The 57,671-nt window shown below is 69.7% G+C and carries 40 protein-coding genes and 6 pseudogenes (1 of these 46 only partly in view); 28 read left to right on the top strand and 18 right to left on the bottom strand.

Annotated elements, in window-relative coordinates; all coding sequences use genetic code 11:
• Positions 1 to 1,027, top strand: partial view of a PucR family transcriptional regulator gene (locus ACFVYK_RS01015; RefSeq protein ID WP_389767109.1) — the 3' portion only. Its footprint begins 113 nt before the window's first position; 1,027 of the gene's 1,140 nt are visible here — the last part of the coding sequence; the start codon falls outside the window, past its left edge; it ends in the stop codon at positions 1,025 to 1,027.
• Positions 1,028 to 1,139: 112 nt separating this feature from the next.
• Here ACFVYK_RS01015 and ACFVYK_RS01010 read toward each other — a convergent pair whose 3' ends face one another.
• The 5 genes from ACFVYK_RS01010 to ACFVYK_RS00990 all read right to left on the bottom strand — a co-directional run bounded on the left by ACFVYK_RS01010 (position 1,140) and on the right by ACFVYK_RS00990 (position 8,148).
• Positions 1,140 to 2,900, bottom strand: a complete 1,761-nt coding sequence (locus tag ACFVYK_RS01010) for a S8 family serine peptidase (RefSeq protein ID WP_389767180.1) — start codon at positions 2,898 to 2,900, stop codon at positions 1,140 to 1,142.
• Between the two features lie 569 nt (positions 2,901 to 3,469).
• Positions 3,470 to 4,237: a transposase gene (locus ACFVYK_RS01005; RefSeq protein ID WP_389767107.1), complete on the bottom strand. Its 768-nt coding sequence runs from the start codon at positions 4,235 to 4,237 to the stop codon at positions 3,470 to 3,472.
• 118 nt (positions 4,238 to 4,355) lie between these two features.
• Positions 4,356 to 5,135, bottom strand: coding sequence for a phosphotransferase (locus tag ACFVYK_RS01000; RefSeq protein ID WP_389767105.1), 780 nt, complete (start codon positions 5,133 to 5,135; stop codon positions 4,356 to 4,358).
• A gap of 702 nt (positions 5,136 to 5,837) precedes the next feature.
• Positions 5,838 to 6,455 carry a glycoside hydrolase family 25 protein gene (locus ACFVYK_RS00995; protein WP_389767103.1) on the bottom strand — a complete coding sequence of 206 codons (618 nt, stop codon included), beginning with the start codon at positions 6,453 to 6,455 and terminating at the stop codon, positions 5,838 to 5,840.
• Positions 6,456 to 6,756: 301 nt separating this feature from the next.
• Entirely contained in the window at positions 6,757 to 8,148 is a 1,392-nt protein-coding gene (locus ACFVYK_RS00990; RefSeq protein WP_389767101.1) for an FAD-binding oxidoreductase, read from the bottom strand.
• An 837-nt stretch (positions 8,149 to 8,985) separates the two neighbouring features.
• Between ACFVYK_RS00990 and ACFVYK_RS00985 the strand changes: the two genes are divergently transcribed.
• The 6 genes and pseudogenes from ACFVYK_RS00985 (at position 8,986) to ACFVYK_RS00960 (ending at position 16,023) form a co-directional block, all read left to right on the top strand.
• Positions 8,986 to 10,692 (top strand): M4 family metallopeptidase, encoded by a 1,707-nt coding sequence (locus ACFVYK_RS00985; RefSeq protein ID WP_389767099.1) that lies wholly within the window; start codon positions 8,986 to 8,988, stop codon positions 10,690 to 10,692.
• A gap of 416 nt (positions 10,693 to 11,108) precedes the next feature.
• Positions 11,109 to 11,853 (top strand): annotated as a pseudogene (locus ACFVYK_RS00980) (transposase family protein).
• A 72-nt stretch (positions 11,854 to 11,925) separates the two neighbouring features.
• A pseudogene (locus ACFVYK_RS00975) lies at positions 11,926 to 12,326 on the top strand (transposase family protein); the annotation flags it as partial.
• A 413-nt stretch (positions 12,327 to 12,739) separates the two neighbouring features.
• Positions 12,740 to 14,443 carry a GMC oxidoreductase gene (locus ACFVYK_RS00970; RefSeq protein WP_389767097.1) on the top strand — a complete coding sequence of 568 codons (1,704 nt, stop codon included), beginning with the start codon at positions 12,740 to 12,742 and terminating at the stop codon, positions 14,441 to 14,443.
• A gap of 67 nt (positions 14,444 to 14,510) precedes the next feature.
• Entirely contained in the window at positions 14,511 to 15,059 is a 549-nt protein-coding gene (locus tag ACFVYK_RS00965) for a gluconate 2-dehydrogenase subunit 3 family protein (protein ID WP_389767095.1), read from the top strand.
• A gap of 10 nt (positions 15,060 to 15,069) precedes the next feature.
• On the top strand, positions 15,070 to 16,023 hold the full coding sequence (locus ACFVYK_RS00960; protein ID WP_389767093.1) for a ferritin-like protein: 954 nt from the start codon (positions 15,070 to 15,072) through the stop codon (positions 16,021 to 16,023).
• 160 nt (positions 16,024 to 16,183) lie between these two features.
• Here ACFVYK_RS00960 and ACFVYK_RS00955 read toward each other — a convergent pair.
• Positions 16,184 to 17,055 (bottom strand): IS5 family transposase gene (locus tag ACFVYK_RS00955; RefSeq protein ID WP_389767091.1). Its coding sequence is split into 2 segments (ribosomal slippage): positions 16,184 to 16,672 and positions 16,675 to 17,055, totalling 870 coding nucleotides; the frame shifts between segments, so codons are not numbered across the junction.
• 207 nt (positions 17,056 to 17,262) lie between these two features.
• Between ACFVYK_RS00955 and ACFVYK_RS00950 the strand changes: the two are divergent.
• From ACFVYK_RS00950 to ACFVYK_RS00935, 4 genes and pseudogenes are all read left to right on the top strand, one after another.
• Positions 17,263 to 17,619: pseudogene (locus tag ACFVYK_RS00950) on the top strand (transposase family protein); the annotation flags it as partial.
• Positions 17,620 to 17,760: 141 nt separating this feature from the next.
• Positions 17,761 to 18,648 (top strand): annotated as a pseudogene (locus tag ACFVYK_RS00945) (short-chain dehydrogenase/reductase).
• Positions 18,649 to 18,661: 13 nt separating this feature from the next.
• Entirely contained in the window at positions 18,662 to 19,495 is an 834-nt protein-coding gene (gene trpA / locus ACFVYK_RS00940) for a tryptophan synthase subunit alpha (protein WP_389767089.1), read from the top strand.
• A gap of 1,257 nt (positions 19,496 to 20,752) precedes the next feature.
• Complete coding sequence (locus ACFVYK_RS00935; protein WP_389767088.1) at positions 20,753 to 20,965, top strand: hypothetical protein; 213 nt, start codon at positions 20,753 to 20,755, stop codon at positions 20,963 to 20,965.
• Between the two features lie 954 nt (positions 20,966 to 21,919).
• Here the strand turns inward: ACFVYK_RS00935 and ACFVYK_RS00930 are convergent.
• Positions 21,920 to 24,325, bottom strand: a complete 2,406-nt coding sequence (locus tag ACFVYK_RS00930; RefSeq protein ID WP_389767086.1) for an FhaA domain-containing protein — start codon at positions 24,323 to 24,325, stop codon at positions 21,920 to 21,922.
• Positions 24,326 to 24,827: 502 nt separating this feature from the next.
• Between ACFVYK_RS00930 and ACFVYK_RS00925 the strand changes: the two genes are divergently transcribed.
• The 3 genes and pseudogenes from ACFVYK_RS00925 to ACFVYK_RS00915 all read left to right on the top strand — a co-directional run bounded on the left by ACFVYK_RS00925 (position 24,828) and on the right by ACFVYK_RS00915 (position 27,376).
• A complete protein-coding gene (locus ACFVYK_RS00925) occupies positions 24,828 to 25,199 on the top strand; it encodes a DUF6417 family protein (RefSeq protein WP_389767084.1) in 372 nt (123 codons plus the stop codon).
• Between the two features lie 157 nt (positions 25,200 to 25,356).
• On the top strand, positions 25,357 to 26,106 hold the full coding sequence (locus tag ACFVYK_RS00920) for a hypothetical protein (RefSeq protein ID WP_389767082.1): 750 nt from the start codon (positions 25,357 to 25,359) through the stop codon (positions 26,104 to 26,106).
• Positions 26,107 to 26,544: 438 nt separating this feature from the next.
• Positions 26,545 to 27,376: pseudogene (locus tag ACFVYK_RS00915) on the top strand (IS5 family transposase).
• On the opposite strand, the gene ACFVYK_RS00910 reads toward ACFVYK_RS00915, so the two are convergent.
• Positions 27,368 to 27,739 carry a winged helix-turn-helix transcriptional regulator gene (locus ACFVYK_RS00910; protein WP_389767080.1) on the bottom strand — a complete coding sequence of 124 codons (372 nt, stop codon included), beginning with the start codon at positions 27,737 to 27,739 and terminating at the stop codon, positions 27,368 to 27,370. The pseudogene ACFVYK_RS00915 and the gene ACFVYK_RS00910 overlap by 9 nt on opposite strands.
• Before the next feature lie 74 nt (positions 27,740 to 27,813).
• Between ACFVYK_RS00910 and ACFVYK_RS00905 the strand changes: the two genes are divergently transcribed.
• Entirely contained in the window at positions 27,814 to 28,497 is a 684-nt protein-coding gene (locus ACFVYK_RS00905; RefSeq protein WP_389767078.1) for an NADPH-dependent F420 reductase, read from the top strand.
• A gap of 476 nt (positions 28,498 to 28,973) precedes the next feature.
• Here the strand turns inward: ACFVYK_RS00905 and ACFVYK_RS00900 are convergent, their stop codons facing one another.
• Positions 28,974 to 30,365 (bottom strand): DUF4157 domain-containing protein, encoded by a 1,392-nt coding sequence (locus ACFVYK_RS00900; protein ID WP_389767076.1) that lies wholly within the window; start codon positions 30,363 to 30,365, stop codon positions 28,974 to 28,976.
• A gap of 721 nt (positions 30,366 to 31,086) precedes the next feature.
• A complete protein-coding gene (locus ACFVYK_RS00895) occupies positions 31,087 to 31,482 on the bottom strand; it encodes a winged helix-turn-helix transcriptional regulator (protein WP_389767074.1) in 396 nt (131 codons plus the stop codon).
• Positions 31,483 to 31,638: 156 nt separating this feature from the next.
• On the opposite strand from ACFVYK_RS00895, the gene ACFVYK_RS00890 reads away from it, so the two are divergent.
• Positions 31,639 to 32,370, top strand: a complete 732-nt coding sequence (locus ACFVYK_RS00890; RefSeq protein ID WP_389767072.1) for an alpha/beta fold hydrolase — start codon at positions 31,639 to 31,641, stop codon at positions 32,368 to 32,370.
• 234 nt (positions 32,371 to 32,604) lie between these two features.
• Here ACFVYK_RS00890 and ACFVYK_RS00885 read toward each other — a convergent pair whose 3' ends face one another.
• Entirely contained in the window at positions 32,605 to 33,036 is a 432-nt protein-coding gene (locus ACFVYK_RS00885) for a nuclear transport factor 2 family protein (protein ID WP_389767070.1), read from the bottom strand.
• Positions 33,037 to 33,415: 379 nt separating this feature from the next.
• On the opposite strand from ACFVYK_RS00885, the gene ACFVYK_RS00880 reads away from it, so the two are divergent.
• The 4 genes from ACFVYK_RS00880 to ACFVYK_RS00865 all read left to right on the top strand — a co-directional run bounded on the left by ACFVYK_RS00880 (position 33,416) and on the right by ACFVYK_RS00865 (position 40,774).
• Complete coding sequence (locus ACFVYK_RS00880) at positions 33,416 to 36,493, top strand: BTAD domain-containing putative transcriptional regulator (protein WP_389767068.1); 3,078 nt, start codon at positions 33,416 to 33,418, stop codon at positions 36,491 to 36,493.
• Positions 36,494 to 36,559: 66 nt separating this feature from the next.
• On the top strand, positions 36,560 to 38,764 hold the full coding sequence (locus tag ACFVYK_RS00875) for an ATP-binding protein (RefSeq protein ID WP_389767066.1): 2,205 nt from the start codon (positions 36,560 to 36,562) through the stop codon (positions 38,762 to 38,764).
• Positions 38,765 to 38,832: 68 nt separating this feature from the next.
• Entirely contained in the window at positions 38,833 to 39,006 is a 174-nt protein-coding gene (locus tag ACFVYK_RS00870; RefSeq protein WP_389767064.1) for a hypothetical protein, read from the top strand.
• 205 nt (positions 39,007 to 39,211) lie between these two features.
• Entirely contained in the window at positions 39,212 to 40,774 is a 1,563-nt protein-coding gene (locus ACFVYK_RS00865) for a BTAD domain-containing putative transcriptional regulator (RefSeq protein ID WP_389767062.1), read from the top strand.
• Between the two features lie 29 nt (positions 40,775 to 40,803).
• Here ACFVYK_RS00865 and ACFVYK_RS00860 read toward each other — a convergent pair whose 3' ends face one another.
• The 5 genes from ACFVYK_RS00860 to ACFVYK_RS00840 form a co-directional block, all read right to left on the bottom strand.
• Positions 40,804 to 42,189, bottom strand: coding sequence for a methylaspartate mutase (locus ACFVYK_RS00860; protein WP_389767060.1), 1,386 nt, complete (start codon positions 42,187 to 42,189; stop codon positions 40,804 to 40,806).
• Positions 42,186 to 42,653, bottom strand: a complete 468-nt coding sequence (locus tag ACFVYK_RS00855) for a cobalamin-dependent protein (RefSeq protein WP_389767058.1) — start codon at positions 42,651 to 42,653, stop codon at positions 42,186 to 42,188. Before ACFVYK_RS00855 ends, ACFVYK_RS00860 begins: the two co-directional genes overlap by 4 nt.
• A gap of 50 nt (positions 42,654 to 42,703) precedes the next feature.
• A complete protein-coding gene (locus ACFVYK_RS00850; protein WP_389767056.1) occupies positions 42,704 to 44,284 on the bottom strand; it encodes an amino acid adenylation domain-containing protein in 1,581 nt (526 codons plus the stop codon).
• A 76-nt stretch (positions 44,285 to 44,360) separates the two neighbouring features.
• The gene (locus ACFVYK_RS00845) at positions 44,361 to 45,425 is read right to left on the bottom strand and encodes a hypothetical protein (RefSeq protein WP_389767054.1); all 1,065 of its coding nucleotides are present in this window, start codon (positions 45,423 to 45,425) and stop codon (positions 44,361 to 44,363) included.
• Position 45,426: 1 nt separating this feature from the next.
• Positions 45,427 to 45,693, bottom strand: coding sequence for an acyl carrier protein (locus ACFVYK_RS00840; RefSeq protein WP_389767052.1), 267 nt, complete (start codon positions 45,691 to 45,693; stop codon positions 45,427 to 45,429).
• 372 nt (positions 45,694 to 46,065) lie between these two features.
• Here ACFVYK_RS00840 and ACFVYK_RS00835 point away from each other — a divergent pair.
• Positions 46,066 to 46,368, top strand: a pseudogene (locus ACFVYK_RS00835) (hypothetical protein); the annotation flags it as partial.
• Positions 46,369 to 46,496: 128 nt separating this feature from the next.
• Here ACFVYK_RS00835 and ACFVYK_RS00830 read toward each other — a convergent pair.
• The gene (locus tag ACFVYK_RS00830; RefSeq protein WP_389767050.1) at positions 46,497 to 47,000 is read right to left on the bottom strand and encodes a hypothetical protein; all 504 of its coding nucleotides are present in this window, start codon (positions 46,998 to 47,000) and stop codon (positions 46,497 to 46,499) included.
• A gap of 569 nt (positions 47,001 to 47,569) precedes the next feature.
• On the opposite strand from ACFVYK_RS00830, the gene asnB reads away from it, so the two are divergent.
• Both asnB and ACFVYK_RS00820 read left to right on the top strand, forming a co-directional pair.
• Complete coding sequence (gene asnB / locus ACFVYK_RS00825) at positions 47,570 to 49,420, top strand: asparagine synthase (glutamine-hydrolyzing) (RefSeq protein ID WP_389767048.1); 1,851 nt, start codon at positions 47,570 to 47,572, stop codon at positions 49,418 to 49,420.
• A gap of 288 nt (positions 49,421 to 49,708) precedes the next feature.
• Positions 49,709 to 51,304 carry a class I adenylate-forming enzyme family protein gene (locus tag ACFVYK_RS00820; protein WP_389767046.1) on the top strand — a complete coding sequence of 532 codons (1,596 nt, stop codon included), beginning with the start codon at positions 49,709 to 49,711 and terminating at the stop codon, positions 51,302 to 51,304.
• Between the two features lie 35 nt (positions 51,305 to 51,339).
• On the opposite strand, the gene ACFVYK_RS00815 is transcribed toward ACFVYK_RS00820, so the two are convergent.
• Positions 51,340 to 51,867, bottom strand: a complete 528-nt coding sequence (locus ACFVYK_RS00815) for an NUDIX domain-containing protein (protein WP_389767044.1) — start codon at positions 51,865 to 51,867, stop codon at positions 51,340 to 51,342.
• 258 nt (positions 51,868 to 52,125) lie between these two features.
• Between ACFVYK_RS00815 and ACFVYK_RS00810 the strand changes: the two genes are divergently transcribed.
• From ACFVYK_RS00810 to ACFVYK_RS00790, 5 genes are all read left to right on the top strand, one after another.
• Positions 52,126 to 53,034: a TauD/TfdA family dioxygenase gene (locus ACFVYK_RS00810; protein ID WP_389767042.1), complete on the top strand. Its 909-nt coding sequence runs from the start codon at positions 52,126 to 52,128 to the stop codon at positions 53,032 to 53,034.
• A gap of 197 nt (positions 53,035 to 53,231) precedes the next feature.
• A complete protein-coding gene (locus tag ACFVYK_RS00805; RefSeq protein ID WP_389767040.1) occupies positions 53,232 to 54,842 on the top strand; it encodes a pyridoxal phosphate-dependent aminotransferase in 1,611 nt (536 codons plus the stop codon).
• Positions 54,839 to 55,642 carry a BtpA/SgcQ family protein gene (locus ACFVYK_RS00800; protein WP_389767039.1) on the top strand — a complete coding sequence of 268 codons (804 nt, stop codon included), beginning with the start codon at positions 54,839 to 54,841 and terminating at the stop codon, positions 55,640 to 55,642. The genes ACFVYK_RS00805 and ACFVYK_RS00800 overlap by 4 nt, the downstream gene beginning before the upstream one ends.
• Before the next feature lie 68 nt (positions 55,643 to 55,710).
• On the top strand, positions 55,711 to 56,784 hold the full coding sequence (locus tag ACFVYK_RS00795; RefSeq protein WP_389767037.1) for an SIS domain-containing protein: 1,074 nt from the start codon (positions 55,711 to 55,713) through the stop codon (positions 56,782 to 56,784).
• A 55-nt stretch (positions 56,785 to 56,839) separates the two neighbouring features.
• The gene (locus ACFVYK_RS00790; RefSeq protein WP_389767035.1) at positions 56,840 to 57,550 is read left to right on the top strand and encodes a cupin domain-containing protein; all 711 of its coding nucleotides are present in this window, start codon (positions 56,840 to 56,842) and stop codon (positions 57,548 to 57,550) included.
• Positions 57,551 to 57,671: the final 121 nt, after the last annotated feature.

Raw genomic sequence — 57,671 nt, 5'->3', positions numbered from 1 at the left:
CGAGGTCCCCTCCTACGCCAACGCCCTTTCGGGCAGCATGGGCGCCACCATCCGCCGAGCCGTCCGCACCGCCCTGGGGCACTACCTGGACCTGGCGAGCGGGAAGACCACAGGCGGCGACGGCGGTGACGCAGCCTACGAGCTGGGCCGCGGCGAGGTGCGCGACGGCCGTTCGATGGACGCCCTGCTCAGCGCCTACCGCGTCGGCGCCCGTGTGGCCTGGCGATGCCTGGCAGCGGGCGCCGTACCCGCAGGTCTGCCCGCCGCAGAGGTCGCCAAGTTCGCCGAGCTGACCTTCGCCTACATCGACGAGCTCTCCGCCGCGAGCGCCGCGGGCCACGCCGACGAACTGGCCGCCCGAGGCAGGGCCCACGAGCGCCACCTGGAACACCTGGCCCGCGACCTCCTCGCCGGCGCGAGCCCGGACGGGCTGCTGGCCTCTGCTCAACGGGCCGGGTGGCAGCCTCCGGTCTCGCTGACCGCGGTCCTGCTGCCCGCCGCCCAGGCCCGGCCCGCCTACCGCGCGCTCGACCCGAGCACCCTCGTCCTCGACGATCTGCCGGACGCCACCGGTGTACTGCTCGTCCCCGATGCCGACCGAGCACATCTCTCGCGGCAGCTGACCGACCGCACCGCCGTGGTCGGCCCGCCCCGCCCATGGACTCGTGCGTCCGCCTCGTACGCGCGAGCCGTACGCGCGCGCTCCCTCTCCTCTGATATTCGCGACACCGAGGACCACCTGCCCGAGCTGGTGCTGAGCGCCGACGCGGACGCTTTCGCAGACCTGCGTGCCCGAGCCCTCGCACCGCTGCGGACCTTGCCTGTCGCGACCGCACGGCGACTGGAGGAGACGTTGCGCGCGTGGCTGCTGCACCAGGGCAGGCGGGACGAGGTGGCGGCGGCGTTGTTCGTCCACCCCCAGACCGTCCGGTACCGGATGTCGCAGCTGCGGGAGCTCTTTCCGGATCTCGCATCGCCGCACCGGGTCCTTGAACTGACGCTGGCGGTCGGTCTGCGGGTCAGCTGACGCGTACGTCGACCGTCCACGACCGCGTCCGCGAGCGGTCCAGGAAGCGCGCCTCGCGGGGAGCTGTCCCCGGCGCGGTGCGTGCTGTACCCGGACGTGGCCGGGCCGTGCGCTAGAAGGTCAGGTTCCAGGCGTCGATCTTGCCGGTGTCGGAGGCGGCGTTGTCGTTGACGCGCAGCTTCCAGGTGCCGTTCGCGACCTCCGAGGAGGCGTTCACGGTGTAGGTCTGGGCGATGTCGTCGGCGCTGCCGCCGGCGTGGTTGTGCAGCGTGTAGACGGTGCCGTCCGGGGCCACCAGGTCGACCTTCAGGTCACCGGTGTAGGTGTGCTTGATGTCCACGCCCACCTTGAGGGTGGCCGGGGCGTTGCCGGTCACACCGGTGACGGCGATCGGGCTCTCCACGGTCGCGTTGTCGTTGACGGCGAAGTCCGCGAGGTTCTCGAAGTACTTGCCGGTCGGCGGGGTGGTCCCGACGGCCTTGAGGGCGTCGATCTGTCCTTCGCCGAAGAACGAGTTGTCGGCCGTCGTGCCCGTGCAGCGGCTGTCCGAGGGGCAGGCGATGTCGTTGGCCTGCTCGGCCAGCTTGGCGCGGAGCTGTGCCGGGGTGATGCCCGGGTTGGCGCTGGCGACGAGTGCCGCCACGCCGACCACGTGCGGGGTGGCCATCGAGGTGCCGCTCTTGCTGCCGTAGCCGCCGCCGGGGACGGTGGAGTACACGCTGCTGCCCGGCGCCGCGACGTCGATGACACCCTGACCATAGTTGGAGAACGAGGCCTTGGTGACGCCCGTGCCGTTGGCCGCGACCGTGACCACGCCCGGCAGCTCGGTCGGGATGTCGAGGCAGGCGTTGGTGATGGTGCGGGTGACCGGTGTCGAGTCGTTCGGGCTCGCGGAGTCGGTCGTCTTGTGGGCGAGGTCGTAGTCCTCGTTGCCCGCGGCGGCGACCTGGAGGGAGCCCTTGCCCTCGGCGTACTCCTGGGCGCGCTTGACGCCCTCGATGATGGCGGCCTGGTCGATGTTGTCCGGGCAGTTGAACTGCCACGGGTCCGTGAAATAGCTGTTGTTGGTGACCTTGAAGCCGTGGTCACCGGCCCAGACGAAGCCGCAGACGGTGTTCTCGGCGAAGAAGAAGGAGTTGCCCGGCTCGGCGACCCGGACCGCGGAGATCTTCACCCCGGGGGCCACGCCGACGACGCCCTTGCCGTTCTTGGCCGCGGCGATGGTGCCCGCTACGTGGGTGCCGTGCGTGTCGACGTCCCGCCAGGCGCCGGCACGGGTGTCCGGCTTGCCGTAGGCGCAGGAGACCGAGTCGGCCGCGTTGAAGTTGGGCGCCAGGTCCTGGTGCCGGTCGTCCACACCGGTGTCCAGGATGCCGACCTTGACGGAGGCGGAGCCCGGGTTGACGGCCCAGGCCTGGTCGGCCTTGATCTGGCTCATGTCGGCCCGGACCGGTTCTCCGGCCGGGGTCGAGGCCTGGGCCGGACTGGCCGGGAGCGCTGGGTTGTAGGCGTCGGCCGGGACGTCCGAGGTGCGCGTGGCGCCGACCTGCTGCACGCCGGCGACGCCGCGCATGGCGGCCGCGAATCCGCTGGACGCCGAGTGGGCGACGATCACGCCGATGGCGTCGAAGTTCGAGAAGACGGTGCCGCCGTTGGCCGCGATGGCGGAGCGGACCGCCGAACTGTCACCGGGGGTGGTGATCACGAGGTAGGCACGCGTGCCGGCCACCCAGGTCGCACCCTGGGAAGCGGGCACGGCGGCCGTCGCGTGGGCCTTGGCGGCCGGCGCGGTGGAGGGGGCGACGGGGAGCGTGCCCGCGAGGGCGCCAGGGGCGCCGAACCCGAGGGCGGCGCCGAGCGTGGCCGCCAGCACCAGCGTGCGTCGAGGGCGGCTGGATATGTGGGGTATCAATGCGTCCTCCGGAGACGGCCCGGCCGTGCTGAGGGCACCGGCCGGGCCGTACGAAACGAGTGGTGGACGCAAGATGTCAGACGTGTGCCCCTGTGCGGAAGTACCTTTCCGCGCCGGGACGTTATAGGGGCATGGCTGAAAAAGGACGTATGTCGAGCATCGGGGTCGGGATGCACCGGGAACTCGGCGACGTCGACCGCGTCCTGGCGTACGCCTCGGCCTGGACTCGCGCTCGGCCCACCAGGACGACATCACGCTTTCAAAGGCAGTAGCACGTTTCGACGGTGTTCGAAAGGATGGCTGGTTTCCACGGGAGGCGCCTACGGTGTGACGCGAAGAGGTCGACCACGACGAGTTGCATCGGTCGACCGAGTGGCGGTTTCTCACGGGCGTCTGCTCGAACTGGCGTCACAGTGGGGCCCCGGACAGGGAGACTTCTGGATGCAATTGCTCAAAAAGCACGTGACCCGTACAGCTGTGGCTCTCGCCCTTAGGGCTGTCCCGCAATGATCTGCGGTGTGCGACAGCCTCTATCCCACAAGGGTGAGGTTGTGTAGGCGGGCGATGCCGAGCATGGCGTGGTGAACTCCGTCGCCCTTGAGGCGGCAATCGCGAAGGATCTTCCATGTCTTCAAGTGGGCGAAGGCATGCTCAACACGGGCTCGGACCTGTTTGTGCGAGCGTTTGTGCTCCTGTTTCCAGTCGGCCAGTTCCTCGTTGGCGCGGCGACGGTGCGGCATCAGGAGTCCGGTCCCGGGGTAGCCGCCGTCAGCGATCGTCGTGGTGCGGCCAACCGCGGCTTCGGCGCCGGACTCGCCCCACGCCTTGCAGTCGTTGCGGTTGCCCGGCAGTGGCTGTCCGACCACGACGACCAGGCGGGTGTCGGCGTCGATGACGACCTGGTGGTTGGTGGAGTACCGGTAGTTCTTCGACTGTTCGGCGACCTCATGGTCGCGGGTCGGTACGAGGGTGCCGTCCACGATGAGTACGGCGTCCTTCGCGAAGCGGCGCCGAGGTTGCAGTGCCAGCAGCGGCCCAAGGTGATCGATGATGCGGTCGACTGCGGACTTTGAGATGCCGAACAGCAGGGCGAGTTGGCGCATCGTCAAGTTCGTGCGCCAGTACGCCGTGACCAGCAGCGTCCGGTCGTCCAGAGACAATCCCCATGGCCGCCCCCGGTGGTGCGTATCGACACCGGCGCGGCGTAACACCGTCACCAGCTTTCCGAACTGGCGCGGGCTCAGCCCAGTGAACGGGGTTATCCAGGACGACTCCGACGACGTGATCACACCAGCCATAGCAAGATCATCTCGTTCGCGGCCGTCAGCTACGTGACGCCCCTGGATACGGCTCGGACGAGGTGACAACAGCCATCGCGGGAACGGGCCAGCTGGGGTCGGCCGGGACGGGCCGTGCTCAGCATCCCGAACCGCTGAGGAGAACCGTGCGTTGCGATCGGAGCCAAGATCGCTCGGCTACCATCTCGGACACATCGCCGCGGGCGAGGAAGGTTGCCCATGGTTCGTGGCCCTGCCGGCCGAGTCGTTCGATGCGCTTTGCCTCGCGGGACTGGACGGCCTCCAGGGCATCGAGTACGTCTGCCGGCCGTGCCCCGTAGGCGGCGCAAAGGGCGTCGAGGCGGATCCGAAGGGTGTGCTCACCGGCGATCGATGCTCTTCGCTGCTGCTCGACGGGGCGCAGTGGCACGGCGTACCAGGCTAGTTGTGCAAGGTCGTCGAGGGCGTGGCCGGGCGCTGCGAAGTCCCAGTCGATGAAGCCGGCCAGGTGGTCGCTGTTCCAGATGGAGTTCCATGGACCAAGGTCTCCATGCCTGATGATCATGCCGGGACTCCAGGCGTCCTCCTGGCCCTGCCATCGTGCGTCGGCCGGCGGCTGGAAGTCCCGGACAGCGTCGTGGTACTCGCTTAGCCAGCACCCCAGTTCGCTGATTCCGAGGGTCGATCGCAGAGCCGACGGCCAAGGCGAGAACGCGGGTTCGCCGTGCACCAGCGACAGCACCTCATCGGTGCCGTCAGTGCCAAGGACTCGCGGAGCCCGAGTGAAGCCCACCCTTTCCAGGTGGGTCAACAAGGCGTGTACCGCGGACGTCCACTCGCCGACGGGCCGGCGGATCGTCTCTCCGATCCGCCGCACTGTGGTCACGCTGCCCTTGTCCGTAGCGCCATCCGCGATCATTGAGTCAGCGTAGCCTTGCCGCCCACATCAGCGTCATGGACATCGGCGGCCCCAACAGGCAGCGCGACACGCCCAAGGCAAGCACCAACCAGACCTGCTGGGTTGCACTCCCCACGGATGCTGCCAGTTGCGGGACAGCCCTTAGTCCGCACGAGCCCCACCGGGCCAATTTGCAGCCAACCACCGGCCACGCTGTCGGACGATGAAAAAGAGTTCAGAACCCGAGGCTCCGACCTGGGTGCTGAACTCTTTTCTGTGAAGCCGAGACCGAGGAAATGCGCACTGATCTGATCAGTGCGCAGACCTTGGCGTCGAACTTTCGCGAGGTTCCGCTGCAACTGACGCCTCTAGTTAACACATAACAGCGGCTCTGTTCACGAGAACGGGCAGAATGTTCACCACTCGGGGAGGCACCTGCTTCTGGCTCTGTTCGACGGCTTGTCAGCCCCGGCGGTGTTGCTCGCCCGACACGCCCGCTTGAGCACACGGTCTCGACGTGTTCGACCGCAGCGCCTTCCGCACCTCCCGCCCTGTTGGCTGAGGCCGGCGGCCCGGCCCGACCGGACGCGGTGGACGATGACGAGACGGACGAGGCGTCGACGAGGGCCGCATCCACGGCGGCGCACGGCTCGCCGGAGCGCGGGTGGTGGTCCCGAGACCGACCGAGAGTGTGCGTGCCGCGGCCGCCGGCCCGCGCGGGGGTCAGGAGGGGTACCAGTTCAAGTCAACGCTCGCACCGCCGAGTTCGACGTCCCCGGCGTACTGCTTGATGTTCGGCTTGGTCCAGCCGCCAAAGGGCGAGAAGTCGCTGAAGCTCTGCTTGCCGTCATAGTGCGCGTACCACAGGGGGAACGGGCTTCCGCCCGTGTAGCTCCCCATGATCGGGTGCCACTGACTTTTGGAGGTGTAGATGCCGAGGTTCACGCTCAGGTCCTTCGCTCCGTGGACCCAGTCGGCAAAGAACGCGGCGTTGGCCGACTGGCTGCTGCCCCAGTGGGTGCCGGGGCCTTCGACATCGAGCCACACCATGCCGTATCGGGTCTTATTCAGAGCCTGGACGAGCGTCTTCACCTGCCCTGCGCCGTCGCCCTCGGAGAAGCAGGGGAAAGCGTATACGTCGACGTGATTCATGCCTGCGGCCCACGCGTTGGCAAGGTTGTTCTCCACATGGGGATCGACCTCGCCGGTCGACTTGTAGCCGCGCACGATCGCGAACTTGACGCCCTGTGAAGCCATATTGCGGAAGCTGGCCTCGGACGTCAGCGTCGACACGTCGACCCCCTTGACCCCCTTCGTGCCGAGTTTTTCGGTGGATCCCATGACTGCTCCAGACAGAGATGAGTGGAACGACAGCCTGGATGAACACCATCAGTGCGCATCGCAAGCACGTCGAATCGGCATGCTGGGAAGGCGCCGCCCACTTCGCCGAACTTAGATTGTTCGAATCGGGACACCTCCCGGAGTGGTGGACATTTGTGGTCCGTTCTCGTTCTCGTGAACAGAGCAATGGGTGGTTGCGCCAAGGGTAAGTCAGTTTTCCCTCGATAACGCACGTACCGGGCACTTCAGCCATCCGTCAGGCCAACGACCCGCCGAGAGCTTGTCAGAAAGGCCCACTACGTCAAACCCGCCGAAGCCCCTGTGCGAAGTCGAACACCTTGTCCGGGTCGTAGTCGTGCGCGATGGAGCGCAGCCGCCCTAGATTCGGTCCGTAGTAAGACTCGGGCCACTCGGGCAAGGCGGGATCAATGTAGTTGATGTAGCCGCCTCCGATACCCAGGGCCGCCAGGCCAGCCACCACCTCGGCAACACTCTGCGCAGTCTCGACTTCAGACGCCGCCGTGGCAGTAGCGTAGACCTGCGCGGTAGCGAACGCCTTCCGGTGCGGGAATGCGGTCTGCTGGACATCTACATCAGCCACCGCGCCCCCAAGAGGGTCTAGGATGAGCGCTAGGCCCGCGCGTCCGGTGAGCAAAGTGGTAACGGCGGCCGGGTCGCTGGCGGGAGCGCTAAGAACGCGCGACGAGGCGACGAACGACTCCCGATCGGGCCGACCGGCGAAGAAACGCATGGCATTGAAGAAGTCACGGTCTTGCAGTGTCCTGCGGGCGGGCAGTACACCGCAGCGGGAGACCAGGTCATCCAAAAGGGGACCACAGGCGCTGCTCGGCCCAACAAAGCAGCCGGCGACCCGGCAGCCGGGCGGATCACCACCCGCAATGTTGAGGTTTGCCCACAACTCCCGCGGAGCGGAAGCAATCCACGGCTGCCAGGCGCTTAGCACCTCGGTCACCTTCCCCGCCGGGAAGCCCACCACAAACACGGTCAGCGCCGGCGCTGGATCGGTCGAGAAGGTGAACTCCGTGACGATCCCGAAATTGCCGCCGCCACCTCCACGCAGACCCCAGAACAGGTCCGGGGTGCGTGCGGCGGAGGCCGTAAGCCGTCGCCCGTCCGCAGTGACGATTTCCGCGGTCAAAAGGTGGTCGCAGGTGAGCCCGAACTTGCGCTGTAGTACGCCGATTCCGCCGCCCAGGGTCACCCCGGCGACGCCGACGGTGAAACAGGACCCGGCAGGTACGCAGCGGTTCGCCTGTCCAAGTGCGCTATAGAGGTCCCGTAGCGTCGCGCCGGCGCCAACGGTCACGGTCCCCTCCGCTTGAACGCTCACGGCCGACATGCGCCGCATATCCACGACAAGTCCGCCGTGCGGCGCCGAGTAACCGGGGTAGGAGTGCCCACCGCTGCGGGCGGCCAGTGGAACCCGATTCGCGGCCACCAATACCGCGTTGCTGACGTCCAGCGCCGACTCGCACTGCACCACTGCGGCCGGTACATGGTCGTCATGGAGCGGGTTGAACAACTTCCGGGCATCTTCGAAACCGGGGTTTCCCGGCCTTAGCAACGCTCCGTGCAGACGCCGACTCAAATCTTGCCAGTCCACCTGGGCGCCCGATGAATCCGTGGTCGGCTGCGCGGCCCGAGACGGGTGGAACGTAGATTCCCGCGCCATGCTCACCATCTCCTCCGCGGAGTCCGGGGTTATGGGTGGTGCGGATACATTTACGCTAACATGCTGTTACCAGCGTCTCCACCTGTCGCCGCGGTTCGAAGGCGCCGCCCAGGTGATCTTCGCAAACGCCCGCCTATGTCCGAAGGTCGCGGGTGGCTTCGGCCAACAGCCGCAGAGCGGAGTGGCTTTCGCCGCACCACACCGCTGTCACCCTGAGCCCGCACCTACCGGCGCACACGAGACGACGGGCGGACGCCGGAGGCGGAGCTGGCGCGACGCCCCGGTTGGCAGCGGATCGGCTGCACCTTGCGCGTCGGGTTGGTTCTCACCGGATGCCGCCGGATGTCAACCATTCTTTTCCCCAGGAGAGCAGAGCGTCGCCTGCTTCATCGGATAGTTCTGCGTGAAATCGGGTTCGTGCGGGAGTTGGATCAGGCTGTGACACGGTGCAGCACGGTCGCGTCCAGATCCGTGTATGTTGCGCACACCCGGCCCGCACCCCCAGGTCTCCGGTAGCGATGCGTGGGCTTTCGAGGGAGAATAAGAGCAAGTCGGCCTCTTTGTGACGCAGCAGGATGGTTGAACGGGACAACGCGGCAACGGGCTGCGCCAGCGGACGCTGTCGGTGAACTCTGCCCCGCCGGCGACCATGACGCACCAAGGTTCCTCCGCTAGCCCGCGAGTGCTGAAGTCCAAGACTCGGAGTCTGATCTGCTGCCGCTCAGGGAGAAAGTTTTAGTTGGGGCGGGATCCAACTCCGAGCGGGGCGACGGCAGTCTCGCGGCACCACGAGTTTTTCGCCTAACTCCCGCACCCTGCTCGGGAAGGAATAGCGTCATGCCCAACCAACAAGTGGCAGAAAACGGCCTGAGCGGCTTCTCGTTGCATGCCTTCGATGAGTCGTCGTCCCGCGTTGTCGTGCAACTGCAGGAGGAGCAAGCTGCACGTCCCGGCGTCAGGCCGGAGGGGCTTGAATTTGAGCGCGACCTCGATCCCGAGTCGGCGGCGCGTCGCTACCTCGAGCAGGCCCTGAAAAGCGCGAGGACGCCGTCCTTCAATGCTCCGACGGCGAACGGAGTCGACAGCCGGTTCAAGACGATCGGCACGGAAACAATCCCGCTCACCGACACCCGCACGGTGAAGTTCCGTCAGACACTGAACAACATCCCCGTCTACGGCTCACTGGTGACCGTAGAACTCGACAAGGCCAACGATCTGATCGGCATCGACTCAGCCCTCGGCGAGCCCCAGGACGTTGACCCGGTCGCCACCATCTCGGCGGGCGACGCTCTGGCAGCGGCCGCCACCGCGCCGCATGGTTATCTACCCGTCCTGGCCGGTGTGGTTCCTCGCCTGAACCACTACTTCGACGCTACCGCGTCTCGCTGGCGGCTCGTGTACATCCTCGAAGACGTGCCGGTGACCCTGGACCACACGGCAGAACCTCAGTTGGGCCAGGAAAGCACATATGAGCCACCCCGGTTCGTCGACTACGTGGTGGACGCTCACGACGGGCAAATCGTATCCATCCTGCCGCGCACACCCAGCATGACCACTGGTGAGGAGCAAACGGCGACCGACAGCTTCGACGTTAAGCGCACCTTCCTTGCCTCACGGCAAGGCGCAAGCCTGGTCATGAACGACCCCATCCACAACGTGCAAACCTTCGGCTTCAACTTCGGGGACCCCTCCGTCGACAGTGATCGGCTGCCGGGTGACCTGATCACCAATCCGCCCACCTGGACACCGGACGCCGTCAGCGCCCACGCCAACGCCGTCGCGGTATCCGAGTTTCTGCGCAATGTACTGCGACGGGACAACATTGACGGACGAGGCGGTCCCATGCGGTCGACCATCAACTGTGTTGTCGCCGACAGCAGTCCCGGCCCCAAGCAATGGGTCAATGCTTTCTGGGATGGCCAGCAGATGGTCTACGGCCAAGTGCTGCGTGCAGACGGACTACGTTCTCTGTCCGCCAATCCTGACGTGGTGGCGCACGAGATGTTCCACGGTGTCACAGACCACACCTCACGTCTGGAGTACGTATTCCAGTCGGGGGCCCTCAACGAGTCCTACTCTGACATCTTCGGAACGATCGTCGCCAACTCGGAGAAGGAGGATCCCCGCACCTGGGACTGGCTGCTGGGTGAGAACCTACTGCCCGGGGACAAGCCGCTCCGTGACCTGTCGGACCCGCCTCGATTCGGGCAGCCGGCACACATGGATCAGTTCCGCGTGCGGCCTAATACCCGGGCTGGTGATTGGGGCGGGGTGCACGTCAACAGCGGGATCCACAACAAGGCGGCCTTCCACTTGTTCACCGCACAGGCCGATGACGGCTCGCTCAAACTGAGCCCAGCTGAGGTGGCGGCCATTTTCTATCTGGCCCTCACGCAGCGGCTATCACGGACCTCGCAGTTCACAGACAGCCGACGCGCGGTCGTGGCCAGCGCGCGGACTCTGTTCCGAGCACTGCCCGCAGACCAGCTGACCTTCAAGGTCACCGCAGTCGAAGCGGCCTTCACTGCGGTCGGGATCCTTTGAACTTCGCGGCACGTTCTGATCGGAAAGAAGAGCGAATTCACACCGCTCGGGGTGTTCCCGTCTGACGGTCGAACCCTGTTGCCGGAAAAGAGCTACCCGTGGAGATGCACCGGGCTCGTCACGACCAGCGATGGGCGAGGCGGCTCAGGCGTTCTCGTGGGCGACCGGCTAATGCTGACCGCGCATCACCTGCGGCCCTCAGTCAGTATCGGCAGTGGCTCCTGGTGGATGCTCTTCATCCCGGAGTACGACAGCGGCAATAGGTCGTTCGGAGCGAGCTACGTCAGCGATCTGTGTCACTGAGCTTCTACGAGGTGGCCTCCGATCAGGTGACGGTCTGCGAGCCGAAACGGGCGAGGCCCCCGGGCTGTTGATCGCGATGTCTGACGTCTCAATCACGCTGCTCGGGGGCCTCGTTGGTCGTCTATTCTGCCGCACTCGACCTGCCCCATGCGCTCGTGGAGTGGGTCACCATGCTCCTCGTCACCCGTGAGGGCGACCGGCGCTGGAAGCTCCGCCCGGCCCAACGCGCGATGATGGCACTGGTGTACCTGCGTGAACACATCACCCTGGCGAAGATCGCTGCCGGGTTCGGGATCAGCGAGTCCACCACCCACGCCTACACCAGCGCGGTCATCCACCTGTTCGCTGAACGCGCGCCGGGCCTGCTGACGTCCTGCGTGAGAGCAACCCCTTGTCCTGCTGGACGGCACCCTCGCCGAGTGCGACCGGGTCGGCGACTCACGCGCGGACCACTCCCACAAGCACCGCCGGCACGGGGTGAACGTGCAGGTGGTCACCGATCCGGACGGCCGGCTGCTGTGGCTCTCACCCGTGTTGCCCGGCCGGGCACACGACCTGACCGCCGCCCACACCCACCGGAATATCCGTATCTGCGAGCGCCAGCGCGTCCCCATGCTGGCCGATCTCGCCTACCAGGGCGGCGGCTCCTGGGTGACCACGGGCATCAAACGCAGGCCCCTGCAGGAACTCACCCCCGCCGAGAAGACCGTCAACCGGGCCCTGGCCGCGGCAAGGGCACCGGTCGAAGGCGGCGTCGACCGCCTGAAGTCCTGGCGAATCCTCCGCAGATCCCGATGCAGTCCAAACCGCATGACGTCAATCGCCAAAGCCGTCCTCACCCTGGAGCGGCAACGCTGAAGAAGCTCACTGAGCCCTCTTCAACCTCGCTTTCGACGTGTCCAGCTCGGCCCTGCGCCTGCGCAACGGCCGGCCTGCCGCCCGTTCTACTCGGGCAAACACAAGAAGCACGGCATGAACGTGCAGGTCATAGCCGATCCGAAGGGGCGTCTGATGTGGGCTTCACCAGCCTTGGCCGGCGCCGTCCACGACGTCCGGGCCGCGCGCGAGCACGGCATCATCGAGGCACTGGCCGAGGCCAGAATCAGGTGCTGGGCAGACAATGGCTACCAGGGTGCAGGCGGCACGGTCCGTCTCCCTTACCGCGGCCGACGGGACAGCCTCTCCACCGGCCAGCAGGCCGTCAACTGGTCCCACGCGAAGATCCGGGCATTGGTCGAGCAGGCCATCGCCACCCTCAGTCCTGGCGCCTCCTCCGCAAACTCCGCTCGGCTTCCGTCGTCCCGGCCCGCAGACGAACGTCGAAGGTGTAACCCTCATCGCAGAACACCAGGTCAAGGTCCGTGGGTGTCAGCCTTCGGAAGACGATCGCCACCAGATCGCGTCTTCCTCCCAGACGTCCATGTACAGGCAGGTACCGTCCCCGTGCAGATAGGCCTCACCGGGGCCGTTTTTCTCGGTCTCGAGCTGCCATATGAAGGTGCGCACTTCGCTGCGTCGAGTCGATCTTGACCCCGGACCACCGGGCACGGATCGCGTCTGTCAGACCATCCCGACCGATGCGCCGTCCGCCCGCATCACCCTCGACCACCGCCAAGAGCGTCATAGCCAGGGTCTACCAGACCTCCGTGACACAGCGTCGATCGACTGCCGCCTGTAGTTGAAATGGGCTTACTGAAAGTGATAATTGTGCCCCGTGCAGTGATATGCGTCGGAAGGCAATATTTTGTCAGATATTCAGGCGTTCGACGTCATTATCGTCGGCTCCGGGGCTGCCGGTGGAATGGCGGCGCACGAGCTCTGTGCGGCGGGTGCTCGCGTCCTGATACTGGAGGCGGGCCGGGACTACGATCCAGGGACCGAGACGCCGATGTTCAACACGCCGCAAGACGCGCCTTTGCGGGCGGCCTCGACGTCGGACAAGCCGCAGGGTTTCTACGACGCCACCGTCGATGGCGGCTCACAGATCGCGGGTGAGCCCTACAGCCAGGCGGACCCGCCGAATTCGGATCGGTCGAATCAGTTCAGCTGGTGGCGGCCGCGCATGCTGGGCGGTCGCACCAACCACTGGGGTCGGGTGGCACTGCGCTTCGGACCGTACGACTTCAAGCCGAAGACCCGTGACGGACTGGGCTTCGACTGGCCGATCGAGTACGCCGACCTGGCGCCGTGGTACGACAAGGCCGAACGCCTCATCGGTGTCACTGGCCTTCCCCACGGGATCGAGAACGCCCCCGACTCCCCGCCCGGCGTCCAGCTCCCACCGCCACCCCCGCGCGCCTTCGAGATGGTGCTCAGCCGGGCGTTCGAGCACCTGGGCATGAAGACGGCGGCGATCCGGGCGGCCGTCCTCACCCGCCCGTTGAACGGTCGCGCGGCGTGCTTGTACTCGACCCAGTGCACCCGCGGTTGCTCCAGCCGCTCCAACTTCCAGAGCACGACCGTCCTCATTCCTCCGGCTCACGCCACCGGTAATCTCACCGTCGTGTGCGACGCCATGGTGTCCCGGGTCGACGTCGACGCGACCGGGCGGGCCGCCGGGGTCACCTACAACGACCGGGTGACCGGCTCCGAGTTCTCGGTCACGGGGCGGGTGGTGGTGCTGGCGGCGGGAACCTGCTCGTCAGTGCGCATCCTGCTCAATTCGCGAAGCGCCGCGTTCCCCAACGGGATCGGAAACGGCCACGGGCTGGTCGGCAAGTACCTGATGGACTCGGTTGAGTTCTCGCGCTCGTCGCGAATTCCGATGCTCGAAAAGCTCCCCGTGCTGAACGACGACGGCATCTTCACCCCGCACATCTACGTGCCGTGGTGGCTGCTGCCCGAGCAGGCTGCCGGGCAGCTCGGGTTCCCGCGCGGGTACCACATCGAGCCGCGTGGCGGGCGCAGGATGCCGACCACCGGCATCGGAGGCCTGATCGACAACAGCAGCGCGATCTACGGCGACGCCTTGCGGGCGGAGGTACGGCGGAGGTACGGCACCGCCGTCACTCTCATCGGCGAGGGCGAGATGATCCCGAACGAGGATTCCTTCTGCGAGCTGGATCCGACGGTCAGGGACAAGTGGGGCGTTCCGGTCCTGCGGTTCCACTGGAAATGGGGAAACGCGGAAGTCCAGCAGGTCACGCACATGCGCGACACCTTCAACAAGGTCTTCAGCCTGCTCGGCGGCGCGCCGGACACCACTCCCGTCGCGATGCCGCAGGGCGGCGGGGCAGTCCACGAGGTGGGCGGCGCGCGGATGGGGACCTCGCCGCAGAACTCCGTGCTCGACGCCTACAACCAGTGCTGGGACGTGAGAAACCTGTTCGTCGTCGACGGCGCCTCATTCGCGTCGAGCCCGGACAAGAACCCCACGCTCCACATCCTGGCCCTAGCCGCGCGGAGTTCGGCCCGCATCCTCGAACTGCTGGGGAGCGGTGGCATCTGACCACGCCAGGCACCCGGCAGCCGGGCGGGCGCGACCGGATGACGGTACAAGGGAAGCGAAGGAAGAGATGGACCAGCACAGTGCCGCCGAGGCCGGCACCGCACCGCAGGGCTACGGCACCGATCCCAACCTCGTGACGCCGCACACGCCATGGTCGCGCACCCTCTCGGAGCGCGAGCGCGCACTCGTCGGGGCCGTCGCCGACATCGTTCTGCCGGGCACCGCCGAGTTCCCGGTGCCGAGTGCGATGGGGATCGCCGACTTCTTCGACGACTGGGTGAGTGCTCCCTACACGACGCAGCAGGGCCACAGGACCGTCATCACGACCGGCCTCGCCATGGTCGACGCGGAGGCGCGGCGCCAGTTCGGGACGGGGTTCGTTGAACTGGACGGCTCCCGGCAGCGCACGATCGTCGACCAGATCGCGTCGACCACCGCGACGGACCGGAGCTTCTTCACGAGGTTCCGGTCCCTGCTGCTCGCCGGCTACTTCACCTCCGACATCGGCTTCAAGGCGATCGGCTATCCCGGGAACGTGCCGCTGCTCGCTTTTCCGGGCGTCCCGCCGGAGGCGCAGCGCAGCATTGACGACGAACTAAGGAAGCTGGGGCTGTAACGTGAACTCGGTGACCGCGGGCACTCCGCGCATGAAGACCATCAGGGAGTACGTCGAGGCGGGGGTTCTGCCGCTGGACGACCTCAAAGGCGCCTTGCAGCTCGCTATGCGGCTGGAATTCGCCACCATCCCGCCGTATCTGTGTGCGCAGTGGTCGGTCAAGAACGACCCGGACCGCACTGAGGGTGTGCTGCACAGAATCGTCAGCCAGGAGATGAACCACTTCGCACTGGCCGGAAACCTGCTGGCCGCTATCGGCGGCCGGCCGTCGATCGCCCACCCGGACTTCCTGCCGACCTATCCGGCCGACGAGCTGCCCGGCGGCATTCCGCAGCAGCTTCCGGTTGATCTGAAGCCGCTGGTCAAGCACCAGCTCGCAGTGTTCATGCAGATCGAGTATCCGGAGTTCCCCCCGATCGCCCTCCTGGGCGGGCGGCCGCCTGCCACGATCGGCGCCTTCTACGACACGATCCTCCAGACGTTCCAGAAGCTCGAGCCGACGATCGACCTGAAGGCCCACGCGGTGGAGGTGCCTTTCGCGAAGCCGATCAGAACGGTCGCCGACGCGGTCGATACGATCGACCGGATCAAGCGCGAGGGGGAGGGGACGCAGGGCTCCCCCGATCAGCCGCCGGAGGAGGGGGAAAGCGGACACGCGCACTACTACCTGTTCAAGGAGCTCTACGTCCAGAAGCGGCTGGTCAAAACCGGCGGCGAGTGGAGTTTCAGCGGAGCTCCCGTCACCCTGCCGGAGGTGTACGACTTCGCGTCCTCACAGGCCAGGCTGAACCCCTCGACCGAGTTCAACCGCACCCTGTCGAAGCTGCTGATCGACCTGGAGACGTGCTGGACGTCTGGCGCACCGCCGAACGTGGCGGCCATGTTCCAGCTTCAGACTCTCGGGCGGGACCTGATCAAGCGAGGGATCCGTCCGGAGTTCCGGTGGGATAACGGAGCGGCCTGAGCGAGTTCTGCGCGTGCCGGAATGAAGCACTCTCCAGGTGAGCGAGCGTAGTTGGTTGTGTCCACGTGCCCGCGTCCGGTGCGACGGTGAGGGGACGGTCGACCGAAACGGCCTGCCGGGCAAACCGACGAACCGTCACGACTAGGCGGTTTCGTTTGGATCAGCGGGCGGACCAGAGGAAGATGCCAGCGATGTGGAGTCCGGCCAGGTAGATCGTGGCGGTCTTCTCGTAGCGGGTGGCGATGCCGCGCCACTGCTTGAGGCGGTTGATGCAGCGCTCGACGGTGTTGCGCTGCTTGTAGGTCTCACGGTCGAAGGCCGGTGGCCTGCCGCCTCGGCTGCCTCGTCGCAGCCGGTGGCCGCGCTGATCCGCCGGGACCGGAATCACGGCCCGGATGCCGCGCCTGCGCAGGTGGTCGCGGATCGCACGGGACGAATAGGCCTTGTCCGCCAGGACCACGTCCGGCCTGGTGCGCGGCCGGCCACGTCGCCGGGGAACGCGCAGGCGGGCCATGACGTCGGTGAAGGCCGGTGCATCGCCGGCCTGACCGGCCGTGAGGACGAACGCGAAAGGTCGGCAGCGGGCATCGGCCGCGAGGTGGATCTTGGTCGTCAGCCCACCACGGGACCGGCCGATGGCGTGGTCGGCCGGTTCGCCGACTGGGGCCCCTTTTTGCGGGCCCCGGCCGCGTGCTGGTGAGCTCGCACGATCGTGGAATCCACGGAAACCGCCCAGGCCAGGTCCTCCTCTGCATCGGCCTGGGCCATCAGCGCGGTGAACACCCGCTCCCAGGTGCCATCGACGGCCCACATCCTCAACCGGTTGTAGACGCCTCGCCAGTTGCCGTAATTCTCCGGCAGATGGACCCACTGCGTTCCCGTCTGGAACTTGAAGGCGATCGCGTCGATCACCTCACGATGATCCCGCCAACGACCACCCCGCTTCGGCGTCCGGTCCGGGAGCAACGGCTCGATCCGCGCCCACTGCGCATCTGTTAACGGCACACCCGGACCAACGACCGACTGATCCAAACGAAACTGCCTAGGACTTCGGGGCTTACCTGGTGAGCGGGCATCGGCGTGCGCAGCGAGCAGGGTCGAGCTCTGTCCGCTGCGCTATCAGTTCGCCGCCGTCCGGGGCGCCTCCGCCGCGTCGGCGCGGGCCTCCTGGTCGCGGTACAGGATAGAGGACCTCGCCGCGCGCGGTCGCCTCCGACGTCCGGTATCGCGCGAACCGCCGGCGAGATCGTGTGGCTGTCCCCGGCGCTGCCGGGCCGGACCCACGACGTGACCGCCCGTACCCACAAGATTCCCAGGATCTGCGCTCGCCAGGGCATCCCGATCCTCGCCGACAGGGTCTACATCGGTGCGGGCGGCGACTGGGGCACCACGGCCAAGCGCCGCCCGCCAGGCGGTGAACTCACCCTCACCGAGCAGACCAGGGTCCGGGCCCTCTCCACGGCTCGGGCACCTGTCGAACCCGGCATGGCACGGCTGAAGCCCTGGCAGATCATCCGCAGATCCCGCATCGGCCCCAACCGCATGACCGTCGTCACCAAAGCCGTCCTCACCCTGGAGAAGCGACACGGCGGATGACACGTCCCGGGGGCCGCGGTGCCCACGCCTGGGGGCTGTCACCCGCGTGGCTTGCGGTGGCGGGTGGGGCCGGGTGGGGACGTGGTCGACTGGCCGGGTGCGCGGTGCGGCGCGGGTCGCAAGGCGGGCCTGGAGGCGGTCATGGCGGAGGGTGGACCGTACGCGCGGGTCGCGGTGGTCACCGGGGCGGCGCGCGGCGTGGGAGCGGCGGTGGCACGCCGGCTGGCCCTGCGGGGCATGCGGGTGGCGCTGCTGGGCCGGGAGCTTGAGTCGTTGCGTCAGGTCGCGGCCGGGCTGCCGACCGAGGCGCACTGCTTCGAGGTCGACGTCACCGACGAGGCGGCGCTCCAGGGCGCGGCCCGCAGCATCGCCGCACGGCTGGGGTCCGCCTCGGTGGTGATCGCCAACGCGGGGATCGCCGCCGCGGGCCCGTTCGCTACGTGCGAGGCATCGCTGTTCGACCGGGTGGTCGAGGTCAACCTGATCGGGAGCGCGAACACCGCCCGCGTCTTCCTGCCCCAACTCACCCGCACTCGTGGGTACTTCCTCTAGGTGGCGTCCACCGCCGCGTTCGGTTCGGCGCCGCTGATGAGCGCCTATTGCGCGTCGAAGGCGGGCGTGGAGTCGTTCGCCCAGGCCCTGCGCACCGAGGTGCGTCCGGCGGGTGTGGGGGTGGGCATCGCGTACCTGCACTGGACCGGCACCGACGTGATCGCGGCCCTCGACGACCATCCGGTGCTGCGGGCCCTGCGTTCCCATCAGCCCGCGCCCGCCCGCCGCGTGCACAGTCCCGAGCAGGTCGCCGAATGGCTGGTGCGCGGGGTGGAACGGCGTGCGGTCAGCGTCTACGCGCCGCCGTGGCTGCGTCTGGTGCAGCCGCTGCGTCCGGTGCTGCCGCTGGTGGTGTCGGCCGTGGCACGGCGGTCGTTGTCGGCGCTGCCGTCCGAGGAGCTGGAGCGGACCACCGGGGTGCTCGGCGCGGGCGGCGCCGCCGACCTGCGGGCGCGCGGCGCGGTCGTGGCGCGGTGAACAAGGCGTCACGTTGCGAGCCGAGTTGGAGGGTGGGAGGCCCACTCTCGGCGCCTTCTCGGTGGCTGGCTATCCGGACCTGACCAGCAGTGTCGAGACGTTCGTTGCCTTCGCGCAGAGTGGCGCCACGGTGCTCGAGGTCGGCGCCCCCGCCGTGGACCCATGGCTCGACGGCCCCGCTATTGCCGCAGCACATCGCCGCGCGCTTCGTGGTGGCGACGGGGTGAGCACGACGCTGGAGACTGTGCGGCAGGTGTCATCGCTGTCGGACAGGCCCGTGATCACGATGATCTATTGGTCGACGGCGCTGGCCTATGGTCCGGAGCGGATGATTCGTGATCTTGCTTCCGTGGGGGCTTCCGGCTGCCTCGTTCCCAACTTGCCGCCCGCATACGCGTCGGCGTGGGCGATGGTGGCTGCCGTTGCCGGGATCACCGCCCCCCTCCTGGCCGCAAGCGGGGCTTCGCACGGCGAGCTGAGCGCCATCTGCCGGGCCGCGACCGGCTGCGTCTATGCGCCTGCGGCGGCGGGGCAGCGGACGGGCTACTCGGCCGGGATCGACCTCGACGAGCTGGCCTCGTTCGTCGGCCAGGCTCGGCGCATCGCGCCGACGACTGCGGTCCTCACCGGCATCGGCATCTCCACCCCTGAGCTGGCCGCATCCGCCGTCCGGGAGTGCGGTGTCGCCGGAGTGGTGATCGGATCACCGTTGGTACGCGCGCTCGCTGACGGCGGGCTTGAGCGAGCGCTCCCGGTTGTGGAGCGGTTCGCGGCCTCGATCAACCAGGCCCGTGCGGGGTGCCCCGTGCGCGGCAGCAGGCCGGGGGAGGGGCTGAGTCAGGTGTGACGGGCGAGCGTGACCGCATACACGAGCAGGACGCGGCAGGTCGTGACGGAGTGCCGGGAGCGCTGTTGGAGGCAGGGACTGGCCCTGGCGGTGCGCGATCGTCGCGCCGGTTGCCTCAGCATCCCAGATGGAGAACGCCTGCTACCCCTCCGATCCCGGCCGACGCGGGGCACGGGGAACTTTGCCGCCCCGCTGGCTGCGGCGTGAAGTTGCACCACGGCTGGTAGGCCGCCCTGCCCCGTGACCCGGGCCGGCGTGCCACTCGGGCTTGGCCAGGTCCGCGTACGGACTCCAGCAGACCGCTCACCGGTCCCGCTCGCGCTGAGCGCTCGATCACCCTGGGCCCTGGCGGCCCCCAGAGCCCCGCCTTGAGCAGGAGGAGGGAACGTCTCATCTTCCGCTCCAGCGGTCGATTAGGTCTCCCGCCTGGAGGCTGTGCACGCGCCGCCCTCTGCTTGACCGTGCCCCAGTCCGCGGGCGTGGCATTTCGCCCGACTGTGTGAACGATCGCCCGCCCGTGGAGCGCAGTGATTCCCCCGCGTGGCCGAGCGGAACATCGCGGCCTTGCCGGGCTAACCCCGGCCCCTCCTATCCTCCCCATCAGCGCCGATCTCCCTGCAACTCGGCAGTGCCCCTCCGCGGCTGGGCCACCGGGCTAGGCCACTGACCCACCAACCGCCTTCATTAGCGGGAAGTACTGACGTGAACCTGAACAACGTACGGCGCGCCATCGGACTGAGCCGCAGCGCCGGCGAGGCCGCCACCGCCGACCCCACGGCCAAGCAGGCTGTTCGATCGGTTACGAGGAGCACGGTGCCACCCCGGACCGGTTCAACCATTGAAATGACCGCCTACGTGCGAGGGGTGTACCCGACGTGTCCGCCCGGCGAAATCCGGGCTTCTCGCTGCTGTCCACGAGCCCATGAGAAGGTCCGCGAGCCGAGGACCGAGTGGAGCGCGCCTCTGCGACGCTCCAGGCCCACCGGCCGGCGATCTACCGGTACCCGACCGCACGCAGTTGGCTCCGCGCCACCATCCTGCTCTTCGACCGCCCGGCTGACCATCTCAAGCAGGCAGCGGTACTCCTTGACCGGCCAAAACCGGCAGGCCCCACTCCTTCGACGGGCCCATCACCTGGCGGCGCGGCGGCGCCCTTCGACAGCACCTCGGGCCGCCCGCAGCCGATCAGTACCTTGCCACCGCCGGCCCACAGCCCCCTCGCGGACCCCACCGCCTCTCCAGAAAGCGAGCCCCCTGATGATCAACTCCGCACCCACGCCCCCGACCGAGATGTCGGCGACCGAGTTCCACCCCGGCCACAGTCCTATCCTCGAGCCACCGGAGGGACCAAGCGCCCTCGCCTGCACCTGCGGCGGACTCCTGGATCCCACGCCGGGCGCCAAGGACACCCAACTCGCCCGGTTCCACGCCCACCTGGCGGAGACCTCTCGAGAAGAGACGCTCGCCTAACTCCCAGCCGGTGCCCTTCTCTTTCAACCAGCACCCCTTGGTTGGCCAACCAACTGTGTTGGCCAACCAAGGGGTGCTCTCGTACGAAGGGACGTGGCGTGGCGTCACCGGCACGGAACTTGACTCCCGTCTTCCAGCAGGTTCCATCGCCTGGCACGCGTCTCAGCCAGCCCGCGATCGCTGGCCGACATCGACGACAAAGCCCGCGGGCCCCAGCCCCGGCCGGCATTCCGCGAGGTGGGAAGCCCTTCACGGTCGTCACACCGTCCTGCGGGACAGTCCCTTGGAGCCGGCACGCTCATCGCCGGCTCCAGCACTGCTTCAGCTGCCGACGTCCACCCCCAGTACGTTACCTACAAGTGCGATGCCGGGCGGGCCTGCGTATACGACAATTCCGGAGGGGTCTGGAATATGGACGGCTGTGGAAACAACTACATCTACGGCCGTTTCAACTATGCCAGGGCCCACGGCAACAGCTTCAGGGTGTATTACGTGAACAAAACGTGGGATTTCGTCCCGGCGTGGGGTCAGCGGACCCTGGACGGCGGCAATTACGTCGAGCGAGTGGAAGTGAACTGCTGAGCGCTGACGACAAAAGCAGCCCCCCTCCAGCTTCAAGGAAGGGGGCTGCCTTCTTGGCCGGCCTCTCTTTTCCTCGGCTTGTACACGTCGGCGGGCTCCTCCGTCGGAGTTCCCGAGAAAGTGCGTCGTGGCGGCGGCCGGTGGCGTACCTCGCCCCACCGGCCCGCGAAAAGAGTTGCAGGCCGCGATTCTCCGCCCGCTACCGGTAGCCCGTCTTGCGCCCGATCCCGAGTGCCTGCACGCCTCGACGCTGCCCACCCCAGCCGTCAGAAGGCGCCCATACTCGGCCTCGGCCTCGGGCTCGGGAAGACCTCGGGTGGCGGATCGGTCTGGTCGGCCCGGCTGGGCTTTGGTCGCCGTACCGCGCCCTTGTCAGCCCCAGTTGGGGGTGGCGAACATGGTGGCCGCGTTGTAACCCGAGTGCGGGTAGGAGGCCGCCCAGTGCAGCGCCTCGGGCTGAGTGCGGGGGAAGTCCGTGGCCACCAGGGTGGCGAGGTTGTAGTAGGCCTCGCGCGTTCGGCCGTTCATCTGTGCGAGGTCGACCTCGGCACCTGCGGCCAGATGCTCGTCGAACGGAATCTCCACGACTCCCCGGCAGCGGGCGCGAAAGTGGTCCACGACCTCGTTTACCTTGACTGCCTTGCTCTTCTTGCGTACCTCGGACACGACGGTGAGGCTGCGCTTGACGAGGTCGTCGTAGCCGTGCGCACTGAGCCAGTCCAGTGTGGTGCTGGCACTGGTGGCACCATCCACGCTGGACGTGGCCACCACGATCAGCTGGTCAGCGACATCCAGGACCCCCCGCATCGCGCTGTGCAGCAGTCCGGTGCCCGAGTCGGTCAGGATGATCGGGTAATGCTGACCGAGGCAACCGACGACCCGCCGGTAGTCCTCGTCGTTGAAGGCCGTCGACAGGGTGGGGTCCGCCTCATTGGCCAGGATCTCGAGGCCGCTCGGAGCTTGCGACGTGAAGCGGCGGACTGCCATGTAGTTGGTGAGGTTGGGGATCTCCGCCACGAGATCACGGATGGTCGCTGCGGTCTCTCGCTGCACCCGACGGCTCAGCGTGCCCGCGTCCGGGTTGGCGTCGATCGCGATGACCCGATCCTGGCGTTCGGTGGCGAGCGTGGCACCCAGAGCGGTCGTCGTGGTCGTCTTGCCGACTCCGCCCTTGAGGCTGATGACGGCGATCTTGTAGCACTGCATCACGGGGGTGCGGAGAATGGCCAGCTTCTGCAGCCGCTCCCGTTCGGCTGCTTTGCCACCGATGCGCAGCCGGCTGATTCCCCGGCGATCGGCGCGCTTGCTGCGCAACAGTCGCTCGGAGGAGAGATCGGCCGCAGAGCTGTGCTCGGCTCCCCCACTCCGACCTGCCCGGTCCGAGGCCGGCCAGGAAGGCTGAGCGTGGTGAGCCGGCGTGTAGGGGGCAGGCATGTGGGGCGCGGGTGGGTGGGAGGCCGGCATGGGGGGCGCGGGCGTGTGGGGGGCTGCCATGTACGTGGCGGGCGGCGTGGGCGGAGCTCCAGCCGCACCCCACGGCGGCTGCGCCGTCTGTGCGTAGGGAGCGGACAGAGGCTCACGAGGGTGGCCGTTTCCGGGGGCGGCAGAGAGACTCCCGGGCTCGGGCGCCGGGGGCACGACATCTGCCGCCACCGCTACGGACGTCTGGAGTTCGGTAGCTGCGCCGGCCTGGTGCCCGTTGGTGAGAGAGCGGTCCGGTGGCGCGGACCCGGGGCCGTCGGCGCACTGGTCGCTTCGGGCGGTTGGTGGGCCGCCCGCGATGTCTGACTCGTTCGTCATGGTGATCATTCCTTTTGGCGAGATGGAAGGTCCGTGTGCCAGGGAGTTGTTTCCCCGGTGCCGTTCTTGATCCGCGGGCATCAGCGGGGCCCGTGGCACGGATCGGTGGTCGGGGGCCGCTGTGAGGCGGCATGCACCGGCCGATCCGCCGAGGGCGGTCGGCCACCAGGGATCCTGGCCGGTCTGGCCTGCTGCCGTACCGATGAGTTCGCGGTCCTCGCCGCTGACGCTCGTGTGAGGTGTTCCACCCGGCGCCGGCCTGAGGGCAGGCCGTCTGCCCTGGTCGGTGAAGAGCGCGGGCCGTTCCGGCACGGAGGGACACAGGGGGGCGACGCCCGGACGGCCTATCAGCGGCCGTGCCGACGATAGCGATGCAGCCCTGTTGGGAGACCCGGACCCCTGAGCGTCCGCGCGGACCAGCTTGCCGCTGTCGGTGATGGTGATTCCCAGGGCAAGGAATTCATCCACGCTCAGGACGCGCTTCTCACCGCGCAGAATCAGCGCTCGGGAGGGCTGGACGCCGGTCGTGCCCCCGGCGCGGACGGCAGGCGCCGAACGCGTGATGGCTGCCCGCCGGATGGATCCAAGGGCGTGCTGGACCTCCGGTTGGATCTCGAGGCGGCTGCGCACCCGGAACTGTCCGGCACGCAAGGTTTCGGTCCGCAGCAGCTGTACCTTCAGGGGACCCACGAAGGAGTAGCGCTGCTCCTCGGCGTATTCGCGAAGCTTCTCCACCAGGTCTTCACCGAGCATGACCAGGCATGCGTTGTTCAACTCGTGGTCGCCCGAGCTCAGTTCGACAACGAAGGCGTTGGGTGCGATGGTGCAGTCCTGGTTCCAGATCCTGGCGTTGATGTCGCATTCACGACGCAGAGCCCCGATGAATTCCAGGGGCTGTACCGCGGACTTGAAAACCTTGGCGAACACACCGTTTATCAGTATCTCGAAGCGCTGTTCCAGCTTGTTGAGTCCACCCACTGACAGCCTCCTGGAAGCCGAGCTGAGGCGCGCGGGGTCAGAGACCGCGAGCGTCACATCACTAATAGTATTTTCATAACCACGGTGAGTGATGTCGCTCGCTACGTCGCCCAGATTCACCGGATCGGGCCCCCAGCCGGTAAGCCGTTGGGGACGCGCCCGACGCGGATGGCATGGCTTCCGACGGAGGAGGAGGCTGCCAGGGAAGGCGTCGCCCCGGGCCGCGGACTGACGAAAAGTCAGGCACTCCGGCTACTGGGCGGTTCACAGGGCCTGCACGGGGCCTGCTGCTGATCCTGGACGGGCTGTGCTGTGCGTCATCGAGGGGGATCCCGGCGGGTCGGACTGTGCCGTGGCGGCGTGGCGGTCCTTGCGCCGCAGACACCCCGCGCGCCCGGTCCGTGTGTCGCCGGCGGGTCCCGACGCCGGACCGTGACGTCCTCCGCCGCTCGACCACCCCCTCGCCCCGTGCGACAGATCCTCGCCGGGCGGGACGCCTCCGATGTGCCGATGCCGCTGCTGGGGGAGTGATCGCCCCGGTGGTCATCATCGGGACCGACGCCGCCCTGGTCGGCAGCGGGCTCGCGGACGCCGACTGGCTCGCCCTACGCGCGGCCCGGGGGACGTGGGAGCGGCGGAAGGCCGGATGGCCGACCTGGAGCGGCAGGCCAACGTCCTGCTTTCACGAACGACGTGTTCCAAGGGGCGATGCGGCGCGTCGATCCGAAGCGGCTCGTGGTGGCGGCGGCAGTCCGGCCCGGCGCTCGAGGCCAACCGCTTCGCCCGCGACTACGGCATCACCCACCAGCCCGCTCCCGCCGCAGAGGCCTCTGTCCGGGCGTGCAACGACGTCGGTCGGGCTGCTTCTGTGTAACGGCCCTCACCACGCTCACGGTGGGCCGGAGCGCCAAGACGGTCACAGGCACGGAGTCCTGGTCGGGAACGTGACCCCCGGCTGCTTGCCCTCGTGAGGCTGGACGGCGCCATTGTGTGCTGAACCGATTGTCGTAGGCGGCTGAGAGTCTGGATCTGTGCTGATACAGGGATTCGAGAACGCCCCTCTCGTCGCGGGCGAGGAGCTGCTGGAACTGCCGGGGTTCTGGGCGGCCTATCTGATGTGGCTGAGTGAGACCCAGGAGTACGACGCCGTGCCGGAGTGGTTCGGTGTGGACGGGGCCGATGCCGCTGAGGCCTGGGAAGCACTGAGCGACGAGGACCGGTGGCCGGTCTTCCGGATCCCGTTCGCCGGCGGCCACACCGCGGTGGTCCTGGGCTGCAACCTCCCTGACGATCCGGGAACGGAGTACCTCATCACTCACCCCGAGTGGGGACGGCACGGACGTCTGGCCACCCTCGACGGCCACCAGGCCGGCCCGGGACTCTCCTGGCGAGAGCTCACGCACATCGCTCGAACGCCCGACCGCACCGCACCGGGAATTCACGCCGAACACGTACGCCTGCTCCTGCTGCTGCCCGCGCTGGGCGATCAGGACCTGCCCGAGGATGCCCCGGAGATACTGAGCGACGCGCTGGCGCACGCAGACCTGCCCGATACCCTCAGCCTCGCGCAAGCGCTCCTGGCGGATCACCCCTTGTGGGAGCCGGCTGAATGGGCTTTCCCCTCCGCTTCCCCGCTCTCAGGCAGCCGGGAGCCCTTTCCCGGCATTCTGCAGTGCGACGGACCTCTCAGTCCGCGGTGCGGCATTCGCCTGGCGCAGGGCATCACCCGAGAGCAGAGCGACAGGCTGGCTCACGCACTCGGCACCGGGCCTGCCGCCTGAACGGCGTGCGGACCACAGGAAGACAGAGGCCGGGCTACCGAGCTGGTGAACCGCGACGGCCTCCGGGAGCTCGAGGCTCGGTCGTCGTGCCCCATCACGACGATCGCGACACCGTCGTCCTGGTTTCTCTCCGGCCGATCATGGGCTGTGGGAGGATGCGGTCCGTGACGTGCGTTCGAAGGGGCCATGCCGCGTAGAACACCAGCTTCACTCCGGTCGCGGGAACATGGCTGGGGAAGACCCTGGGTGCGGTATCGCGACGTCCCCGGGCTGTCGGGAGCAGCGAATGCCGCCGTTCGTGTGCTCGAACGGGAGCGCTTGTCTCCGGGCGTCGTGGCAGTGGCGTTGAGCGTGTGGTCCGTGCGCGTCCATGGCACCAAACGCTGTTAGAACTCCTAACGAAATGATCTTCGAGGTGGTTGGATCACTCCGGGACTGATGATCTGGGGGTGCGGGGTGGCGCGGCCGAAGCCGTGGGAAGTCGACGACGAGCTGTGGGCGGTGATCGAGCCGCTTTCCTGCCGAAGGTGGAGCGCCGGATCCGGCATCCGGGACGCAAGCGGCATCCGGACCGGCTGGTGTTCCAGGGCATCCTGTTCGTCCTGCACACCGGGATCTCCTGGGAACATCTGCCGCAGGAACTCGGCTTCGGATCGGGGATGACCTGCTGGCGGCGTCTGGCCGAATGGACCGAGGCCGGGGTGTGGCCCCGGCTCCACGAGGTCCTGCTGGCCGAGCTGCGCAGCGCGAACGCCCTGGACTTCTCCCGGGCGGCCGTCGACGGCTCCCACATCCGGGCGTTAAAAGGGGATCCAAGACCGGACGAAGCCCCGTCGACCGGGGCAGGACGGGCCGCAAGCATCATCTGATCACCGACGCCACCGGCATCCTGCTGGCCGCCACCTTGACCGGCGGCAACCGCAACGACGTCACCCAGCTGATTCCACTCCTCCAAGCCGTGCCGCCCGTGCGCGGCAAACGCGGCCGGCCTCGGCGCCGCCCGGACGTGGTGCTGGCCGACCGCGGCTACGACCACGACAAGTACCGGCGCTTGGTCCGGGATCTCGGCGTGAAGCCTCTGATCGCCCGCCGAGGTACCGAGCACGGCTCTGGGCTGGGCACCCAACGCTGGGTCGTCGAGCGCGCCTTTGCCCATCTGCACTGGTTCCGCCGCCTGCGGATCCGTTGGGAGATCCGCGACGACATCCACGAAGCCTTCCTCACCCTCTGGTGCGCACTCATCTGCTGGAGACGTCTGCGCTCACTCTGAGGGGGACTCGGCGGGGGTGCATTCGGCTTCCTGGGCAGCCATGACCTCATCGCCATGCTCGAAGGCCCATGCTCCGACAGCGTCGATGGGTGCCAGCAAACTCCGTCCCAGGGCAGTGAGTCGGTACTCAACGCGTGGTGGGGCTCCGGGGTGTGCCTGCCGGTCCACCAGTCCGCTGGACTGCAAGCGCCGCAGCGTCTCGGTGAGGACCTTGGAGCTGATCCCCCCGATCTGCTCGCGTAATTCGACCGGGCGTCCGGGGCCGTCGCGCAGTGCCCAGAGCACGACGGCGTTCCAGGTGTTGGAGAGGAGGTCGAAAGCCAGGCGGGCACGGCAGTCGGCGAGGAAGGCGTCGGTCGTCACGTACCAAATGGTGCCTGACAGGCCCTCTAGCGTCGCTGGGAACGGTCCAAGCAGGTCGTGGGAGGAAATGCGTGATGAGAATCGGCGTACTGGGCACGGGGAACATGGCGGACGCGCTCGCCGCCCACTGGGTCCGGGCCGGGCACAATGTGGCCATCGGAGGACGGGACATGCACAAGGCGGAGCGGCTCGCGACGCGTCTCGGGGGCAGCGCGAAGGCGGCCAGTCTGCGTGCGGCGGCCGAGTTCGGTCAGGTGGTGCTGGCCGCGCTGCCCTTCGGCGCGGGGGCGAGCGTGGCGCGGGAACTCCGGGCGGTCCTGGACGGCAAGGTGCTGATCGACTGCTCGAACCCGGTCGGTCCGGGCTTCCTGCTACTGACACAGGGCGGCCTCTCGGCTGCACAGCAACTGGCCGCGGCGGCACCGGGAACTCATGTAGTCAAGGCGTTCAATCTCTGCCATGAGGACGTGTGGCGCATGTCGCCGCCCGTCTTCGACAGGCGACCACTGGCCGTTCCGGTCTGCGGAGACGACGAAACGGCTCTCGCTTTTGTGCACCAGTTGGTGCGGCATGTCGGCTGCGAGCCTGTGGCCGGCGGCGGTCTCGAACGAGCGGGACTCCTGGAAGCCACCGCCGCGCTCTTCATCGGGCTATGGGTCGGCGAGGGAGCCGATGCCCAAGCCATCGCACCCCCGCTGGCCTATGCCGCCGGACCGAGACACGAGGAACCAGAAGAGGCCGAAAAGGCTTTTCGTTAGGAGTTCTTAGAGGCGGTGGGAGGCTGAGTTCACCTGCCGTTGCTGCGGTGAGGGCTGGGCCCGGGACAAACTGCAAGACGCTCTGTTCATGCTTCCGCCCAGAGCCGCCGCCGAATTCCGGGTGCAGGTGGAGCGTCTGGACGTGGTGCTCCTCGGGCGAACCCATCACGAGCCGATGGCAGCGCCGGAGTTGGCGTGGCGGCATCGCAGGTGCTGAGCGTGCCCATGTCACCCGCTGATTCGTTGGCTCTTGTATGACTGGTTGGGGCGAACTGCCAGAGGCGGAGTGGTGCCGTCTCGAGCTGCTATTTACGCCGGCCCGTGGGCCGGGTCTGCCCGGCCTGGCGGACTGGGCCCGGCCTGGCGGACTGGGTCCGGCCTGGCGGACTGGGTCCGGCCTGGCGGACTGGGCCTGGCCTGGTGGGCCTGGGTCGGGCCCGGCGGACCGGACCCGGTCCGCTCGTGTCTGTGGATGGTCAGGTGAGCGGGATCTGCTTGTTGCTGGGGTCGGCCGACTGTTTGTCGGGGTGGACGGCGACGAGTCGGCTGCCCTGGGCGAAGGTGCTGTCGCGGCCGTGGAAGCGGTAGCCGGACTCGATGAGCTGGAGGATCTCGTGGCCCAGCATCGCCTGCGGCCCGCCTTCATCCGGCGTCTTCGTGGTGTCCCACAGGGCGCTGTTCCCCAACTGTTCGATGGCGGACCAGAAGTTGGCCGTGGTGAGCTGCCCACTGGTGAGCATGGTCTCGATCGTCGGTCCGAGACTGGTGACGATCTTGAAGACGGCGCGGGCCTGGATGCCGCCGTCCATGAAGGCGTAGTTGACGGGGACGGACCACTTGGTGGTGTTGAGTCGGCGGCCCATCCTCGCGTCCAGGGGGAGGTCGCTCTGTGCCTTGTTCTTCTGGTGCTCGGCCCACTGGCTGGTGTCGGTGGTGCGGCCGAGGACGAGTTTGTACTTGGCGACGGCTGCGGCCGCTGCGGTGGTGGCGACGGTCTGCGAGGCGGTGGTGGTCAGGTCGTCGCGGATGGTGGAGTCCAGGGCCTGCAGCAGGTCCGCCTTGGTGCGGCCTTGAGGAGCGCCGACCTGCGACTCGATCACCTCGTAGGAGTCGTTGACGTCGGCGTTGTTCATCAACCACCTGAAGTTGCCCCGGTTCTGCTGCCACTCGGCGTAGCCGGCGATGTAGGCGTCGATGCTCGGCTCCGCCTGGGCGACGAGGCGGGCCACCTCGGTGTCGATCGTGCCGGGGTGCTGCATGCGCTGCACGTCGCCCCCGCCCGCCGCAGGGCTCGGGGCCAGGGAGGCCGCTTCCGGGGCGGGGGAGGCCGTTTCCGGTGCGGGGGCCTGCGGGGGGTGGCTCATGACGCGCCGCGCGGTGGTCTCCGCCTCCTGCTCGAAGCGGTCCGAGGGGTCGCTGACACGCAGCCCGTCTCCCCGGTCGGTCCCGGCCACCGGCCCCGAGCGCTGCTGGATGACGTGGGTCAGCTCATGGGCCAGGGTGTGCCGGTCGATGCCGGAGGGCCCGGCGACGATATGGCTGCCCGAGGTGTACGCCGCCGCGCCGAGCTGGGCCGCGGAGGCCTGGGCGGCGGCGTCGGTGTGGAGGCGCACGTCGGAGAAGTCGGCGTTGAAACGGGCCTCCATGTCGGTGCGGCTGCGTGCGTCGAGCGGCTGGCCGCCGCTGCGCAGGACGGCGTGCACGGCGGAACGCTGCACCGGCTGCGAGTCCTGGGCGTGGCCGCAGCCGGCGCCGTGCCGGTGGGCGTCGGGAGCCGCAGCCTGTCCGCCCTGGCGCATCATCTGCGCCACGGCCGCATTCCCGGCGGAGCGCTGGAGGGCGAGCAGCGCCGCGGCCGGCGCCGTCACCGCTCGCGCCTTGGGCGCGCGGGCAGCCGTCGGGGCCTGCCGCCCCTTTGCTGCCTGACTGTCGGCGTGGTCGTACAAGGCGGTCCCCTTCGGCGTCGATGTGCGCGTCTTCCGGTGTACCGCGCGACCCGCCCCCCGGCTGTGTACGCGAGGGCAGACCTGGGTGCATGTGCGTTGCCCGCGGACACGGTCCGCCGGGCCGCTCACGCGCACGACTCGTCGCCCCCGGGGGGTCTGTCGCTGCCGACCGCGCCCACCAGATCCTGGAGAAGTCGCTACCGGCCGTTCCCATCCTGTCCAAGGGCCCAGTCCGCCATCGCCCTGTTCCTGCCCCGGCTGATCGCCCGCCGCATTCGCGGCCCGCTGAGGCGCTTGGGGCTCTGCGGCGTGACGTCGGCAACCCGCGGATCTACCCGTTCTGTGAATACGTCGCCCGAGCCTGCGAGCGGTTCCTCACCGACCGCGAGGCCCCTGCCGGGACGCCCACGCTCGGCGTGTGCCCGCAGACCGGCAGGGCGGGTGGTGACGGCTTCCACGGGCTCAGGCCACTGCGACCGCGGCGAAGGCGGGGTTTGGCCTCACCTTGGCCGGCTCCCTGCTTCGCTGCCCGGTGAGGCCGGTCGCGAGGGAACGCAGGGTGTGACACGGCGACAGTTCACCGATGACCAGGGCAAGCTCACCGAGCCGTACCTGCCGATGGGTGAGTACAGCCGGGCTGGGCTCAGGCGGGCGAGGCGTCGGTGCGGGCGTCGTACACGGCGCGTGCGGCGTCGATGTGCGTCAGGTGCGTGATGCTCCACTCCAACAGGGGTGCGGTGGCTTCGCGCAGGGTCCTGCCCATCGCAGTGAGTTCGTAACTGACGTGCGGCGGCATGACGTTGCGGACGGTCCGGGTGAGGATCCCGTCGCGTTCCAGGCCGCGCAGGGTGACGGTGAGCATACGCTGGCTGATCCCGTCGACGGCCCGCTTGAGTTCGGTGAAGCGGAGCGGCCCCTGACTGAGGTGACGCACGATCAGCAGCGACCACTTGTCGCCGACGATGCCGAGCACTTCACGAGCCTGACACGGGTCCTGTGGCCGTGCCGGCCGCGAATCGCCCCCCACTGTGCCGCTCATGGTTACCTCCAGAGAACCGGGGCACCGAAATGTGCCTGATTGATCGAGGTGCGGCAGGTGCAGCACGATGACTTCGGTTCCCGAAGAGTACCGAGGCACAAACAGGAACCGTAATGCTCCAACGCCTCCATGCCCCGAAGAGGAGAAATTCCCCTCATGTCAACTTTTCTGCTGGTACACGGCGCCTGGCACAGCGGCCGGTGCTGGGAGCGGGTGGTCCCGCTGCTGGAATCGGCCGGACACCGGGTGTTCGCACCCTCACTGACCGGCTACGGCGACAAGGCGCACCTGCTCGGTCCCGAGCTGGGACTCGACACGCACGTCGCGGACGTCGTCGAGCTGATCCACGAGGAGAACCTGACCGAGGTGGTGCTCGTGGGCCACAGTTACGCGGGGCTGGTCGTCTCCTCCGTGGCCAACGAGGTGCCGGAACGAATCGCGCACCTGGTGTACCTCGACGCGATGGTCCCGGAAGACGGCGAGACCGCCGTCGACGTGCAGCCCATGACCCAGAACCTGATCGACCTCGCCGCCAAGTCCGACGACGGCTGGCGCATACCGCCGCTGCCCGAGATGCCTGCGCCCCTCGGCCTGTTCGGAGTCACCGACCCGGCGGACGTCGCATGGCTGCGTGCGACGCTCTCCGACCATCCGGTGCGCTGCCTGCGGCAACCGGTCCGGCTGGACAACCCTGCCGTGGACTTCATTGCGCGCACGCACATCCACTGCGTCGGCGCAGAGCCGGAAGGCATCGTGCGGCGGCCCGTCCCCGCGACACAGCCCAACGGCTCCCCGGCACGGATACGGGAACTGCCGACCGGCCACGACTGCATGATCACCATGCCGGCAGACCTGAGCGAACTGCTGCTTGAATCCACCCGTCGGTAGCGTGCGGACCGCGACTGCTTCGGGCCGGCCGGGGACCGTAATGCGCTGGTTCCTGCCCCGGCCGCAGGTGTGACACAGGATCCGTTGCGGTGAAGCGTGGGCGTCGGACCGCAGCCAACAGGCGACGTCGACGGCCGACACCGGCAGCGAACCCGCCGCCCCGGCGGCGACCGAGGCCATGTACGGGGCGAGTGCGCTCCAGGGAGTCGCCGTTCGCCTCCGGTCTCGCCGTCATCAGGACCCCGACGGCGGCTGGGCGCCGGGCGGCGGTGCGTAGTAGTACCGGCGGCACGCTCTGACGAGGGTTTGTCCGGACAGCGTGAAAACGTCGGCGAAGTCCGTGCTGGCCGGTGTCCTGTCCGCGGTGCCGGGAGCGGAGTGCACCACGCGTCCCAGCGCCACGATCGTCTCACCGTCGGCTATGACGGTGTCCAGTTCGTGCCGTCTGAGCGGCGAAGCCTGCGCCGTGTGGGCCCTGAGCACCGCGTCGCGCCCGCGGCGCGGCGGCGCGCCGGGATGGTCGAGGGTCACGTCCGTCTCCGTGAGGGACGCGTATCCGTCCATGTCCCCGATGTCGAGGTAGTGGTAGGTGAGCAGTACGTGGTTGACGCCGGCCGCCGTCACCGCCGGATGGGCAAAGGACGTCCGGATCCTGTCGCTTGTCATGAATCGATGGCCGACCTTTCGTGAGCGGTGAACGGACGGGGTGGTGAACCGAAGGAGCGGTGAACGGACGGAGCCGTGCCGACGGGCGCACCGGGCGATCGTCCGACGCCGCGTTAACCCGCCGCTATCGCCGCGGTATCCCGGTGCAGTGATCGCCCGGTGTCCACATCGTTGGTCACCGCTGATCACTCGCGGGACGGATCACCGGCGTCCGGTGGGCCGGGCGGTGCCCCGCCTGTGACCAGGGCGTGTTCGGCGCCGGGGCCCGCAGGCGGCACCGCTGTTCACCTAGTGCTCAAGCCCTGTCGCGCAAGGAGCAGGGTCTTATACTCGGCTCTCGGAGCGCGGTGATCCACTTTGGGTGTTGAGGGAGGAAGTCATGGGCGCAGTGCACGTCCGGCTGCAAGACCGGACTGTGGGCCCTGCCTTTCAAGTGCTGGGCGAGCTCAAGGTGTTCAGTGACCACGGCACCGTGCCGATCTCGGCGGGCAGGCAGCAGGTCCTCCTCGCGGCCCTGCTGCTGGAAGCCGGACGGCTGCAGAACTGTGATCACCTGATCCGGCTGCTGTGGGCCGAGGACCCGCCCGAGACGGCGCGCACCCAGGTGCAGATCTGCGTCTCCCGGATGCGCAAGACCCTGGCGGACGCGGCCGTCCCGGCCACGATCGTCACCCGGCCGCCGGGCTACGTGCTGCACATCGACGACTCCGCCCTCGACCTGAGCGTCTTCAGGCGGGCGGTGGCCGAGGCCGGAGCGCTGGCCGGCCGGGGCAGCCCCGCCGAGGCGGCCGGCACCCTGCGCGCGGCGGTGGGCCTGTGGCGCGGCCCGTGTCTGAACGGAACGTCCAGCGAGGCGCTCGCCCGGATGGCGCAGCACATCGACGAGGAGCGCTTGTCCGCGACCGAGTCGTACCTGGAGCTGGAGCTCGCGCTGGGCCGCCATCACCAACTGACCGCCGAGATAGCCTCCCTGGTCGGTGACAACCCCCTGCGTGAACGTTTCCGCGGGCAGTTGATGCTCGCCCTGTACCGCTCCGGACGACAGGCGGAAGCCCTGGAGGCGTACCAGCAGGGACGCAAGCTGCTCCAGGAGGAGCTCGGCCTCCAGCCCGGCGAGGACCTGCGCAGACTGGAGCAGGCGATCCTGACCGAGGACGCCTCCCTGCGGCTGGAGCAGATACCCGTCACCGTCGTCGTCACCGAGCCGCGACCGTCGGCGAGTCGGCCGGCCACGCCTCCGTCCTCGTTCCCTGAGGGGACATCGTTGTCACCGGAGCGGTCCACGACCAAGCGTGGTCAAGTGCCCCGGCAACTGCCCGTCGACACCGCCGACTTCGTCGGCCACGAGGACCTTGTCGCCGAGGCGGAGGCCGTCCTCACCAGCACCTCGCCCGACCGGGCCACCGGCATCGTCGTCGTCGCCGGCCGTTCCGGCATCGGCAAGAGCACCTTCGCCGCCAGAGTCGCCCACCGGCTGGCCGAGTCCCACTTCCCCGACGGCCAGCTCTACTGCCAGCTGCGCGGCGGCCGTGCGGATCCGCTCGCCCCGCGGGAGGTCCTCGGCCGTTTCCTGCGTGCACTGGGCCTGCCGGGGCCGGCCATTCCCGACTCCCTCGAGGAGCGCGGCGAGATCTACCGCAGCATGCTGGCGGACCGGCGGATCCTGGTGGTCCTGGACGACGCCGCCAGCGAGGAGCAGGCCTTCCCCCTGCTGCCGGGCAGCCGCTCCTGCGGCGTCCTCGTCACCAGCAAGACACGGCTGACCGCCCTGCCCGGCGCCCACCGCGTGACCCTGGACATCCTCGGCCGGCAGGAGTCGCTGGACCTCATCGGGAAGGTGGTCGGCGAGGACCGGGTGCGCCGCGAACCGGAGGCGGCCAGGGCACTGGCCGCCACCGTGGGAGGCCTGCCGCTGGCACTGCGCATCGTCGCCGCGCGTCTGGCGGCCCGCCCGCACTGGCCGCTGGCGTCGATGGTGCAGCGTCTCGCCGACGAGAGCCGGTGTCTGGACGAACTGACCCATGGGGAGATGACGGTGCGCGCCAGCCTCTCCCTCACCTATGAAGGACTGGCCGGCACCGACCGCAGGCTCCTGCGTCTGCTCAGCCTCGTCAAGGGCTCCGCCTTCCCCGGCTGGGTCGGCAGCGCGCTGCTCGACGACCCGGACGCCAGCCCCTACCCGTCGGACCTCATGGAACCGCTGGTCGACGTGCAGATGCTCGACGTCGTCGGCGCCGACGCCACCGGTGAACCGCGCTACGGCTTCCACGACATCATCCGGCTGTTCGCCCGCGACCGGCTGGCCGCGGAGTCCGACGTGAGCGAACGCAGAGCCGCGGGCCGTCGGCTGGGAGGCGCCTGGCTCTCCCTGGTCGCCCAGGCCCAGCAGCGCATCTTAGGCACCGGCTACATCAACGGGTCGGCCCCGCACTGGAACCCGCCCGCGGCGCACGTCCGCAGCGTCCTGGCCCGGCCGATGGAGTGGCTGGACACCGAACGCGAGAACCTCAGCCTGACCGTGGAGAGCCTCGCGCAGGACGGCGAGGACGACTACGCCTGGGAACTCGCCGTCAACCTCGCACCCTTCTTCGAGGCGCGCGGCTACCTGGACCACTGGGCCCGCACCCACCGCAAGGCGCTGACCGCGGTGCGCCGCCGAGGCAACCAGTTGGGTCAGGCGGCGCTGCTGGCCTCCCTCGGTTCGCTGTACCTCAACCGCCGCGACCTCGCGGAGGCACGCAAGGCACTGACGGCGGCGCGGGACCTCTTCGAGACGCTGGGGCACGGCAAAGGCCTCGGGATGTGCCGCAGGGACCTCGGCGTCGTGGAGCGGCTCGCCGGCCGCGACGCCGCGGCGATGCAGCTCTTCCTGGAGGCGGAGCACGACTTCGAACGATGTAGTGAACCCTGGGCGAGGGCCTCCGTGATCGTCCAGCGCGCGGCCGTCCTGCTCAGGCAGGGCGACGTCGAGCGGGTGGAAGCCGAACTCGAAGAGGCGCTGCACATCTGGCGCGACCTCGGGTACCTGGGCGGACAGGCCCGGGTGCTGCAGCGCGCTGGCCAGCTGCACCTGCACCGGGGGCAGCTGGAGGACGCCCGCAAGGTGCTGTCCGAAGGCCTGGGCATGGTCAGGGACGACGGCGACGTGATCGGCGAGGGGTACATGCTGCTCGATCTCGGCCGGGTGCACGCTCACCTGGGAGACCGGGCCGAGGCGTCCTCCCTGTTCGACCAGGCGCTCACCGTCCGCGAGGAGATCCTGGACCAGGCGGGTGCGGCCTCCGTGCAGGTCGACATGGCCGACCTGGCGCTGCGCGCCGGCGACGCGGCGGGGGCCGGAGACCTGCTCGCCGACGCCACGAAGGTGTTCGCCACCCTCGGCATGGTAGAAGAACAGAACCGTGCCGCAGGCCTGCTGGCGCGCCTGTCCTCGCACGGTCTGCCCGATGGCGGATGACATCGTGACCGTCCTGGCCCGGACCATGCCCGGGACCCGCCGCCGACCGAGGGCCGCGGCGCTCGGATGAAACCAGACCGTGGTGAGACGGGTGACCCGCCGTCCGCCGGCGCCGGTGCGCCCGCGCGCGCATGGCAGAGCGCGTTCCTGCGCCGGTTCGTGGGACGGGAGGACGAACTGGACCGCTTCCGCGTGCTGCTGGAGGAACACTCGGACCCGGCCGCGGTGCCGGACGACCGCACGAGCCCGGTCGCGGTGCTGGCGCTGCACGGGCCCGGGGGAATCGGCAAGACGACACTCCTGCGGCGCTTCGCTGTGGAAGCCGAGCAGCGCGGCCGGCACGTCGTCGAGGTGGACGCGGAACGGACCGAGCCGACCGAGCGGGCCTTCGCCGCCGCGGCGGACGTCGCCGGGACCGGCCGGCTGGTCCTGCTCGTCGACGCCGCGGACCACCTCGGGAGCCTGGAAAACTGGTTCAGGGACCGGTTCCTCACCCGGCTGGCACCGGGCTCCCTCGTGGTGCTCGCCGGACGTCGGCCCCCGAGCCTGCGCTGGCGCACCGACCCGGCCTGGTACGACACGCTCCGCGTCGTACCCCTGGAGGGCCTGTCCCCGGCCGCGTCGGCGTGGCTGCTGCGGGACACCACGACCGGCCGGACCGCCGACCGGGCGGCCCGGCTCGCCTTCGCGGGCGGACACCCCCTCGCTCTGCGGCTCGTCGGCTCCGACCGGGGCGACGGACCGCCCGGCGAGTGGCAGCCGTCGCCCCACGTCGTCGAGGAACTCCTCAACCGCGTGGTGGGTCCCGTGCCGTCACCCGTCCACCGGCGGGCGCTGGAGATCTGCGCCCACTTGACAGAGGTCACCGAGGACCTGCTGCGAGTCCTCCTGCCCGACCACGCGCACGAGATGTTCGACTGGATGCGCCGGCAGCCCTACACCACCAGCCACCGCAACGGCCTGCGCCTGCTGCCCGTGGTGGTCCAGGCGCTGGACCGGGACCTCAGATGGCGCGCGCCCGACTCCTACCTGTCGATGCACAAGGCGGTGCGGGCCCATCTGCACCACCTGCTCCGCTCCCGCCCGGAACCAGCCTCCCTGCGTGCGGCCGCGGCCTACAACCACATCCAGACGGGGGGGAGATGGCTCCCCGGCTTCGACTGGAGCGACCGCGACGACCGGGTGCGTGAGACCACCTGCGACGCCGAGGACGTCCCCCCGGTGCGGGCTTTGATGCGCGAGGAGTTGGGTGCGGAGAGCGACGCGGCCCTCGACTTCTGGCTGCACCGACGGCCGGGCGGCTTCCGCGTGTACAGGTCGGTCCGGTCGGGTGAGGTCGTCGGCTTCCTCGGCCTGTTGAACTTCGACCGGTGGGACGCGGTGGAAACGGGGATCGATCCGGTGGTCGCCTCCGTACGCGACCATGTGGAAGCCGACCGGGAACTGCACCCCGGCCGGCGGGTGCAGCTGGTGCGTTTCCTGCTGGTGCGCAGGCGTTCGGCGGACCGGCCGGCCGCGCTGGCCGGGATGCTGGCCCGGATCACCCGGGAACTGCTGAGCGAAGACCGGCTGGAGTGGACCTTCCACGCGTCCGGCCCGGACGACTGGACGGCACGCCTGCTGGAGTTCGCGGACTTCCGCCGGCTGCCGCGCGGGCCGTTGCTCGCCGAGCGGGCCGTCACACTCTTCGGACACGACTGGGGCGCGATGGGAGTGAGCGAGTGGAGCGACCTGCTGGACGACCGGATGCTCTCCGGCCTGCGGACCTCCGGCATCACGAGCCTTCCGCGCCCGTCCGTTCTGTCCAAGGCGGCCTTCGACCGTGCCGTGCACGACGCGCTGCGTGCCTGGCACCAGCGGGAGCGCCTGACCGCGAACCCTCTGCTGCACGCCGCGTTCGTCGCTTCCCGCTCCGGCGACCCGGAGGACAACCTGCGCGCCCTGATCCTGCGGGCGATCGAGGCGATCGACCAGGATCCCAAGGCGAAACTGCAGAAGGCGGCCGTCCGGGAGACCTACGTGGAGGGGGGCAGCACCCAGCAGGCCGTGGCCCGGGAGCTGTCCCTGTCCTTCAGCACCTACCGCCGTTACCTGAAACAGGGCATCGCGCGGGTGAGCTGGCAGCTGTGGAAGCAGGAACTGACGCAGGCCGCGCTGGCCGCCACGTCTTCCTGGACGGCGCCCTGCCCGCCCGGACACCGTGACCGGCCCGCTCCGGCACAGCCCATCAGGGCGGTATCGGCAAGAGATAGCGCCGTCAAAGTGGAGTGATTACACGGCCTCCTAATTTTCACTCAGAAACAGAAAGCCGTGGAGAAACGAGTGAGGGAGCACAGCCCATGAACCGTATCGACGCACTCGTCGTGAAAGCCGTCACCGTTATCACCGTCGTCGTCGCCGCCCTCGCTCCGCTGGGCACAGCGGCCGGCGCAGCCGCCGCACAGCCGCAGCACGCGGTCACCACGCAGGCCGACGGCGACGGTGCCACCGACGACACCAACCCCTGGAGCTGACGGCACGTCATCGGGCGCACCGCGGTGGTCCGAGGCGCCGTGGCGGTGACGTCCTGGACGGACACACGAGCGGTGACCAGCCGCGCGTCCCCGCCTTCGCCGGCCTCCGTCCCGCCCGCGGGAGGCCCGCGCGGCCGACGGGAGTCTTTCGACGGTCCCGCCGTCGGGAGCGACACAGGGCAGCACCAGCTGGAAATGAGGTCGTGTGGATTTCCGAATACTAGGCTCCCTCCAGGCGAGCGCGGACGGCGTGACCGTCCCGCTCGGCGGAGTGATCAAACGCCGTCTGGCCGCCTATCTCCTGCTCAACGCCGACCGGGTCGTGCCCACGCACAAGCTGCTCGACGTCCTGTGGCCCGAGGAGACCCCCCGTACCGCGCGCAAGATGATCGGCAACGCAGTCCGGGGCCTGCGGCTCGATCTGGCGCACGGGGCCCCGGAGACCCGGGCGGTTCTGCTGACGCGCGCTCCCGGATACCAGTTGCGCGTCGCCCCCGACGCCGTGGACCTGTTCCGCTTCCGCCGGACCGTGGAACGCGCACGGGCCGAAGCCGGCGCCGGCGCGCATGCCGCGGCGGCACGCACGCTGCGCGAGGCGCTCGGGCTGTGGCGGGGGGCCGCACTCGCCGACCTGGCGGACGCCGGCCTGAAGTGGCCCGAACTGGACGGCCTGGAGAACGAGCGACTGGACGCCCTCGAGCACTACTTCGAAGCCGGGCTGGCGATCGGCAACCACCACGAACTCCTGGGTGAGCTGCGGACGGCCGTCGCCGAGGACCCCCTGCGGGAGCGGCTGAGCGGCCAGCTGATGCTGGCGCTCTACCGGTGCGGCCGGCAGACCGAGGCGCTGTCGGTGTTCCGCCGCATCAGGGGCGAACTCGTGGACCAGTACGGCCTGGAGCCGTCGCGGGAGCTGCAACGTCTGGAACGCGCCATCCTCGAACACGCCCCCGACCTGGACGTGCCGTCGGCCGTGCCGACAGAGCCGGTGGCCGTGGAGCACCAAAGCCCGTCCGAGCAGGCACGCGTGCCGTCCCTCGTCGGGCAGCAGGCCGCCCGCCGGCCGGACGTCTCCGGCGCCCCGTCGATGAGCCGCGTGCTGTCGCGGATGGCTCCCGACGGCAGACGCGATCATGGTGTGGTGCCCGCCCTCGTCGAGGACGGCGGACGGCAGCGTACGGGACACCGGGCGGGGCACCGGCGCGGACGTGTCAGCGTCGTTCTGGTGTGGGTGCGCCACGACCTGCCCGACGGTCACGACCTGGACGACGTCCAGCAGACCATGGCGGAGATCGACACAGTGATGCGGCAGGAGTGCGCGCGCAACGGGGGGACCGTCGGGCCGGCGACGGCACCGATGTTCTCCGCCGTGTTCGGCGCCGACAGCCCCCGCCGGGACGACGCCACGCGTGCGGTGCGGACCGCCTTCGCCGTGCGGGACTGGCTCGACTTCAGCCGCCTGCGCGGCGGCGCGTCCAGCGCACGTCTGCACATCGCCGTGGGCACCGGCGACGCCTGTCTGGCGTACCTGCCGGCGCACCACGGCGTTCCGAGCGTCACGGGGGATCCGGTCGACCGATGCTTCCGGCTCCTGGCGATGGCCCCCGAAGGCCAGGTACGGGTGTGTGAGGCCACCCGTCGGGCGACGGAGCCGGACATCTCCTACCACCTGGGTCCCGAGCCCCCGGACGGCTGGGAGGCGGTCCGCTCCCGGCCGGCAGCGATCCACGGCCTGCAGACGGAAGACGCGTTCCTGGGGACCGGCTGAGCCATGGAGGGGCCGGCCCGCGCCGGGGCTCACGGCCCGACCTCGCCGAAGAGGTGCGGGAAGTGGTTGATGTCACGCGTGACCCGTTCGATCAGGGTGCGCATGCTGTGCGGTCCGTCGGCCAGGCCGAGGCCGTCGCGGTGGCGCACAACCGCGGCGCGGGACAACTTCAGCGCACCGGGCACGGCGTAGCGGATCGCACCGGAGGCGTCACGGCAGGGCAGCACGTCGCCCCGGGCGTACCGGCTGGCGCTGAACGGAATGTCGAGCGTGCCGTCGGCGAACGCCGCGACGACGGCACGGGCAGGGTCGGCGGCGCCGAGGACCGGGGCGACGAGGTCGTCGACTTCGGCGAGCAGCCACTCCAGTTCCTCCTCGACCCGTTCGGTGTCGACGGCGACGAAGTCCAGCAGCGGTGAGTTGGCGACCGCGGCCAGGCGCATGCCGTCGATGTTCGCCTGCGCGTCGGGAATGCCCAGTGCCTCCTGGTGGGTCTTGGTGACCAGTTTGGCAGCGCCGCCCAGCCGGGCGGTGAGCGCACCGTAGAAGATCAGCTGCTCGGCGTGGGACCGCCGGGTGGGGAAGACGCCCATGAACTCGTGCAGTACGGGATACACCTCGACGTCCGCCGGCAGATAGCGCCGTGCCAGTTCGGGGATGGCGCGCAGTGCGGCGACGTCCTGGGCGAGGTGTCCGCCCTGCGGATAGGACAGGGACAGGCAGCCCACGCCCTCGGCGGCGGCGAGAGCGGCCTCGATGACGCCGATGGCCAGGCTGATCGACGGTGGCGTCAGCACGCCGGTGAGGGTGCCGAACAGCTCGCGGTCCACCGTCAGCCCGGCGCGCCGCAGGTCACCGGTCATCGCGTCGACCTCGCGCCAGCAGGCCAGCGAGTGCGCGAGCGGTACGTCCTTGCAGTAGGGGAGGTTGTAGGAGATGCCGCCGCCCTCGAACGATGTCGCGCCGGCCGCCATGGCGACCTCGAACAGACGGCGGGCGTCCGGGGAGCCGTGCCGGATCTCCACCGGCGCGGACACCGACTCGACCAGTTCGCGGCCACGCCGCCAGCCGTGCGCCACGAGCGGGTAGCCGTTGAGCGCGCCCGGGTCGGTACCGGCCAGGCGGGCGGCGTGCTCGAAGCGGTTGAGCCGTGTGTGGGAGTCGATGGTGATGGTCAGGACGTCCGGCCGTGCGCCGGCGTCGAGGGAGCGCATCAGCTCCAGCATCTCGGCGTGTCCGCCTACCCCGCAGCGGGGCTGGACGGCCACCACCGCGTCCTTCACCGCGCGGGCCAGTACGTCGCGGGTGGTCGGCGTCCCGCGTGTTCGGGCGTAGCGCACGATGTCGGTCGTGGACGGAAGGTCCGGGTCGGTGAGGGAGTGCGCGTCGACGGCGAGGTGCATGTTCCGGCTCATATCGCTCGGGGGACCTGGGACCGCGTGGTCCGCCGGGCCAGTTCGCGCAACAGGGGGAGGAGATCGCTCAGCTCGGTCAGGATGTGGTCCACACCGAGCCGGTGCAGCCGGTCCAGCGCGCCGGGATCCTTCCTGCTGCCCACGGACAGGTTGCCGCCGAGGACCACCGGGCAGGGCAGCTGCCCCGCGGCGCGGGCGGCGGGCAGGTCACGCAGGTCCTCGTGGGCGTGGCCGTTGAGACTGCCGATCACCACGGCGAGCACGCCGGTGTTCTCGCGCACGGCCCGGACGAACTCCGAGACCGGCGTACAGGCACCCAGATTGATCACGGTGTAGCCCTCGGCGCGCAGATCGTGCGCGATCAGCTGGTTGGCCACCGCGTGCGCGTCGCTCGCCGTCACGCCCAGCACGATCACGTCGTGCCCGGACTCCGGCGAGTCGGTGTGCGCGGGAACGCCCCGCATGGATTCTCCTTCCCTGTGGACCGGCTCGGTGCGTGCTGCCCGGACCGGACTCACGGACCGGTGCCGCCCGCCAGCGTCTCGGCCAGTGCCCTGGTGGCCCGGACGTCCTGTTTGCCGTTGGCGTTGACCTTGATCTCGGGCACCACGTACACGCGCCGGGGCACCAGTTCCCGCGGCAGCATGCAGGCCAGCCGGGTGCGGATCTCGCGCTCCGTGGGCGGCGTCTGCGCGGACCGGTCGTCGAAGACCACGAAAGCCTCCACCGTGTCCAGGACACCGCCCCGTACGACGTCGAACGCGGCATCGGCGAGCCGCGGCAGCGACAGTATGTGGCGGCGCAGCTCCGCCGTCTCGAACCGGTGGCCGCTCACCTTCAGTTGACCGTCCTGCCGTCCGAGGTGGAGCAGCACGCCGTCGGGCAGCACCTCGACGATGTCGCCCGTGCGGTAGGCGCGGCCGCCGAAAGCGGGGTCGTCGAAAAAGCGGTCACCGCCGCCGCCGAGGTAGCCGCGGGCGATGCCGAAGCCGCTGATGATCAACTCACCCTGGCCGCCCACGCCCACCGGCCCGCCGCGGTCGTCCACCACGTAGGCCGCGGTGTTCCAGGCGGGGCTGCCGATGGGCAGCGTGGGCGAGTCGGGCATGTCCCGCACCGCGAAGCGGTAGGCGCAGCAGCCGATCGTGGTCTCGGTGGGCCCGTAGTGGTTGACCACCTCCACGCCGTCGAGCCGGTCGGCCATCTGCCGCAACAGGGCGGGGTCCAGCGGCTCGCCGCCGATCATCAGCCGTCTGGCGACCGACCGGTAGTCGGGCTGGAACATGCGCTCGAACAGCCGGAAGTGACTGGGGGTGGCCTTGATGAAGTCGTACGGTCGCGCGCGTCGGGCATACAGGCTCGCATAGTCCGTCGAGTGCTCGATCATGACGATCGTGCGGCCGTGCGCGAGGGGCACCCACAGCGTGGTGAGCGCCAGGTCGAAGCTCATGCTGGCGAACACCGGGCAGGCGGCGCCGCCGGCCTGCGGCAGGACGTGGGTCGCCGCCCAGCCGATGTAGTTGACCAGGGAGCGGTGCTCCACCAGCACGCCCTTGGGCATCCCCGTGGAGCCGGAGGTGAAGACCACGTAGGCCAGATCGTCGTGACGCGGGTCGGACGTGACCGTGGCCGGAGCGTCCGCCGGCAGGTCCGGCACGCCGGAGGTGTCCAGCGTGGGCAGGCCGGAGGCGCACTCGACGGACCCGGTGCCGTCCCACAGCACGAAGCGGGGCCGGACCTGGTCGAGGATGAGGCGCACGCGCCCGACGGGGTTGGTCGGGTCGATCGGCGCGTAGGCCCCGCGGACGGCCATCACCGCGATCATCGCCGCGACCGTCTCCGCGCTGCGGCGGGCGATGACGCCGATGACCTCGCCGGGCTGCACGTCCATCTCGCGCAGCCTGGCGGCGAGGGACACGCTGCGCCGCCACAGCTGCCGGAACGTGGTGGCGGTGTCACCGCATTCGAGCGCCACCGCGTCCGGCGTGGTCTCGGCCCACCGGCGTATCAGCTCCACCACGGAGGACGCCGGCAACTCCCTGCGTTCGCCCACGAGGGTGGCGCCCGGGAACTCCCCTGCTCGGTGGCCGGTCATGGCAAAACCTCTCTTCGTCTCGTGGAGCGGTACCCGGTCCCGTCGGGACCGTGTGGTGGAGGGCTGGGTCCAGGCCCTAACGCCAGCCTCGGCCCGAGACACCGCGGAAGTCCCACACGTCGAGTCGGTGCACGTCCGCGAGCTCGGCCGGGACGGTGTCCGAGCCGGTCGCGCGGAGCAGGAGGCCGGGCAGCGGCCGGTCACGGGTGGGCCGGCCGGTCGGCTCGACGAACTCGGCGCCCAGGCCGGCCAGAACCTTGGCCCCCGCCTCCGCCAGGTCCCTGGTCCACATGAGCACGCGGGTGCCGGGCAGAAACTCGTGAGCGATCTCGACGAGGTCCGCGTAGACCTCCGGGGTCCGGGCCTCGCACTCGACGACGGTGGTCGGTGTCGGTCCCCCGTCGTCGTCCACGCCGGAGCGATGGGCGACGAGATAGCCTTCCGCGCCTCCCTCCCCCGACCGCGCGACGAGGTAGTAGTACTTCGCCAGCGGATTGGAGGCGCGCCAGCCGAAGTACGCGCTGTCGCGCGCGACGCGGACACGGCCGTCGGCGGGCACCGCGCGCAGCACCTCGGTCATGGCGTCGAGGTCCGGGGCGCGTGTCGCGCTGACCGGCAGACCGGAGCGTGGGCCGCGGGTGACGGGCAGTTCGTCCCACGGGCCGCGGTGCCCGGCGCCGGGGGCCCGCGTCAGCACGGACTGTCCCCAGACGCCGACCTGCCGCCAGCCGCGGACCAGCATCGCCGGCACGGTGCCCTGGTCGCCGAAGTCGAGCAGCCACGGGACCCCGTCACGGCGCAGCCGGGAGAGCACTTCGTCGACCATCGCGTGAAAGAGCGAGCTGTTGCGGTACTCGGCCGCGACGATCGTGTCCGTCAGGCAGGGCAGCGTGAACCGGCGCCCGTCCCTCTCCCAGCAGGAGCCGAACGCCCCGACCATGCCGATCAGTTCGGCGCCGTCGGCCGACGGGGAGCGGGCGATCACCGTGTAACGGCCGTCGAGGTATGGATTGGCGCGGTACTTCCACGCCAGGTACGCCTGGTTTCCCGCCGGTCCGCCGGCCCACAGACCCTCCTGGAGGGCGCAGATCTCCGCGTGATCGGCGGACGTGAAGCCGGTGACGGTGAATTCCGCGGGCACGTCAGACTTCCCCTCGTTTCGCACGGACGAACCGGGCGATCGTCTCCAGGGTGCGGAAGTTGTCCTCGAGCACGTCGGCACCGGTGATGGGGATGTCGAACCGCTTCTCCAGCTCGACGAAGAGCTGAAGGAACATCGAGGAGTCGAGGACGCCGCCGGCCATGAGGTCGTAGTCGACCGGGATGGAGTCCGTCAGCAGCAGGTCGCACAGGATCGTGTGCACCTGGTCGAGTACCGCGCTCTCGGTCGGCGCCAAGCCGTATTCCATGTCTCACCCGTCTCCGTAGATGCGCCACCGGCGCGGGGTCACAACTGCCCGTCTCGCAGGATCGGTCGTCGCCCGCAATTCCGTGGGGGAGATCGCCGCTGCATGGTGAACCTAACGCGGCCGGACAATCGGTGAGGTAATCGCCGGGCCCCCTCCGCGGGAATCGATCCGTACGCCGCGTGGCCATTGCGTAATTACCCGCCGGTGAGGGACGGGACGCCGCGCTTACCGGATGGTGGGCGGAATGCCGGGCCTGCGTGACTACCGTCTGGGCCGTGGTGCGGAAGTAGCGCCGACCGCCCGAGGGCGGGACGGGCGGGACTTCCTGAACACGGCCCAGCGGGCAGGGCGGGATTCTGCTGCGCCGACCGGATCCTTCCCGCAACGCAACGCAACACCCACCCACCGGCGCGTGCCGCCGGCGCGGAGAGGAGACCCTGTGACATCACGCCCCCGGTTCCCGGCGCTCCCGAGGACGTCCGCGGCACTGCCCGCGACTTCACGACCGAGCGGTCGCTGGACGGCGTCGTCGTCGACAACTGCTTTCTCGCGTCGGACGGGCCGGTGCTCGCGGAGCTGTCGCATCCGGACAGCGGCCGGGTGATGGGGGTCAGTACGGACCAGCCGGCCGTCGGCGTCTACACCGGGGACTGGTTCGCCCAGCGCCCGCGTGGCGGGTCTGCCTGGAGACCGGGGCGTTGCCGGACGCGCCGAACCGCCCGGACTACCCGTCCGCGCGGCTCGACCCGGGCGACGTCCACCGGCGCCGCACCGTCCACCGGTTCGGCCGCGGCTGAGACGGCTCACGTCAGAACGCGGTACAGGTGGATCCGTCGCGGCCCCGCATCGTCGTCGGGCACCGCGGCGCAGCGGCGGAAGCCCAGAAGCACCATGCACTCCACGGTGGACTCGATGTCCGGATTGGCTTCGGCGCGCAGCATGTCCGCGCCGCGCTCACGCGCGAGCGCCATGGCCCGGCGCAGGCACAGCGGCCCGGCGAGCGAGGCGGCGGCGACGAGATCGGGCCGGACGGCGAGCCTGCTCAGATAGGCCGGACTGCGGGCCGCCGGGAAGACTCCCGGCGGCACATCGAAGGTCGGCGCCTCGGTGAGGGTGAACATGGCGGCGGCCCGCCCTTCGCTGCGCAGCAGGTGCACCAGACCGTTGCGGACCCGGAACTCCGTGGTGGCGGGATTGCGCCGCGGCACGGGGGAGGCGAACCGCTCCGCCTGACAGCGGTCGCTCGCGCACAGCAGTTCGTGCACCTCGTCGGCGTCCGTGGCGACTTCCCAGACCGGCGTCCTCATAGCGCACCCGACTTCACGGCGACGGTCATGAATACTCTGTCCGGCATGCTCTGTTCTTCTCCTTCACGTCCGGTGGCCTCTGTATCGCGGCCGCCGCGAGCGTAGACGGACTTCCTTCCGCGGCGGTTAATCCGGAACAGGTCCAGGTATTGGATGGGAACCGTCCGGTAATTCGGGGGATGCGGCCGCGTGCTTTGTTACCGGGCAATGGCACTCCCTTACCGGGGACGATATGTTCCCGAGATTTCCGCTGCTACTCTCTCGCAGAGAGCGCGGGCCTTGTGCCATCGCGCCATTCGAAGGTGGACGAGTCGTCTCGGAGAAGGCGGCCGGGACGGGCACCCGCCCGGCCTTCTCCCAGCCCGGCCGCAACCGGAGGCCGCCCTCGCCCGCCGCCGGATCACGGCTCCGCTGTACGAGGCGTCGGTGTCGCCGGGCGGCACGAGCGGCCCGTGCCGCATCCGCCGCGGTCCGAGTTCCGAAGCGGCGTCCGCCACGGTCCGCCCGGACCTGCCGGACCCCGGACCCCGGTCCGCTCCCCGGTTCTGCTTCCCGAAGGAGACAGTCGAATGTGTGGTATCGCCGGATGGGTCGCCTTTCAGCGTCATCTGGGCCGGGAGCAGCAGGTCCTGGACGCGATGACCGGGACCATGTCCTGCCGCGGCCCGGACGCGGCCGGCACGTGGACCGACCCGCGCGGACATGCCGCGCTGGGCCACCGGCGGCTGGCGGTCGTCGACCTCGACGGCGGCGCCCAGCCGATGACACTGGACACCCCTGCGGGCACGCTGGCCCTGGTCTACAGCGGCGAGGTCTACAACTACCGTGAACTGCGGGAGAAGTTGCGCCGCCGGGGGCATGTCTTCCGCTCCGCCGGCGACACCGAGGTGGTGCTGCGCGGCTACCTGGAATGGGGTGAGGCGGTCGCCGACCGGCTGAACGGCATGTACGCGTTCGCGGTCTGGGACGCCCGCTCGGCGAAACTGGTGATGATCCGCGACCGCATGGGCGTCAAACCGCTGTACTACCAGCGCACGGCGGACGGCGTCCTGTTCGGCTCGGAGCCCAAGGCACTGCTGGCCAACCCGCTGGCCACCAGGACCGTCGGCCTCGAAGGGCTGCGTGAGCTGTTCGGCTTCGTCAAGACGCCGGGACACGCGATATGGGAGGACATGCGCGAAGTCAGGCCCGGCACGGTCACCACGGTCGACGCAGGCGGCGTACGTGAGCACGTCTACTGGGCGCTGACCACGAAAGAGCACACCGACGACCTGGCGACCACCATCGCCCACGTGCGCGAACTGCTCGAGGACATCGTGGCTCGGCAGCTGGTCGCCGATGTGCCGCTCTGCCTGCTGCTCTCCGGCGGACTGGACTCCAGCGCGTTGACGGCGCTGTCGGCGCGGCGACTTGCCGCCCACGGCAAGAAGGCGCACAGCTTCGCCGTCGACTTCGCAGGACAGAGCGAAAACTACGTAGCGGACGCGGCACGGCCCACGCCGGACGCGCCCTACGTGCGGGACATGGTCGCGCACCTGGGCACCGTGCACACGGACGTCGTCCTCGACACGGGCCTGCTGGCCGACCCGACCGTCCGCCGCGCCGTGATCACCGCGCGGGACATGCCTGTCGGCACCGGTGACACGGACGTCTCGCTCTACCGGCTGTTGCACGCGGTCCGCCGGCACTCGACGGTGGCGCTGTCCGGTGAGAGCGCCGACGAGGTGTTCGGCGGGTACCACTGGCAACGCTCCCTGGAGGCGCAGCAGGCGGGCACCTTCCCCTGGATGTCGCCGGCGAACGGGTTCCCCCCGGGCACCCAGGGCCGGGACGGCTCCGTACTGCGGCCCGAACTGCTCGACGCGCTGGACCTGCCCGGCTACATCGCGGACCGCTACGCCGACGCGGTGGCCGAGGTGGAACATGTGCCCGGTGACGACCCGGAGGCCCGCGCCCGGCGGGTGACCTCGCACCTCGGCATCACGCGATTCATGCGCACGCTGCTGGACCGCATGGACCGGCTGAGCATGGCCGTCGGCCTGGAGGTGCGGGTGCCGTTCTGCGACCACCGGCTGGTGGAATACGTCCACAACACGCCGTGGGCCATGAAGAGTTTCGACGGCCGCGAGAAGAGTCTGCTGCGCGCGGCCGTCCGGGACGTGCTGCCCGCCTCCGTCGCCGACCGGGTCAAGAGCGCGTATCCGTCCATCCAGGACCCGGGCTACCTGACCGTATTGCGCGGGCAGGCGAAGGAGCTGCTCGTCGAACCGGAGCACCCGGTGTTCGACCTGGTCAGCAAGGTGTGGCTGGAGGAGGCCGTGAACGGCGGGACGGGCCCGGCCGTGCGGAGCGGGCTGGAGCGCTGCCTGAACCTCGCGACCTGGTTCGACGCCCACCGTCCCCGGCTGCTGCTGACCTGAAGCGCTCCGGAGCACCACCCGCGCGGTGAAGCCGGAACGGACCGTGTTCCAGGGGGGAAGGCCATCGCACCGAAGGCGCCGCCCCCACTTGGCCGACAGTCCTCCTGACCGACCCGTTCTCGCCCGGCCGGCGCCTGCCGGACACGGCGTTCCCGTCGGCGGGCCTGCCGGCCGGAGCGGTGGCGGCCCGGGCCGAGCGGACCCGCGGCCCGTACCGCACGGTCGCACCGCACCCACCCGACCAACCTCTTCCACGATCCGAAGTGAGCCATGAGGGAGTGCCGTTCGATGACCTCTGCCGACCACCTACGCGCCCACGAGTACCTGGGAGCCGGCCCGGATTTCCCGCACTCGGCGTGGCGCACCCCGTTCGACGCACTGCACCGGTTCGCGCGGCGCCAGGGCGACGCGCCACTGATCACCGCCGTGGCCCGCGACGGTACGGAGACCACGCTGGACTACCGCACCGCCGAGACCGCGAGCGCGCGGCTCGCGGGATGGCTGTGCGCCGAGTTCGGCACCGCCCGCCCGGCCGTGCTCGCGCTCGCGCCGACGAACGATGTGCCCTCCGTCCTCGCGGTGCTGGGAGTGCTCCGCGCCGGGTTCGGCCTCCTCATGCTCGGTCCCTCCGATCCGCCGGAACGCCGTGCCCGGCAGATCGAGGCCGCCGGCGCGCTCGCCGTGCTGCGCGTACCCGGCGCCGACGCGCCGCACGAGGACTCCACGGCGCTGCCGCACTGGGAGGACCTGCGGGAGCGGGCCCTGCCCCTGCCCCCCCTCGACCCGGCCGCCGACGCGCTGTACTTCGCGACGTCCGGCTCCACCGCCGCGTCCAAGCTCGTCGTCCAGTCCCACGTCAACGCGGTGGCCAACGCCGAGGCGGTGCGCCGCCACCACGTCCTGGTCCCCGGCGACCGGGTGCTGGGGTGCCTGCCCATCCACCACGTCAACGGACTGCACTTCACCGTGCTGGGCACCATGGCGGCCGGGGCGCACACGATCCTCGCCGAGTCGTTCTCGCCGATGACCTATCAGAAGACGCTGCGGCACTACCGTCCCCGCATCGCGAGCGTGGTACCGGGCGTGCTCGAAGCGCTCGTGGAGACCTGGCGCGGCGCCGAAGTACCACCGGACTTCGACTACTTCGTCTCGGCGGCGGCCCCGCTGACCACGCGCACGGCCCGCGCGGTCGCCGACCGGCTCGGCACCCGGGTCCTCCAGGCCTACGGCCTCTCCGAGACCACGAACTTCTCCACCACGATGCCGGCGGATCTGTCCGACGAGACCTACCGTCGGCTCATGCTGGATCCGGACATCCCCTCGGTCGGCGTGGCCGTCTACGGCAACGAGGTGGCGGTGCTCGACGAGAACTGCCGTCCGGTGCGCCCGGGACAGGTGGGTGAGGTGTGCATGCGGGGCTTCAACGTGATGTCCGGCTACGCCGGCAACGCCGGGGCCACCGCGGAGGCGTTCCGTGACGGATGGTTCCACTCACAGGACCTCGGTCACCTGGTGCGGGAGGAGGGACGCGAGTACGTGGTCCTCACGGGCAGGCTGAAGAACATCGCCAAGGTGTCCGGGGAGACCGTGTCACTGGAGGAGATGGACCGCGTTCTGCGGGCCCTGCCGGAGGTCCGCGACGCGGCCTGCGTCACGGTCCCGGACCGGTTCACCGGAGAGAGCATCATCGCGGCCGTGGTGCTCACCGGGCGCGCGGATGCGGCGGGCCCCTGGACGGCGCTGCGGGCGAGGTTCTCTCCGGCGGTACTGCCTTCACGCCTGGTGCCGGTGGACGAGATACCGCGCACCGCGACCGGGAAGGTGCTGCGTCCCCGGCTGTCCGCGTCACTGTCCGAGGCACTCGCCTCGGGCCGGCCGCGGTGAGGGGCGTGCCCTCGGCCCAAGCGGACGGAAGGACTTCAGGGCTCGAGCCGCGAGCGGCCGGCCAACGCGGCGGCCAGTGCCCGGGTGTGCCCGGGAAAGGCGAGCTCCACCGCTTCGCCGAGCACGTGGCAGCCCTGCGTCTCGAACGTGGGCACCAGCTCGGGAAGTGCCGTGGCCGCCAGCGCCGGCAGCAGCGCGAACAATTCCAGCGTGTCCCGTGTGCTGTGCGCCCCGTAAAGACGCACATCCCGTGCGGACGCCACGATCCCGGTTTCCTCACGGAATTCACGCACGGCCGCTTCCCGCCAGTTCTCCCCGGCCTCCAGATATCCGCCGGGCAGCGCCAGCCGGCCGCGTCCCGGGGGAAGGGAGCGGCGGATCACGACGATTCCGCGCGAGCCGTCCCCCCGAGTCACCGGCTGCAGCACGACCGCGACGGGCAACGGGTTGCGCCATTGCGTCTCACCGCACGCACGGCACTCCAACGGCCAACTCGTGCTGTCCGGGTAGGCGGAGCCGCAGTACGGGCAGTGCGTGACACGGCGTCCGTGCGTGAATCCCATGAACGCCTCGTCTCCCGTGACGGTCGGAAAGGGGGGCCCAGCCTAACGATTACCGGAGAACTCACCGATAACCGACCGGCTATCGGCCGTGGCCCACCACAGCTGGGCGCAATTTCCGGGATGTTCCGGACCCGTCCCTAAAGTGTTCCGCGTGCTGAGCCGAAGCCGCAGGAACAGAGGTCCGGGGAGAGGATTTCTCGGCGGCGTGCACCGTCGGATTCTCCTGGCAGCTGATGCGTCCGAGCAAAGGAACCGAGCATGAGACAGCCCGCCGCCGCACCCTTCGACACCCCACGCACGGCAGAACACGGCGCCACGTACGGAGGTTTCCGGGCCTCGCCGTCCGATCCCCACATCGCTGCGCGAGAAGCGCTGCTGGGCAACGCGACGCGTCCGCACAGCCCGACCGCGCGCCTCGTGGAGGGCGGGCAACCCGGTAGCGGCGCCCTGCACCAGGAGATCACCGAACAGCTGTGGCACCAGGGACTGGCCGTAGTACAGCTCAACGAGCCACTGCCACAACACCGCTTCACGGAGCTCGGCGAGTTCCTGGGCACGGCGATACCGGAGACGGACCCCGCTGTGCAACCGTTCGTACAGGAGCGCGTCATCCTCAACCTCCGCAGCCGGCACGCGCCCACCCAGGACGTGTCGCTGCAGCCCTTCGCCCGTAACTCCCTCAGCCTGCACTCCGAGAGCAGCGGCGCCGGTGTGGCGAAACAGCCCCGGTACATCGTGCTCATGTGCGTCACCCCCGGCGAAGACACCGGGCACGCCCGGACCGTGCTGGTGCCCATGCGGGAGGTGGCACGCCGGCTGTCGCCCAGCACGCTGGAATTGCTCTCCCGCACCAGTTACCGGGACAGCCCGGAGGCGCCGGCCATCGCGCGGCACGTCGACGACCGCTGGGTGTTCTCCTACCGGGACTTCCTCGACCAGGAACTGCGGTGGACGCACAGCCGGCCGGACACCGACCCCGGGACGGTCAACGCGGCACTGCGCGAACTGCTGGCCGCCATGTACGCGCCCCAAGAGACGATCGGTGTGCGCTGGCGCCGGGGACTGCTCGTCGTGATCGACAACACGTACCACTTCCACGGCCGGACCGCCGGCGCCGCGGCACCGCCGCGACAGGAACGCCACCTGCAGCGCCTGCGCATCCGATAGGGACCGACCGGGTCGTCCCGCCGGACCCGGCACACCCGCACCGCCTCCGGCCGGACGCCGGCCCCATCTCTGCCCTCGCCGGTGCCACGGCGTCCCCACGCCCCCGCGACGGGCGGCACCACGCGCCACGGCCTGTTCCGAGGCACCCGCCCGGACCAGCCCGGTCCCCTCCCTCCAGCCCCTCCTGCGAGAAGCCGATGACACTTTTCGACTCCCTTCCGACCCCGCGCCCCGCGCACGCGTCACCGGACGCCCTTGCGCTGTCCCAGCGCGCACCGCAGCCCGCCGGACTGTCCGACACGTTCGTCACCCGTGTCGACGAGCGCATGCTCGACGTCTTCGCCCGAGCCCGTCGGCCCGACGACCCGCTCGAACTGCGCGACCTGTGGCTGGGCCGCGTGGAGCACGAACTGGGAACCCACGCACACCACCCGGCGCTCGCCGAGCACTGGCGGGACAGCCGCCGCCTGCGCCTGGTCGAACCGGAACAGGTGCTGAGGTCCCGGGCGACCGTCCGGTTCGTCAAGGAACTGTTCAACTGGTACTTCCGCGACGACCTGTACGGCGGTCTCCGGGACGACGCGCGCTACATCCTCTCCGGGGGAGCGGTGGACGAGGAACGGTGGGGACTGCCGCAGAGCCTGAAGGAGTGCATCCGCTACGCCCTGGACCGCGACTGGTACGGCTACTCCGACTCGCGCGGGCGCTACCCGGCACGCGAGGCGATCGCCGCCTACGAGAGCGCCCGGCTCGACGGCGTGCACTACGGGCCCGAACACGTCGCCATGACCATGGGCGGGACCTTCGCCGTGAGCACGCTCGCGGACTTCGTGCTGCACGACATCTCCCCGGCCGCCGCACCGGCGCTGTGCGCGATCCCCAACTACCCGCCCCTGGTCGAGACGATCGCCCGCCGGCACGACGTCCAGCTGGTCCCCCTGGACAGCGGGCACGGACAGACCTCGATCGAGCCGCTCATCGCGGCGCTCACCCCCGACACCCCCCTGGTGCTGCTGCAGACCGTGGGCAACCCCACCGGGGCGGCCGTCACGGAGGAAGGCCTCGCCCGGCTCGTCGAAGCGGCCTCCCCCTCCACCGTCATCGTCCTGGACGAGTGCCACGAGTGGCTGGGGGAGTACGAGAAGCGCTCCGCCGCGCGCGGCGCGCCCAACGTCGTCCGCGTCTCCAGCCTCTCCAAGACCTGGTCGGCTCCCGGGCTCAAGGCGGGCTGGTTCCTCGCCGACCCCGCCTTCATCGACGAGTACTACGAGTACGCCTCCTCCTCCTTCGGAGGGCCGCCCTCGTTCTTCTACACGGTCGTCGAAGTCCTGGCCCGTATGGAGCGCTGGCTGATCACCGGCGTCGAGGAACCCGGACCCGACGAGCTCAAGGAGTTCGAGACGTCCTACGGACTCGACCTGGAGCGGCTGCGCCACGCCTACCGCACCTACCGGACGGACCGGCGGCGACGGGTCGGGGAACTGACCGTGCTGCGCGACGCGGCGACCGTCCGCCTGGCGCAGACCCCCGCACGGGTGCTGACACCGCGCTTCTCCATCAACACAGCCGTGGAACTCCCCGGCTGGGACGACTCCTACCGGTGCTTCCGCGACGTCCTGCGCGAGACGGGCGTCTCCCTCTTCCCCGGCATCCTCACCTTCTGCTTCTCCGGCGCCGTCATGCGGATCACCACCGCCCGTCCCTGGGAGCAGCTCGCGCCCGCCCTGGACCGGCTGGGCGCCCACCTCGTGGCCGGGACGGCCCCGGCGGAAGCCTCCCCGCGCCGCGGAGAGCGAGGCGTCGCATGAGTTCCTGGGCCGAACCGGGCAGCAGCCACAAGCTGATTCTCGGCATGGTGCACCTGGCGCCCCTGCCCGGCACCCCCTTCCACCGGCCCGACACCTTCCCCGAGATCCTCGACACGGCGGTGGCGTCCGCGCGGGCCCTGTACGAGGGCGGCGCGGACGGCTGCCTCATCCAGACGGTCGACCGTGTCTACAGCGTCGCCGACGAGTCCGATCCGGCCCGCACCACCGCGATGGGCCTGATCGTGCGCGCGGCCGTCGAGGCGACCGGCGATGACTTCCGCGTCGGCGTCCAGCTCATGCGCAACGCCACCAAGTCGTCCCTGGCCGTGGCGAAGGTGGCCGGCGGCGACTACGTACGTGTCGGCGCCCTGGTGGGCCAGACCCTCACCGCCCACGGCATGGTGCGGGCCGACCCCCTGGAGGTGATGAGCTACCGCCGGTCGATCGACGCGGAGGCCGTCGGCATAGTGGCGGAGATCGACTCCATGCACTTCAAGTGGTTCGGTGGAGAGGCGACCACCGCGCAGGTGGCCCGCGCGGCCCGTACCGTCGGCGCGGACGCCGTGTCGCTGTCGCATCCCGACGAGCGCACGGCGTTGGACATGATCGCCTCCGTCCGCGACGCCGTTCCCCAGCTGCCCATCGTCCTGGCCGGACACACCGACCACGACAACGCGGCCCGCCTGCTGGCCGCCGCGGACGGCGCGTTCGTGGGAACGTGCCTGGAGAGCGGCGGCTGGGGCGGCAAGGTCGACGTCGACCGCGTGCGCCGCTACGTCGACATCGTCAGGGGGGCCTGACGATGACGCCCACCCGCGGCGAACCGGTATCCGCACCGGCGGAACAGCCCACGATACGGCCGGAGGTGATGCTGCGTCAGGTAGCGCGTCTCGCCGACGACCTGCGGGCCCACACCGGTTCCTTCGACGAACAGGCGCGGGCGCTGCCGGGCACCGTAGGTTTGGCGGACATCGAGTCGGTGGTCGTCGTCGGCGACGGGGACAGCGACCACGCCGCCAGGGCGGTCGAGATGGCGTTCCGGTCCGTCGCCGGTGTGGACTGCCGGCCGGTGAGCGCACTGCCCTTCACCCACTACCGGCAGCCGTCCGCCGTCCCCCCGCCCGCCCGCGTGCTCACCATCGCGGTCTCCGCCTCGGGCCGCACCCCGCTCGTCATCCGCGCCGCGGAACAGGCACGAGCTGCCGGAGGCGTGACCGTCGCCCTCACCGCAGGAGCACGGAGCCCGCTCGCCCGGACCGCGGACGCCACCGTCCTGCTCGCGCTGCCCGACCAGGAACCGTCCCCGGGCGTCCGCACCTACCAGGCCAGTCTCCTGGGAGCCCTGCTGCTCGCGACAGCGCTGGGGCAGGCACGCGGACACCTGGACCGTACGGACGCCGACACCGTGCGGGGTGAACTCGGCGCGCTGGCCGACGCGGTCGAAGCCACCGTGGACGACCTCACCGTGCGGACCCGGCGGATCGCCGACCGCATCGCCGGCGCGCCGGCGCTGGCCGTGCTCGGCAGCGGACCGTCCCACGGAACCGCCCTGTACAGCGCGGCCAAAGTGATCGAGACCTCCGCCGTCCTCGCCATCGGCCAGGACCTGGAGGAATGGTGCCACGTCGAACGGTTCGCCGGCCCTCCCGACCTGCCGACCTTCGTCCTCGCCCCGCCGGGCCGGTGCTCCGACCACGCCCGCCGCGTCGCGCGGCGCGCCACCGAGCTGGGACGGCGGGTCGTCGCCGTCGCTCCCGCGGACCGCCTCGACGGTTGGGGGACCTGGGCCGAGCTCCCCGTCCACGGGCAGGTGCGCGAGGAGTTCTCCCCGCTGCTCTACCACCTGTTCGCCGCCCCCCTCGCCTGTCACCTCGCCCAGCTCCTGGACCGGACCCCGTTCGCCGCCGGCCGGCCGGACCCGACCCGCGGCGCCGCTCCCTGACCTCCCTCCTCCGAGCCTTACCGAACACCCCCACGAGCACGAAGGAAGAAGAACCATGACCGAGACAACACACGCGCTGCCCGTCGACGAGACCCTCGAAGTCCTGAGCCGGGAGCTGCACAACCTCGATCCGGCCGAACGCGAGGCCAAGGCGGTGCAGCTGCTGTCGGTCCTCGGCCGTGCGAAGGCCACGGAGGCCGCCGCCCTCCGGCCCCGCGAAGAGCCCGGCGACACCCGCAGGGCGCCCCTGCTGATCTGCGACTGGGCCACCGATCTCGGCCTGGACGGCACGACCCAGCAGCTCGGCATCAACCTCGCCCCCGGCCCCACCCGGGTGTCGAAGACCGCCGACGCCACGGGACACTCGCTGCTCTCCAGCGGCCACGTCGGCGCCGACATCCTGCACGTGCCCGCCGGCAGCGGCTTCGCCCCGCACACCCACCCCGGGGACCACCTGCTGTTCGTCCTGGCGGGCACCGGCACCATCTCCGTCGCCGGAGAGATCGTGCCGACGCGTCCCGGACAGGTCTACATGGTGGAAGGCGCCGTCACCCACGCGGTGGGCGCGGTGACCGACCACATGATCCTCTCCGTGGGCGCACCGCACCGTCACCTGGACAGCCCCGAACGGCAGGAACTCACCGCCTACAGCGCGCTTTTGGGCGATCTCGGCCAGATCACCTGCCGTCTCTGCGACATCCAGGGCTCCAGCGGCGAGGAGCTCACGGCGAAGGGCTGCCCGCACTCCCCGCATCGGTTCGGGTGACCGCCACGTCCCGCTGACGCCCGGCCGGCAACACCACCGGGGCCGTGGCACCCGACCCGCGCCGTCGGGTGCCACGGCCCCGGCGGCCCCGCACACCCCACGTGACGACCTCCCACCACTC

The sequence above is a fragment of the Streptomyces sp. NPDC058291 genome (assembly GCF_042880855.1).
Classification (GTDB): domain Bacteria; phylum Actinomycetota; class Actinomycetes; order Streptomycetales; family Streptomycetaceae; genus Streptomyces.
The sequence above is the reverse complement of the archived record's forward strand: the minus strand, read 5'-3'. Positions and strand labels throughout refer to the sequence as shown.

Coding starts and splice junctions, on each gene's coding strand:
- ACFVYK_RS01005 (WP_389767107.1), bottom strand. CDS start 4,237: ATGGCTGGTGTGATCACGTCGTCGGAGTCGTCCTGGATAACCCCGTTC.
- ACFVYK_RS01000 (WP_389767105.1), bottom strand. CDS start 5,135: ATGATCGCGGATGGCGCTACGGACAAGGGCAGCGTGACCACAGTGCGG.
- ACFVYK_RS00995 (WP_389767103.1), bottom strand. CDS start 6,455: ATGGGATCCACCGAAAAACTCGGCACGAAGGGGGTCAAGGGGGTCGAC.
- ACFVYK_RS00990 (WP_389767101.1), bottom strand. CDS start 8,148: ATGGCGCGGGAATCTACGTTCCACCCGTCTCGGGCCGCGCAGCCGACC.
- ACFVYK_RS00985 (WP_389767099.1), top strand. CDS start 8,986: ATGCCCAACCAACAAGTGGCAGAAAACGGCCTGAGCGGCTTCTCGTTG.
- ACFVYK_RS00965 (WP_389767095.1), top strand. CDS start 14,511: ATGGACCAGCACAGTGCCGCCGAGGCCGGCACCGCACCGCAGGGCTAC.
- ACFVYK_RS00935 (WP_389767088.1), top strand. CDS start 20,753: ATGATCAACTCCGCACCCACGCCCCCGACCGAGATGTCGGCGACCGAG.
- ACFVYK_RS00925 (WP_389767084.1), top strand. CDS start 24,828: ATGTGCCGATGCCGCTGCTGGGGGAGTGATCGCCCCGGTGGTCATCAT.
- ACFVYK_RS00905 (WP_389767078.1), top strand. CDS start 27,814: ATGAGAATCGGCGTACTGGGCACGGGGAACATGGCGGACGCGCTCGCC.
- ACFVYK_RS00895 (WP_389767074.1), bottom strand. CDS start 31,482: ATGAGCGGCACAGTGGGGGGCGATTCGCGGCCGGCACGGCCACAGGAC.
- ACFVYK_RS00890 (WP_389767072.1), top strand. CDS start 31,639: ATGTCAACTTTTCTGCTGGTACACGGCGCCTGGCACAGCGGCCGGTGC.
- ACFVYK_RS00885 (WP_389767070.1), bottom strand. CDS start 33,036: ATGACAAGCGACAGGATCCGGACGTCCTTTGCCCATCCGGCGGTGACG.
- ACFVYK_RS00880 (WP_389767068.1), top strand. CDS start 33,416: ATGGGCGCAGTGCACGTCCGGCTGCAAGACCGGACTGTGGGCCCTGCC.
- ACFVYK_RS00875 (WP_389767066.1), top strand. CDS start 36,560: ATGAAACCAGACCGTGGTGAGACGGGTGACCCGCCGTCCGCCGGCGCC.
- ACFVYK_RS00870 (WP_389767064.1), top strand. CDS start 38,833: ATGAACCGTATCGACGCACTCGTCGTGAAAGCCGTCACCGTTATCACC.
- ACFVYK_RS00860 (WP_389767060.1), bottom strand. CDS start 42,189: ATGAGCCGGAACATGCACCTCGCCGTCGACGCGCACTCCCTCACCGAC.
- ACFVYK_RS00855 (WP_389767058.1), bottom strand. CDS start 42,653: ATGCGGGGCGTTCCCGCGCACACCGACTCGCCGGAGTCCGGGCACGAC.
- ACFVYK_RS00850 (WP_389767056.1), bottom strand. CDS start 44,284: ATGACCGGCCACCGAGCAGGGGAGTTCCCGGGCGCCACCCTCGTGGGC.
- ACFVYK_RS00840 (WP_389767052.1), bottom strand. CDS start 45,693: ATGGAATACGGCTTGGCGCCGACCGAGAGCGCGGTACTCGACCAGGTG.
- ACFVYK_RS00830 (WP_389767050.1), bottom strand. CDS start 47,000: ATGAGGACGCCGGTCTGGGAAGTCGCCACGGACGCCGACGAGGTGCAC.
- asnB (WP_389767048.1), top strand. CDS start 47,570: ATGTGTGGTATCGCCGGATGGGTCGCCTTTCAGCGTCATCTGGGCCGG.
- ACFVYK_RS00820 (WP_389767046.1), top strand. CDS start 49,709: ATGACCTCTGCCGACCACCTACGCGCCCACGAGTACCTGGGAGCCGGC.
- ACFVYK_RS00815 (WP_389767044.1), bottom strand. CDS start 51,867: ATGGGATTCACGCACGGACGCCGTGTCACGCACTGCCCGTACTGCGGC.
- ACFVYK_RS00810 (WP_389767042.1), top strand. CDS start 52,126: ATGAGACAGCCCGCCGCCGCACCCTTCGACACCCCACGCACGGCAGAA.
- ACFVYK_RS00805 (WP_389767040.1), top strand. CDS start 53,232: ATGACACTTTTCGACTCCCTTCCGACCCCGCGCCCCGCGCACGCGTCA.
- ACFVYK_RS00800 (WP_389767039.1), top strand. CDS start 54,839: ATGAGTTCCTGGGCCGAACCGGGCAGCAGCCACAAGCTGATTCTCGGC.
- ACFVYK_RS00795 (WP_389767037.1), top strand. CDS start 55,711: ATGCTGCGTCAGGTAGCGCGTCTCGCCGACGACCTGCGGGCCCACACC.
- ACFVYK_RS00790 (WP_389767035.1), top strand. CDS start 56,840: ATGACCGAGACAACACACGCGCTGCCCGTCGACGAGACCCTCGAAGTC.